Annotated in this window: 33 protein-coding genes (2 of these 33 cut by a window edge); 22 read left to right on the top strand and 11 right to left on the bottom strand. The window is 46.9% G+C overall.

Annotated elements, in window-relative coordinates; translation table 11 throughout:
* The 5 genes from EHO61_RS08810 to EHO61_RS08790 form a co-directional block, all read left to right on the top strand.
* On the top strand, positions 1-6,353 hold the 3' portion of the coding sequence (locus EHO61_RS08810) for a type I polyketide synthase (RefSeq protein WP_135813251.1). 3,631 nt of this gene lie to the left of the window's left edge; only the last 6,353 of its 9,984 coding nucleotides appear in the window; its start codon lies beyond the left edge, outside the window; it ends in the stop codon at positions 6,351-6,353.
* 10 nt (positions 6,354-6,363) lie between these two features.
* Positions 6,364-12,318 carry a carboxyl transferase domain-containing protein gene (locus EHO61_RS08805; protein WP_135813250.1) on the top strand — a complete coding sequence of 1,985 codons (5,955 nt, stop codon included), beginning with the start codon at positions 6,364-6,366 and terminating at the stop codon, positions 12,316-12,318.
* A 220-nt stretch (positions 12,319-12,538) separates the two neighbouring features.
* On the top strand, positions 12,539-14,620 hold the full coding sequence (locus tag EHO61_RS08800) for an AMP-dependent synthetase/ligase (RefSeq protein WP_135813249.1): 2,082 nt from the start codon (positions 12,539-12,541) through the stop codon (positions 14,618-14,620).
* Between the two features lie 51 nt (positions 14,621-14,671).
* Positions 14,672-17,839 (top strand): SpoIIE family protein phosphatase, encoded by a 3,168-nt coding sequence (locus EHO61_RS08795; protein ID WP_135813248.1) that lies wholly within the window; start codon positions 14,672-14,674, stop codon positions 17,837-17,839.
* A 236-nt stretch (positions 17,840-18,075) separates the two neighbouring features.
* On the top strand, positions 18,076-20,100 hold the full coding sequence (locus tag EHO61_RS08790; RefSeq protein WP_135813247.1) for a serine/threonine protein kinase: 2,025 nt from the start codon (positions 18,076-18,078) through the stop codon (positions 20,098-20,100).
* Positions 20,101-20,266: 166 nt separating this feature from the next.
* Here the strand turns inward: EHO61_RS08790 and EHO61_RS08785 are convergent, their stop codons facing one another.
* From EHO61_RS08785 to EHO61_RS08765, 5 genes are read right to left on the bottom strand one after another with little or no spacing between them, the layout of a single operon-like run.
* Entirely contained in the window at positions 20,267-23,941 is a 3,675-nt protein-coding gene (locus EHO61_RS08785) for a hypothetical protein (protein ID WP_135813246.1), read from the bottom strand.
* A gap of 14 nt (positions 23,942-23,955) precedes the next feature.
* A complete protein-coding gene (locus tag EHO61_RS08780) occupies positions 23,956-25,890 on the bottom strand; it encodes a hypothetical protein (protein ID WP_135813245.1) in 1,935 nt (644 codons plus the stop codon).
* Positions 25,891-25,899: 9 nt separating this feature from the next.
* Complete coding sequence (locus EHO61_RS08775) at positions 25,900-30,678, bottom strand: DUF6603 domain-containing protein (protein WP_135813244.1); 4,779 nt, start codon at positions 30,676-30,678, stop codon at positions 25,900-25,902.
* A gap of 2 nt (positions 30,679-30,680) precedes the next feature.
* Positions 30,681-33,191 carry a hypothetical protein gene (locus EHO61_RS08770; protein WP_135813243.1) on the bottom strand — a complete coding sequence of 837 codons (2,511 nt, stop codon included), beginning with the start codon at positions 33,189-33,191 and terminating at the stop codon, positions 30,681-30,683.
* A complete protein-coding gene (locus EHO61_RS08765) occupies positions 33,188-34,759 on the bottom strand; it encodes an SAM-dependent methyltransferase (protein WP_135813242.1) in 1,572 nt (523 codons plus the stop codon). The genes EHO61_RS08770 and EHO61_RS08765 overlap by 4 nt, the downstream gene beginning before the upstream one ends.
* A gap of 302 nt (positions 34,760-35,061) precedes the next feature.
* Here EHO61_RS08765 and EHO61_RS08760 point away from each other — a divergent pair, with 302 nt between their 5' ends.
* The 7 genes from EHO61_RS08760 to EHO61_RS17400 all read left to right on the top strand — a co-directional run bounded on the left by EHO61_RS08760 (position 35,062) and on the right by EHO61_RS17400 (position 40,376).
* Complete coding sequence (locus tag EHO61_RS08760) at positions 35,062-35,454, top strand: VOC family protein (RefSeq protein WP_135813241.1); 393 nt, start codon at positions 35,062-35,064, stop codon at positions 35,452-35,454.
* A 114-nt stretch (positions 35,455-35,568) separates the two neighbouring features.
* Positions 35,569-38,037, top strand: coding sequence for a hybrid histidine kinase/response regulator LvrA (gene lvrA / locus EHO61_RS08755; protein ID WP_167884840.1), 2,469 nt, complete (start codon positions 35,569-35,571; stop codon positions 38,035-38,037).
* 155 nt (positions 38,038-38,192) lie between these two features.
* Positions 38,193-38,651 (top strand): adhesin Lsa14, encoded by a 459-nt coding sequence (gene lsa14 / locus EHO61_RS08750; protein WP_135813239.1) that lies wholly within the window; start codon positions 38,193-38,195, stop codon positions 38,649-38,651.
* 18 nt (positions 38,652-38,669) lie between these two features.
* Positions 38,670-38,993 (top strand): TRL-like family protein, encoded by a 324-nt coding sequence (locus tag EHO61_RS08745; RefSeq protein WP_135813238.1) that lies wholly within the window; start codon positions 38,670-38,672, stop codon positions 38,991-38,993.
* Between the two features lie 6 nt (positions 38,994-38,999).
* Positions 39,000-39,341 carry a TRL domain-containing protein gene (locus EHO61_RS08740; protein WP_135813237.1) on the top strand — a complete coding sequence of 114 codons (342 nt, stop codon included), beginning with the start codon at positions 39,000-39,002 and terminating at the stop codon, positions 39,339-39,341.
* A 286-nt stretch (positions 39,342-39,627) separates the two neighbouring features.
* On the top strand, positions 39,628-40,038 hold the full coding sequence (locus EHO61_RS08735; protein WP_135813236.1) for a LexA family protein: 411 nt from the start codon (positions 39,628-39,630) through the stop codon (positions 40,036-40,038).
* 215 nt (positions 40,039-40,253) lie between these two features.
* Positions 40,254-40,376 carry a hypothetical protein gene (locus tag EHO61_RS17400; RefSeq protein WP_281276649.1) on the top strand — a complete coding sequence of 41 codons (123 nt, stop codon included), beginning with the start codon at positions 40,254-40,256 and terminating at the stop codon, positions 40,374-40,376.
* 94 nt (positions 40,377-40,470) lie between these two features.
* Here EHO61_RS17400 and lfb1 read toward each other — a convergent pair whose 3' ends face one another.
* The 3 genes from lfb1 to EHO61_RS08720 form a co-directional block, all read right to left on the bottom strand.
* The gene (gene lfb1, locus EHO61_RS08730) at positions 40,471-40,830 is read right to left on the bottom strand and encodes an LIC10280 family protein (RefSeq protein WP_135813235.1); all 360 of its coding nucleotides are present in this window, start codon (positions 40,828-40,830) and stop codon (positions 40,471-40,473) included.
* Positions 40,831-41,044: 214 nt separating this feature from the next.
* A complete protein-coding gene (locus tag EHO61_RS08725) occupies positions 41,045-42,058 on the bottom strand; it encodes a sterol desaturase family protein (RefSeq protein WP_135813234.1) in 1,014 nt (337 codons plus the stop codon).
* Between the two features lie 72 nt (positions 42,059-42,130).
* Positions 42,131-43,897 (bottom strand): C45 family autoproteolytic acyltransferase/hydrolase, encoded by a 1,767-nt coding sequence (locus EHO61_RS08720; RefSeq protein WP_135813233.1) that lies wholly within the window; start codon positions 43,895-43,897, stop codon positions 42,131-42,133.
* A 92-nt stretch (positions 43,898-43,989) separates the two neighbouring features.
* Here EHO61_RS08720 and EHO61_RS08715 point away from each other — a divergent pair, with 92 nt between their 5' ends.
* Both EHO61_RS08715 and EHO61_RS08710 read left to right on the top strand, forming a co-directional pair.
* On the top strand, positions 43,990-45,153 hold the full coding sequence (locus tag EHO61_RS08715; protein WP_246032055.1) for a helix-turn-helix domain-containing protein: 1,164 nt from the start codon (positions 43,990-43,992) through the stop codon (positions 45,151-45,153).
* Between the two features lie 393 nt (positions 45,154-45,546).
* Positions 45,547-47,592, top strand: a complete 2,046-nt coding sequence (locus EHO61_RS08710) for a sensor histidine kinase (RefSeq protein ID WP_210415325.1) — start codon at positions 45,547-45,549, stop codon at positions 47,590-47,592.
* Here EHO61_RS08710 and EHO61_RS08705 read toward each other — a convergent pair.
* Both EHO61_RS08705 and EHO61_RS08700 read right to left on the bottom strand, forming a co-directional pair.
* Entirely contained in the window at positions 47,587-48,240 is a 654-nt protein-coding gene (locus EHO61_RS08705; protein ID WP_135813231.1) for a response regulator transcription factor, read from the bottom strand. The two genes, EHO61_RS08710 and EHO61_RS08705, sit on opposite strands and share 6 nt — an antisense overlap.
* A gap of 85 nt (positions 48,241-48,325) precedes the next feature.
* Positions 48,326-49,321, bottom strand: a complete 996-nt coding sequence (locus EHO61_RS08700) for an IPT/TIG domain-containing protein (RefSeq protein WP_135813230.1) — start codon at positions 49,319-49,321, stop codon at positions 48,326-48,328.
* A gap of 228 nt (positions 49,322-49,549) precedes the next feature.
* Between EHO61_RS08700 and EHO61_RS08695 the strand changes: the two genes are divergently transcribed.
* Together EHO61_RS08695 and EHO61_RS08690 are read left to right on the top strand one after the other, a co-directional pair.
* On the top strand, positions 49,550-49,912 hold the full coding sequence (locus EHO61_RS08695) for a YciI family protein (RefSeq protein ID WP_135813275.1): 363 nt from the start codon (positions 49,550-49,552) through the stop codon (positions 49,910-49,912).
* A 42-nt stretch (positions 49,913-49,954) separates the two neighbouring features.
* Positions 49,955-51,226, top strand: coding sequence for an RNA polymerase sigma factor (locus EHO61_RS08690; RefSeq protein WP_135813229.1), 1,272 nt, complete (start codon positions 49,955-49,957; stop codon positions 51,224-51,226).
* Between the two features lie 8 nt (positions 51,227-51,234).
* Here EHO61_RS08690 and fbp read toward each other — a convergent pair whose 3' ends face one another.
* Positions 51,235-52,239, bottom strand: coding sequence for a class 1 fructose-bisphosphatase (gene fbp / locus EHO61_RS08685; RefSeq protein WP_135813274.1), 1,005 nt, complete (start codon positions 52,237-52,239; stop codon positions 51,235-51,237).
* A 145-nt stretch (positions 52,240-52,384) separates the two neighbouring features.
* Here fbp and EHO61_RS08680 point away from each other — a divergent pair, with 145 nt between their 5' ends.
* The 6 genes from EHO61_RS08680 to rpoD all read left to right on the top strand — a co-directional run.
* On the top strand, positions 52,385-52,816 hold the full coding sequence (locus EHO61_RS08680; RefSeq protein ID WP_167884836.1) for a hypothetical protein: 432 nt from the start codon (positions 52,385-52,387) through the stop codon (positions 52,814-52,816).
* Between the two features lie 97 nt (positions 52,817-52,913).
* Positions 52,914-53,129 carry a hypothetical protein gene (locus tag EHO61_RS08675; protein WP_135813228.1) on the top strand — a complete coding sequence of 72 codons (216 nt, stop codon included), beginning with the start codon at positions 52,914-52,916 and terminating at the stop codon, positions 53,127-53,129.
* 282 nt (positions 53,130-53,411) lie between these two features.
* Positions 53,412-53,621 carry a 30S ribosomal protein S21 gene (gene rpsU / locus EHO61_RS08670; protein WP_008591132.1) on the top strand — a complete coding sequence of 70 codons (210 nt, stop codon included), beginning with the start codon at positions 53,412-53,414 and terminating at the stop codon, positions 53,619-53,621.
* A 39-nt stretch (positions 53,622-53,660) separates the two neighbouring features.
* Complete coding sequence (locus tag EHO61_RS08665; RefSeq protein ID WP_135813227.1) at positions 53,661-54,110, top strand: GatB/YqeY domain-containing protein; 450 nt, start codon at positions 53,661-53,663, stop codon at positions 54,108-54,110.
* A gap of 12 nt (positions 54,111-54,122) precedes the next feature.
* Positions 54,123-55,910, top strand: a complete 1,788-nt coding sequence (dnaG, locus tag EHO61_RS08660) for a DNA primase (protein WP_135813226.1) — start codon at positions 54,123-54,125, stop codon at positions 55,908-55,910.
* Positions 55,911-55,923: 13 nt separating this feature from the next.
* Positions 55,924-57,671: the 5' portion of an RNA polymerase sigma factor RpoD gene (rpoD, locus tag EHO61_RS08655; protein WP_135813272.1), read on the top strand. 22 nt of this gene lie beyond the right edge of the window; the window shows 1,748 of its 1,770 coding nt (coding positions 1-1,748); it begins with the start codon at positions 55,924-55,926; the stop codon falls past the right edge of the window.

Below are 57,671 nucleotides of genomic sequence, written 5' to 3'. Positions count from 1 at the left end.
GTGATACGGTTTTGTGTTCCTCTCGAATTTCGAAGGTGGATAAATTCGCGGATTCTTTGGTTATCTATGTTTCAGGAAATATCGGAGCCGGAGAGAAGCTTCTCGCAGAATTTGAAACCGGATTTCTAGTAAGAGGAAAAACGGGCGATCTTCTTCGTTTCGATTCCATTCCTATCGATCATCGCATTCTACTAAATTCGGAGGCGGAGGCAGATGCCTTCCGCACCATCTCCTGGATATCGAAGAGGCAGGGAGCGGATACGGTTCAGGCGGGGGACATCATCCATTTCCAATCCTCTCGCACCCTTTCCGTCGAAGGAACCTCTCGGAATAAATTCAAGACGGAAGGGAACATTTCTCGGACGGATTCCCGGGGAAACCGATCCGAGTACGGGGAGTTCAGACTTTTTGAGAAGTTCGATAAGAAACGGAAATCTAGCATAGAGCGGGTTTTCGAAACGTTTCAAAATTCAAGCTCGGAACAACCGTTAGCAAAAAAATATCGGATCGTTTCGGAAACGTTTACCGCTCCGAGTTCTATGGATTCCTATTCCGTCTTTTCCAAGGATGCGAATCCGATTCATACGGATCCCAAATTCGCGGGACTGGGAGGGTGGAACGGTCCGATCGTGCACGGTCTATGGACTTCCTCTCAGGTGGTGAACATTTTGATCCGATTCGCATGTGGAGGAGATCCTAGAAGATTGGTTTCCTTCGAGGAAGGGTTCGAATCACCCGTATATCCCGACGAAGAACTGAGACTGAACGCGTATCATGTAGCGCAACAGGAAGGAAATCTGGTTCTGGAGGTCTCCGTCGAAAACGAAAAAGGAGAGACGAAGCTTCGAGGAAAGGCATTCGTTTCTCCCGCTAAAACCGCTTACGCGTTTACCGGTCAAGGTTCCCAATCGCAAGGAATGGGAATGAAGCTTTTAGAGGAATTTCCGGAAGCTAGAGAGATTTGGACGCAAGCGGAGAGGACTGCGACAAAAGAATTAGGTTTTTCTTTGCTGGAAATCGTAAGAAACAATCCCACGTCGATTTATTGTGGCGGAAAAAATTGGGTGCATCCGAAAGGAGTGCTCCACTTGACGCAGTTCACTCAGGTGGCTCTCGTGGCAAAGTCTCTCGCAGACTGGGCGATTCTGAAAAAGAGAGGCTACTTGGTGCCGAATTCACCGTTTGCAGGACATTCGCTCGGTGAATTTTCGGCCTTGGCCGCAAGGGGGTTTATCCAGTCGGAGAACGTATTCAAAATCGTTTATAATCGCGGCTTTACGATGCAAAGGTTGGTTCCACGGGACCAGGAAGGAAAAAGCGACTACGCGATGAGTGTCGTTCTTGGAAACAGACATGTAGGTTTGGACCAGGAAAAAATCCTGCAACTCGTAGAGGATGCCAAGGAAAAAACGGGTCTCCATCTGGAGGTAGTGAATTATAATATTCGGGATAAGCAATATTCAGTCACCGGAAATATAAAAGCATTAGAACAGCTTGAGGCGGATTGCAAAAAATTCGCAAGGGGTAAAAAGACCACGATACGACTGGAGGGGATCGACGTTCCGTTCCATTCCAGGATTCTATTTTCGGGAGTTTCCGAGTTCAGGAGTACTCTGGAGAAGAATATCCCGAAGGATCTCCCCTTACACGATCTGGACGGTAAATATATACCGAATTTGGTGGCTCTTCCGTTCAGTTGCTCCGCGGATTTTCTGAAAAAAATCCACGAAACTTCGGGCAGCGAAAAGATCGCGGAACTCATGAAGCTAAACCGGAAAGATCTGGATTCGAACGAAATCCGAAGAACCATTCTGATCGAACTTTTGGCTTATCAATTCGCGATGCCCGTGCAGTGGATCCGAACCCAGGAGCTCCTATTCGGAGAGATGGGAGTGCGACGTTTTGTCGACGTGGGTGCGAGAGGAGACTTGGCGGGTATGGCCAGGCAGAGTTTAAAGGAAAAAGTCGATTCCTCCGATTTCCAAATTCTGCATTTAGAAGAGAATCGTAACGAGGTTTTCTTCGAAAAAGAGGACGCCCCGGAGGCGGAGTGGAGCAGGAAAGTCGACACCAAAGAAGTTGCATTAGAGGAAGTTTCTCCGAAAGAGATTCCTCAAAGAGTGTCCGAAGAGACGTCGGCTCAAACTATCCCTTCTTCCTTTGCGTCCGGCTCCTTAGAACCGGTTCATTTGCCTTTGGCAAAAAAAGACGCATTGTTCGCGTTGATCTCTTTGAAAGCCGGAATCCGAGCGGAAGAAATTTCCGAAACGGCCAGTCTGGACGAACTGTTCGGAGGAAATTCCTCTAAGCGGAATCAGGCGCTCGCGGATATCGGAGCCGAATTTCGAACGAATGCATTGGACGGAGCTCATGACAAACCTTTAAAGGATATGATCCAAGTTTTAAACGACAAAGCTATCTACGAGCAGCCCGGGCCTTACCTAAGAAGTTCTTTCGAAGATATGATCAAAAAGTTCTTTCCGCCGGACGTTGGTCGGAAGGAAATTTTCCGCCACCTGAAAGAGGAGAGGCTTTTGTCGGAAAGCGGAGTTTTTGCCGCAAGTTCGCATCTCCCTCTTTTGGCGAGAGAGGGGGATTCTCTTGGAAAAGGAAAACTAAGTCCGATCGGATTAAAGTCCAGGATTTCAGGATCGAAAGAAGCGTACAGATGGCTGGACCAAGCGTTGGATCTGTTTGCCGTCTGGAAAAATATTACGATCCCCAAAAAGGAACACTTTCTCGGCGTCGGAGGCGGTGGAATGAAAGTGGACGCCGCAGCTTTGGAAGCTCTAGAACGGAAATACTTCGGCCTGGAAGGAGCCTTTGCAAAATCTCTCAGAGAGCTTAAGAAGCGACTTTTGGATGAGGATCCGTATTCCGAATTCCTGTTGCAGGATCTAAATTCTTTGGAGAACGCTCGTTCTACCGTCACACTTTCCCCTGATCCGATTCCCCCGATCTTTTCGGAAAAGAAAATCGTATCCTTCCGGAATTCTCTGCAATGGGCCAAGAAAAGAATTCTAGTCCGCGCTGCCGAATTTTCAAACGGGGAGAACTCCGAATTTTCACCGGAAGACATTCTCTACTTCCGAAACGTCGTTAATTCGGAGTTGGAAGAAGTCTTGGATTTTTGGAGAGAAAAATTCGAATTTAGGATTCGGAATCCGAGGACGGTGGAGGAAGCGGATCGCAGCAGGATCGCGAGCAAAGAGTTCGGTCGTCTACTTTCTCGGATTTGCGGAAAGGAAAATAAGAATCCCATTTTCGTTTACCCTCGGCTCGTGCTTCGCCCGAACCTTCGAGAAACGGAATCCGGATCTTTTCTTTGCGAAGAAATCGAAGTGAAATCCGATCCATGGTCGGGGCCAGGCTCTCGTGTTTCCGTTCTGGAAACGAGCGCCGATTCGGGAAATACCTTTCGTGCCGATACGAAGGCTACGCAGGAATTCACCCGTGTATTGAACGAACTTTGTAGAATAGGCGTTTCCTTTGCAGGCAAGAAAGTGCTCGTTACCGGAGCCGGACCGGATTCCATCGCATTGGAAACCGTTAAGGCGTTTTTACTCGGGGGAGCCGAGGTCGTTTTGACCACGACTTCGTATTCTTCGGAAAGGGTTCAATTTTATAAGAGGATTTTTCAGCGCTTCGGGGTACGCGGCGCTTCGTTGGAAGTGGTTCCGTTCTCGCAAGGTTCGTTTTCGGACATTCGCTCCCTGTCCGAGCGGTTATCCGCAAAAAAATGGTATCCGGACTTTCTTCTTCCGTTTGCCGCGGTCGGAGAGGAAAACACGGCTTCCGCGTTAGACGATTCATCCTTACTTTCCCTTCGTGTCATGCTTGTCGGAGTGGAGAAATTGATCGGCGAACTGGGAAGATCCAGGATAGCATCGGACGTTTCCGAGGGAAAACTCAATGTGATTCTTCCTCTATCTCCGAACCATGGAATGTTCGGAAGAGACGGAATGTATTCGGAGACCAAAATCGGATTGGAAACTTTGTTCCGGAAAAGGTTCTCCGAAAGGGAAGAATGGGGGAGTTCAGTTCGCATATTAGGATCCGTTATTGGATGGGTTAGGGGAACAGGGCTTATGGAAGCGAACGATCTGCTCGCTCCGATACTAGAGGATAAAACAGGCATTCGGACTTTCTCGAAAATGGAGATGGGTTACTTACTGATCGGCTTAGCTGCCTGGAGCCAGAGAAACCAATCTCAGGAAGTGGTAAAAGCGGACTTTACCGGAGGTTTGAGAAACGTTACCGGATTGGGAGAAATACTCGCGGAGATTAGAGGGGAAGTCGTATCCAGGTCGAAAAGGAATTCGGAATTTCGATCCGTCCTCCGGAATCTAGAAGAGCCAAGACAAGAAAAACGAATCCGGAAATTACCTAGCCAGGGGCTCCGTCTCCCCGAGATTCCGGTAGATGCGGACTTGAAGGGATTCCTAAAAGAAGCGATTCCCGAACCGGAAAAAATGGTGTGTATCGTCGGATACGCCGAAATCGGTCCCGGTGGAAGTTCCATGACCCGTTGGGAATTGGAAAAGAACGGCAGTCTATCTCTCGAAGCTAGTCTCGAAATGGCATGGACGATGGGCTACGTTCGTTATCAGGCCGGGGAAAAAGGCCGCGTTTGGACGGACACGCAAACAGGAGAGGAAATTCCGGAATGGCAAGTGAAGGAAAGATACGAATCCGAAATCCTGAAACATTCCGGTATCCGAATCGTAGAGAAAAAAAGTTCCGGATTCGATCCTACGTCCATACCGGTATTCACGGATATCGTGCTGGAAGAAGATTTCTACATTCCCGTATCCGGTCCGGAGGAAGCGGAAGAGCTTAAAAAAGCGGAACCGGAAATCACCGAAATATACCATAACGCTCAGTCCGAGAAATGGTTTATTAAGCGAAGAAAAGGATCCGTGCTGAAAGTCAAGAAGGCGGCCGGAATCCAAAGACGTGTGGCCGGGCAGATTCCGGACGGTTGGGATCCGGAAAGATACGGGATTCCTAAGGATCTGGTCAGGCAGGTGGATCCGGTAACCGTCTTTAACCTCTACTGTACTTGCGAGGCCTATCTTCGTGCTGGATTGGATCCGTTCGAACTTTTCGAAAACGTTCACCCGAGCCAAGTGGGGACGAGTGTGGGTTCAGGAATGGGGGGAATGCAGAAACTGAAAAGATTGTTCTTGGATTATCGACTAGGAGAAGAAAGACAACACGACGCTTTACAAGAGGCACTGATCAATGTGAACGCCGCTTGGGCGGTCACTACATATGCCGGAATCTACGGAGTCATGCAGACGCCCGTCGCCGCTTGCGCGACCGGAGGAGTATCCCTGGAATTGGCCCGGGATTCCATTCTTTCCGGAAAAGCGAAATTCATGATCGCAGGAGCCTTCGACGATCTGGCTGAAGAGAGTATGATCGGTTTCGGAGATATGAATGCGACGGCGAACACGGACGATATGGCTGAAATCGGAATCGATCCCTCTCGCGTTTGCCGTCCTAACGACGTCCGACGAAACGGATTTTTGGAATCTCAGGGCGGCGGAGTCGTTCTGTTGGCAAGAGGGGATTTGGCTCTGGCAATGGGGTTACCCGTTTACGGAATTCTAGGATATGCGGCTTCCAGAACGGACGGAATCCAGACTTCCATTCCCGCGCCCGGGCTCGGGCTGCTTTCTTTGGCGGCCGAATCCAAAACCGAGATCTCCCCGTTGAGAAACGCGCTGGAAAATTTCGGTCTGGATGCGGACTCGATCGCGGTCGCTTATAAACACGACACTTCCACTAAGGCCAACGATAAAAACGAAAATAAGCTGTTGTGTACCATTATGGGAAAATTGGGAAGAACACCCGGAAACCTATTGCCTGTCGTTTCTCAAAAATCCCTAACGGGTCATCCTAAAGCCGGTGCCGCGATTTGGCAGATGATCGGACTTCTTCAGGCGATCGAAGAAGGAACCGTTTCCGGAAACAGAAACCTGGAAGACGTGGACTTCGATATGAATGCGTATTCGCAAATCTGTTTTACGGACGAATCCATCTCTTTCGGAAAGCACGATTGGAAGGCGGGAATCCTGACTACATTAGGATTCGGTCATATAGGTGCTCTGGCATTACTCTTACATCGCAACTTCTTTTGGGCAAAGCTTTCTCCCGATCAAAAAAGGGAGTACGTGCAAAAACTCGGAAAAAGAAACGCCTTCGCTCTTCGTAAATACAACGAAATCCGTTTGGACGTCGGCGCGAAACTTTACGAAAGAAAAACGCATTCTTTCGTAGAAACTGAACGGGAAGAGTCGGTTCTTTTAAACGCTGAATTCCGCCTACCGGAGTCCGCAAAGCGCTGAGGAGGAAGAGATGAAAAAGACGGCAATTCCAAAATACGAATCCGGAACGATCTCTCTCACGCAAGGAATTTCGGAGATAGAATCCTGTCGCGTGAAACTGAGGGAATTGAACGCGACTTTTCGCACGAAGGCGTTCAAATCACCGAAGAGACAGGGCAAACTTCAGAAAGTGTTGATTGCGAACAGAGGCGAGATCGCAAAACGTTTTTTTCTCGCACTGCATGAGGAGGGAATCCGTTCCGTTGCCGTGGTAGCGGACAAGGATAGGGGACAGTCCTGGTTCGAGTTCGCGGATGAAGTGGTCTATATAGGCGAGGCAAAGAATTATGCCAATATACCGGTGATCTGTGCTGCAGTGCTCGAAAGCGGAGCAAACGCTGTATATCCTGGGTACGGTTTCCTGTCCGAAAATTACGAATTCGTAGAAATGTTAAGGGAAGCGGAGAAGTTCTACGAACGGGAAATCATTTTCATGGGCCCGAAGGCTTCCGTTATGCGGAAAGTCGGAAACAAATTGGACGCTCGACATTTGGCCAGCCAAAACGGAGTCCCGCTCTTTCAGGGTTCCGGTTCCATACGAGGTATAGAAGAAGCGCTTATCGAAGCGGAACGAATCGGGTATCCAATCATCCTTAAACTCGACGCCGGAGGAGGCGGAAAGGGAATGCTCGTCGTTCGCAATCCGCAGGAACTGGCGCCTGCGATAGAGAGTGCCGTTCGGATCGGGAGAAGTTCCTACGGAAACGAGACCTTTTATTTGGAAAAATTCATTGAAAGGCCGGCGCATTTCGAAGTGCAGATTTTTAACGGAATCGCGGTGGGAATCCGCAAATGCGCGGTACAAAGGAGAAACCAAAAGATTATAGAAGAATCCGGAGAGCATTTTCTACCTCATTCGACCCAACTGCAGTTACTTTCCGGCGCCGAAAAAATAGCGGGACTTTCCGGATATTCTAACGATTGCGGAGCCGGCACGGTAGAGTTCCTTTTGGATCGCGAAACGGGCCAATTCGGATTTTTAGAAATGAATACCAGACTGCAGGTGGAATATGCGGTTACGGACCAATCCGTGGGGGTGGATTTGGTCAAATGGCAAATTTTCCTTTTCGACGATCGTGAAGATCAAATCCCGTACCATTCCGCCTTGCAGTCCAGATTTCGTGAGCGAGAACATTCGATCCAATGTCGAATTTACGCGGAGGATCCTTACCAAAATTATTCTCCTTCTCCCGGAAAAATCAAAGAGTTGGAGTTGCCTACGTTCAACGGAATACGCTGCGATTTCGGTTTCAAAAAAGGGGATAGTATACCGGGGGAATTCGACCCCATGGTGGGAAAGCTTCTCGCGTTCGGAAAAAATAGGTTCGAAGCCTTGCAACGCATGGAACGCGCTTTGAGTGAAATCTATATGAGCGGAATCACTTCCAATATCGAACAACTCCTTTCCGTGGTGCGACATCCGAAATTTCGCGAGGGGGATTACGACAACAGGTTGTTGGACGAGTTTCCCGAATTGGTTTCGGCAAAAACGGATCTATTGGAAGAATCCATAACTTACGCTTGCATAGGAGAAAGTCTTAGGGAAACCGGAAGATCCGTTTCGGAGATTTTTAGGGAACGGAATTTGACTCAACTCCTATATTCCGATAATGAAACAGAATCCCCCGCGCATTATAAAATTTTTATCAATGATTCCTATTATAACGTTTTTCTTTTACGGACAGGTATATCCGAATTCTGGATCGGGGGCGAGTGCCTTCCGCTCAGGCGTGTTAGGGTCAGTCGGTATTCCAGGGATGGGCTTCAATTATTGGCCGAATCCGGAGATAGAAATGTTTCCGTAAAGATCGACGCAAAGCCGAATTTTCAATTGATCCGTTTTTTCGATTCAAAAGGGGCAGTACGCTATTCCCGTCTGAAAATCACGTCGGAAAGCAAACAGGATTCCGGAGACGACGCAGGCGTTCTCAGATCTCCCTTCCAAGGAACGTTCGTAAAATTATGCGAGAACCCGGAAACCAAAAAGCCTTGGACATTAGGAGGTACGATCAGGAAGGGAGATTCTCTGATCGTTATTTCCGCCATGAAAATGGAGACATTACTCAAGGCACCGATCGACGGAGTCCTGTCTTACCTGATCGAAAAGGGGGATCTCAGTAGATTGATTCAAGGAAATACCGCTTCCGGTCAAATTTTAGGAAAGAGTTTTGCGGAAGGGGAAATTCTCGCGAAAGTAACGTTCAACTCATCCGAGTCGGTATCCGAACACTCCTCCCGACTGATTTTCTCCGAGAGCGCGCAACAGCAGAACCTGGATACCGAAACCCCCTCTTCTTTAGCTAGATTGGAAAAATGGGGCGATGTTCCTGCGGACGGTATCGAGGATCGCGAAGCGGATTTGATGAAAAGACCTTACTCCGCGGTCCAGAGGAAGGAGGTCCGGCTTTTGTTACGGTCCTGGCTGTTGGGCTTCTGCTCCGGATCCATAACAAAAAGTAAAATCTCCGCTCTTCTAAAAGGACTTGAAAAGGAAGAGATACTCAAAAATCGGAAAGAAAGAAGCGAGTGGGAAGATATTGTCAAATTGTTCTTCCGATATATCGTTTTGACGAAGCGGTTATTCTTGTCCGATTTCCTTCCTGGTCGTTCCCATTTTAGCGAATTACAAAGAGCGTTGATTCATTGGGATCGTGAGGGATTTAAGCCCGCAAAGGATACCGCAAAACTTCTTTCCAGGTTGTTTGCCTTTTATGGAGCGAAGCCTTGGACGCAATTCCGTCGGATGCAAGACCAAGGCATCGCCTTCGGTTACATACTCTCCTCTTATAGGAATCAGTTAGCTCAACCGGATTTCTATGCAGAGATCCTTTTAGCGTTGGAACCTTTCCTACCTTCGGCCAAGGCTTTCGACGTTTACCTGCACGAGTTGCTTGCGTTGGAGGAAAGAGATAGGGATCCAAGGCTTGAAAAAATACTAAAAAGAATTCTGAACAAAAGAAAATCCAATTCGTTTAACATTCCTGAGGGGGTGCGGACTCTTGCTAAGCGACACCAATCCAAATACAAGATTTTTACCCGGGAGCCGATGGATTTGGTTTCGGAACAAGATTTCGATCGTGGGAAACTCTTCGAATTCCGATCCGATCTATTTTTAGCCTCCGAAAACGTTTCGGAGAAATTTACGGCTCTACTCTCCGAAAAACTGGATTATTGGAAAGGCAGGGGACAAATTCGCCGTTTGGAATTTCCCTCCGAGAGATATTTTTTGTACGTAACGGAGTCGAAGGAAAAAACCGAGCTTTTACTCGTCGCGCGACTGGATTCCGATCCTTCGGAAAGTACCGGAGTCGATTCGGAAGGGAAATCCTTTAACGAGAATCTGGAAAACGAGTGCATCGCCGCGGTATCTTTATTAACCGCCGCCAACCGTTATCATTTGGCGTCTTCTATACGTTTGGAGCTCGTGACCGAAAAAGGGAAAACTCCCTTTCAGGGCAATCCTTCTCCGGTAAGAGATCGAGAGTATGAGATCCTACGAAACAGCGCCGCTTCCATTATGGAGTTCTTCCTTCATGCGGATTATTCCGGACTGACTCTGGAAATATTAGGCGCACCCGAAAAATCCAAGATTTATTCCTTCTTTTTTAGGGACGGAAAGCTTAGGATGGATATATTAGGAAAAGAAGATATAAGGTTTCCTTATTCGCAGGAAGTCGAACCTAAAAATTCCAAAATGTATGAAAAAGGGAAATGGCCTCTGGAAAGATGGGCGGAAGAAACGTTCGATCCAGACACTTTCCGCGAGATCTCCATTCCGGGACTTGATTTCCCGGAATACGAAGAAACTACGACGATTCCGATCGGTGCAAAGATTTTCGTAGGAAAAATTTCGGGACAGGAAGCGGTTTTCTTTTTCAAAGATTCGAGAGTCGCAGGAGGAGCGACGGGGGATAAGGAAGGAAGAAAATACTTCGCGGCAGCCTGCATTTCCTACCGGATGGATCTTCCCCTTTACGTTTGGAACGACGGAGCAGGAGCTAATATCAAAGAGGGAATGGTTTCTTTAAACCGCGCTGCAGAAGGGTTTTTCGTGAACTCTCTTCTGACGGGACGGGTGCCGGCCAGGGAATTTATGGCCGCTATAGAATCCCACAACGATCCTGCCATTCCAGAATTGTTTTCCGTAATACACAAATTGAAGGATCTGAACCTCAGACCTTATCTTCCGGAGGATCGACCGTCGAGATGTTTGATCGTCGCGGTAGGCGTAGGGTCTTCCACAGGATTGGACGTGTACGGTTCTTCCCAAGCATCCATTCAAGTCCTGTTAGACGAAGAGCAGTCCTATCGAGTTTTGACGGGCGCAGCGGTAATCGAGTCCGTAACCGGGGAACGGTTTACCAATTACGAGATCGGCGGAGCTAAGATCATGGGGCGAGGGACGGGAACAGTGGACTTCATAGCGAACGATAAAGTCCACTTGATTTCGATTCTTTGCAGGATTCAAAAGATCCTTTTCGGAGATCCGGCATATCGATATGAGGAAATCGGGTCTCTTTCCGAACGAAAATCTGCGACTGACCAAGAGATGCGGAATCGGGACGTCATATCGGAAGCTGTGCTTGGATCCGCATCGGACGAAGGCGATTTTTTATCGATCAAAGATAACTATTCCGGCGGAGAAGCATTAGTCTCCGGGCTCTTGAGATTGAAGGGAGTTCCGGTCTTGGGTTTAGGGCCGAGGTCCGAGTTCGGGTTTCATTCCTATGCTTCATTAATAAAAGCTAAAGAGTCTTTGAGGATTGCACGTAAATCCGGAACAGGAGTATTATTGATTTACGGTAGGACTTGGTTCAGCAACTCTTATCTGGAAGACGGGGAATCGTTCCGGATCGGCAGAGACATATTGAATCTTTTGTCCGCCAATCGGGAACCCGTTCTTCATATCGTTAAAGATTCTAAAAGTCTAAAGTTGTCCGAAAATACGATTTCGGGAGACGTCTGGATTCTAGTAGAAGAAAACCGGAAGGAAAAACGGGAATTATCGGCCGGATCCTTATTTAAGACCCCGACTTTTCTGGTGGAAGACGAACGAAAAGCTTTCTCAGTAGCTGGCGAAGTCTTTTCGTTGCTTCGTTATAGAAATCGAATGCAAGAAGATACGGTCCGGGGTGTGCCGAGTTTACCGAAGGATCTCAGTCAGGCTTACGATATGCGTTCTTCCGTAATCGAAGCCGCTCTGGATGCGGGTACGTTTTTGGAATTCTTTCAGGCCGATCCGGGATCGAGTTTGATTACGGGGCTCGGAAGGATCGCCGGAAAAACGGTAGGAATTATCGCAGACCAACCGAAAGACGGCGGAGCTCCAGATGCTTCCGGAACGGAAAAATTCCGGATCTTTATGGAGTTTTTATCCAAATTCGATATTCCTCTGGTGATGCTTTCAGATGCGCCGGGCTTTGTGCCTGGGCTGAAACAGGAAAGACTCCGGATCCAACAGATCGGAGGAGAATCCTTGGATATCAATGTTCTTTCCAGGAATCCGGTCGTGTCCGTAGTTTTACGACAGAATTACGGAGGAAGGCAAATTCACGCATTCAGCGGATTCTTAAGACCCGGAATTTCGTACTGTTCCATGAAAGAGAGTACGCTGGCGGTAATGGGAGCATTTTCGGCGTTCGACCTTTTTCATGGAGGAAAGGTGGCGCGCCTGGAAGAAGAGGGAAAGAAAGAAGAGGTGGAAACGCTCCGTACGGAGTTTCTAGAATCCTTTCGAAATAAGGCCAAAGCTTCTCATGATGCTTTTGCGACAGGAGTGATCGATCATTTATTCGACGAGATCTCGGAGTTAAGAGGCGCGATTTTAGAAGGACTTTTGCAGGCGGAACAGAGGTGTAGAGATTGGAATGCACGAAGGTTTTCCTACGCCTCCAAGGAAGAGATCTTTCCTTCGCCTAAAGAATGAGAAGGAATATCGGCTTAATCCGGAATTTGTTATTATAAAATATTTGTTGTATTATAATATGAAAAACTTCCGGAACGTTTTAGCCGAATCTTTCAAAGAAATCCGACGGATTCAGCCGTAGCGTTCAAGTCGCAGAATCGGATCGCTGCTATACTGCGTGATGCAGTGAAAAGGAGACTTTTCAAAGCGAAAAAGTTCGAGGCGAAAGGAAGAACGAAATATGAGAACGCTGGCCGATTTATTTAAGGGTTCCGCCGAAAAATTCGGGGACAAAACCGCTTTTCGTTATCGAGATCACCAGAAGAGAATTTGCGAGCTTTCCTATTCGGAGTTGTATTCTTCCGCACTCTCTTTGGCAGAATCGTTACTCCATTTAGGTTTAAAGCCAAAAGAACATGTGGCCATCCTTTCCGATAATCGGGTCGAGTGGATTTTAGCGGATGCGTCCATTTTACTTTCCGGATGTGTCGACGTTCCGCGGGGTTCCGATATCACCGATGCCGAGATCGTTTATATTCTGAATCATAGCGAAAGTAGGATCGTATTCGTCGAAAATTTGAAACTACTGAACCGAATTTTGCGAAATAAATCCCTGCTGGAGTCTGAGTCCGTCTTTATATTGCTCCAAAGTCCTATAGACGAGGAAACGGGAGCATATCATATCTACGATCTTATCGAAAAAGGTCGCCTCTTGCGACAAAACGGATCCCGAAAAGCGGAAAGCAGAATTAGTGAAATCGGATCGGATGATCTTTTTACGATCATATACACCTCTGGTACTACCGGAAAACCGAAAGGCGTACAACTGACTCATTCCAATATGATTCATCAAATAAGTGCGGTTGTTCCGCTGCTCCAGTTGGAAAAAGAGGACAGAGCGGTTACAATATTACCGATATGGCATATATTCGAAAGGTTTCTGGAATATTGCTGCATCAGCGCGGGAGCATCCACGTTTTATTCTAATCTTCCGGAACTTAAGCAAAATCTGTTGGAATTTAAACCTACGATATTCGGTTCCGCTCCGCGGGTTTGGGAAATGCTCGCAAACGGAATCCTCGCCAAGATCAACGACTCCACAAGAACGAGCGCCCTGACAAGAGCGATCTTCCATTTGTCCTGTTTCTATACGAGAAACGTCAGAAAAGCGACGGCTTTTTTGACCGGAAACGAGCTGGATCTGAGCGGTAGAAAGACTATATCGACCTTTTTCAGGCGAATCGGTATGGGGGCCGTCTATCTTCTTCTCGGACCGTTTTATATGTCCTCCCTTTTTTTCGCTTTGGGGATCTGGTTCGGAATCCATTCGTATTCTTACGAATTTCAGCATATGTTCTTTCTACTCGGTGCGATTTTTTCAGTACTGAACAGCTTTACTTTGGATCGATGGATTTTGTCGAAGTACAGAATGATGCTTACAGGAGGAGAACTTAGGGTTCCGATTTCAGGAGGCGGCGCCCTACCGATCCGAGTGGACGTATTTTTGGACTCGATCGGTATTAGGATTTTAGAAGGTTACGGAATGACGGAAACTTCGCCGACGATTTCCATTCGCAGATTCCGTCAAATGGTATTGGGTACGGTCGGGCACATTCTACCGAAGACAAGGTTACAGGTACGATCGGAAACGAACGAAGTGTTATCCGAAATAGACGATTCGGGAAGATTCGTGCAGGGCAAACCGGGAAGAAAAGGAATCATTTTTGTTCAAGGACCGCAGGTTATGAAAGGATATTTCAAGAACGAAGCGGAAACGGAGGCGGCCCTTAAGGGAGGTTGGATGAATACGGGGGATTTAGGGATCATCGGTTTCAATAACACGCTTACACTTGCGGGAAGAGCCAAAGAGACCATCGTATTGCGCGGAGGCGAAAACGTCGAACCGGTACCGATAGAAGCCTGCCTTCAATCTTCGGAATTCATCAGTCAATGCATGGTGATCGGCCAAGATCAGAAAAATTTGGGCGCCATTATCGTTCCGGATTTCGAAGTCTTACGAAAGTGGGCAAAGGATCGTAATATCAGATATTCCTCAATTGAGGATTTGTTGAAAAATCGGAAAGTGATAGAACTCTTCCGAACCGAAATCAAATCCTTAAATAATTCCAAATCCGGATTCAAATCTTTCGAACAAATCTCTCCTTTTTTGCTGGTTGAAAAAACGTTCGAAGTCGGGGACGAACTGACGAATCTGCAAAAACTAAGGAGGTCCGTAATTTTAGAAAAATATCGCGAAAAGATCCAAAGTCTGTATAAAGTAGAGGAATTCAACAGAGCTTTTAGCGGTCGGTCTCTCGAATGATAAGCCGCTAAGATCTATCATTCGGAAAAGATACGGCTCTCGGAAAATTCCATGGATTTCATATATTTAAATTTTTATTCGTTCGGCTCCATTCTTGCCGGTCTGTTCTGCCTTTATATAGCCATTTTCTTTATTACGATTAAGGAAAGGAGCCAGGCGGCATTGATTTTAGGGGGAGCGGGTTTATCGGCTGCTCTTTTCCATTTCGCTTATGCAATAGGATTCATGACCGTCGAGGTTTGGGGGGTGTATCACCGCTGGTTGGTCATACCGACCGCGTTAATGACCTTCTCGCATTTGGTCCTAGTGTTCTTTTATTTTCCCTCGCCGAAATACGAAAAATTCGGTCTTTCTTTATATCTGCTCCTGCTTTTCGTGATCGGAGTCGTTACCGTTTATTTTGTGGCAATCTCCTATCGAAGTGTCGGAATTTTCGTTAAAGGAAACCATTATCGGGATTTCGAAACGTATTCGTTCTACAAATACTACTCCATAATCGTTTTGGTATACAATACCGTCTTTGTTGCGGCCGGAATCTGGAGGGCATTTTCCGAAAAGGGACGGGAAAGAAGGGCCGTAATTTACATGCTTCTGGCTTTTTGTATGATCTCCGTAATCCCTGCCTTAACGAACGCTTTGAATCGAAACGGTTTGATTTCGAGGATCGTATACCAGCAGGCGGTGGATCTCTCCTTTGTGATAGGTTTCTTTCTGCTACTAGTGATCTACCTGAATATTTCGAAGGAAAAGACGACCGTTTTGAGCAGAATCATCGGAATCTCCATGGCGACGTTCTTTCTGGTTTTTCAGATCGTAGCCTATCTGATTCTAAACGAATACGAGGCACAGTACGATAAGATCCGTTTTCAAGAGGCCAAACTGATCGTTAAGAATAAGGAACAACCGGCGGATCTGAAATACGTTCTTGGGTATGAAACGATTCAAGAAACCGCGAGCGATGCGGCCGGCGGTACGAATGGAATCCCGAAAATCCAAAACGGGAATGTAGAAGCCAAACTTTTCCTTGTTAGATCGGCGTTAACCGACATGAAAAATGCATCACGAAACGAGAGATGGAAAAAAGCCGAGGTTCTGCTTTCGGGTTTTGAAACGGACGAAGCAGAGTTTTTGCCATACAAGGAGGGTCTCCGAGAATTTCTACTCTCTACTGAGAAGGAACCGATTTCGGATTCGCAGATGTCCGGATTCTTCGGAGAAATGAACGGATTCGTCGATAGAGCGGGAAATAAACTCGTACAAATTTCCGACAAAAGAAACGAAAGTGCAGTACTCGCGATTTTGAATTCCAACAAGCCCGGACTCTCCGCGATGATGAAAATCGTAAGCGACAGGTATTCGGAGGCCCGAAAAAAAGGCGCATCTTCGGAAAAACTTTCCGCACTTTTGTCCCAATCCCTTTGCCCCGTTTATTTCGAAGGGCAAAGAATCTACCGAGGAATGAACGATCGGGATCGCACCGGAATCGGTTCGCCGAAATATTTCGTTTCCTATTTCATTCCGGATGAAACTCGCGGATCCGTATACGAAGTCGGGTTCGATTATAAGGTCTATCGAGGCTATATACATTCACCTTCTTCGATATTGGCAGTTTGTTTGATCTCCATCATGTTTGTCGTAATCGTAGGATTTAAATATTTCTTCCGATACGCCTTGATTCGTCCGATGAACGATGTTGTAGCGGGATTGCAAGCGATTCACTCCGGAAATCTTCAATACAGGCTCGTTCCGAGCGTGGAGGACGAGATCGGATTCATCGCCCGCTCGTTCAATCATATGGCGGACAGCATCCTTGTCGCCCGTGATAATCTGGAAAAATACGCGCAGGATCTCGAAAACAAAGTAAATGAAAGAACGAAAGAACTCCAGCATTCGTTAACCGAAGTGAAGGATCTAAAGGAACAGCAGGACGGGGATTATTTCCTCATGTCGCTCCTTTTGAAACCTTTGGGAGTGAATCGGGCCGCTCAAGAAAACGTTAAAGTAGAATTTTTTACCGAGCAGAAAAAGAAATTCAAATTCCGTAATTATGATTCCGAAATCGGAGGGGACATCAGTACCTCAAAAAGGATCTTTTTACGCGGGAAAAAATATACCGTCTTTTTAAACGCGGATGCCATGGGCAAATCCATGCAAGGTGCCGGTGGGGCGCTCGTACTGGGAGCAGTGTTCGAAGCGATCCTGGAACGGACAAATCTGATCGAATCCGTGCAGAATCATTCCCCGGAAAAATGGTTAAAAGACGCGTTTCTGGAATTGCATAAGGTCTTTGAAAGCTTCGACGGTTCGATGCTTGTCTCCTTGGTCATCGGGTTGGTAGACGACGAGGTAGGAATCCTGTATTATGTGAACGCGGAGCATCCATGGACGGTACTTTATAGAAACGGAGTCGCCAGCTTCATCGAAAGCGAAATGACGTTCCGCAAATTGGGAACCGGAGGAATCAACGGTCATATATACGTTAAAACCCTTCAATTGGAGCCGGGAGATGTGATCATCGCCGGATCCGACGGACGAGACGATTTTTTGCTGTTCGGAAAGGATGATAAGAAATTAAACGACGATCATACGAAATTCCTCGAATTCGTACGTCAAGGAGGAGGATCCCTTCGGAAAATATACGAATCGATCACTTCCAACGGAATGCTTACGGACGATCTTTCTCTAGTGCGTATCGCTTTTAAGGAGGAAGTCGTAAATGTTTCGGAAGCGGATCCCAATAAGGACTTCCTAAAAAATACGGAACTTGCCGGCATGTTTCGGCGGGCCAAACGGATCGCACAGACGGAAAATTTCAGTGAAGCGATACCGATATTCCAAAAATTGGAGGCTCTTCATAATAGAGTTCCGCTGATCAAGAAATATCTTACGCTTCTGCATCTGCGTAAAGGATTGTACCGAGAAGCCGCACATTATGCGGAAGATTATTTGAACTTGGATCCATTGGACAACGAGATGCTTTACTTCATTTCTTACACTTTGAAAAAGTGCCGTGAATTCGAAAGGGCGGCGGATTTTGGAGAACGATTGAGACTACGAAATCCGCTGCATTTTAAGAATCTGTTGAATCTTTCCGGCATTTACATGGCTTTGAATAATCGGACCAAAGCGGAATCCATTGCGAACGACGCTTTTTCGATAGATCCCGAGAATTTGAAGGTGAATTCCTTTCTCGAAACCCTGAAACGAAGAAGGAATTAGAAACTTTCCTTTTTGTCGACGAAAGGTACGGCGACGGAGAAGATCCTTAATTTCTTTTCTTCGCAGATAATTTTAATCGATTTTGCCGTTCCTATTCGATAAAGACAATTATATTTTCATAAAAGCCGCGTTTTAGGCTTGATTTCGGCACATAATTTCTTCCAATCGTTCCGACATAGGTTTCACTCGGTTAGAAAAGAACGGAGTCGATTCCCTATTTTGAATATACGAGTATTATGAATCGATCCTTAAACATTCTCTATGCCCCTCTGGATTCTCAACAGAACGTTATCCTTTATGTGCCGAATTCCGAAGGGGATCAGGTAGCTGCGGATCTTACGTTTTCCGTGGAACTGCAAAACACCGGCACTCAGCCGGTCATACTCAAAAAGGGGGAACCCGTATCCGATCAATCTCCGGGTACTTCTTCCTTTTTACTCGCAGTGTATCTACCGGAAACGTTCCAATCTTCGGAGTTAAATTCGATTCAAGTGAGTGCGGGACAGGATTGGAAGATTCAAACCTTTTCCGATGACGGGAATTATCTGATGCTTTCTCCTTCCTTAGATATTTCCATTGCGGCACAGGGGAGCGTGAAGATCGCGATTTCAGGGTTTAAGACCTCTTCTCCGCGCCAAATATCGCAAACTCTAAATTTGAATTTGTATAATTTGGATCCTTCGATTATTGGAGACGGCATTTATACGACTTCGGTAAAAGTATTGCAAGTACCCAAGGCAGGAAACCAGGACTTGGTTCTCATCTCTCAGCCTGAGGATTCTTCCATCGTGTATCTTACGCCTTCGGATTCGCCTGCGAACAACGAAAATAGCCTAAACTTCTATTTGACGAATTCCAATCCGAACTCCTCGAAAATCCCCGCTAAGGCGAACATTTCTTATATACGGATTTCTTTCGATACCGGAATCGGGTTAGGCGATTTGGCGAGTGCCGCCGATCTCACTACCGCAAATCTTTCCCTTTTGAGAGAATACGAAAATAAATTCACTTCGTCGAAGGAAGTCATCCAGAATATTCCTACATGGAAATTCACCGCGGCGACGGACACATTCCTAAACGGAGGGAGTAACGATCGAATCGAATTTCAGATATCGGATTTGGTAAGTCATATACAACCGGGAATCGCCAATGCTTATGTAGAATTCTTTAATATTCCAGGTTTTAACGACGGTTATGCCAGCTTTTCGCTACAGAAGGAACTTCCGGCAGCGGTGATCAGCGAATTCTTCATTTCTCCACCCCAGATCGCTTACGGAGATTCCATAACGGTTCAATGGCAAACACAGGGAGCGGAGTATTGTACCTTGAATTCCAATATCGGAAGTATGCAAGGACAAGACGGCCAGACCGTCCAGAATTACCAGACTTTCCCAGCAGTCCAACCCGGAATCAAATTCGTTCCGGTTCTCTCTCAGATTCAAAATTCTCAAGGTCCGGTATTGTTTTCCGTTGGACTGAGCGCTTTTACGGAAGACGGTAGGAGTAATAGCAGAGCGATCGGGATTTTGATCCAGCCGGTGCATTGCTCTTTAAGCGCTTCTACGACCGGTCCGATCAAAGTCGGCGATTCGATTACTTTAACTTGGCAATCTCAATTTGCACATTCCCTTTCGATCGATCAGGGGATCGGTGCTGTCCAAGCCAACGATTCCGTTCGGGTCTCTCCTAAAAATACGACTACGTATACTTTGGTGGCACAGGGGCTCTACGGTCCTGCCATAGCCTCCGTGACTGTGCAGGTGGAATCCGTCAAAATCAATCTTTTTCAGGCCTCCACTTCTTCCGGCAATTTAGGAGATCAAATCACCTTTACTTGGGACACGGAATCCGCCACCTCTCTGGATATCAACGGAACTACTTTAAGTTCCGCAAAAGGAAGTATCCAACTTCCTTTAACGAATACGTATAGCGTTTTTACATTGACTTGTCAGGGAGGCAACGGTCCGGTTTCTTCCTCTATTACCGTTACGGCTACAAACGGAGTTCAGATTACCGGAATGAGCGGGTACTGGCAGTCGAATAAATTCTACTTCGAAGCGGCGAAGGCAAATGTAAATTGGCAGACGGCTCGTGCTTCTTCCTGCCAATTAACGGTGAACGGATCTTTGGTATCCAGCGCTATTTCGGGTAGCGCCGCAGTGGACGCAGGCACGGGGGATGCGCCTCAGAGTGTGACTTTCGTTTTGACCGCTCAAGGCCCGGGGGGACCCGTATCCCAGGCGTACACAGTAAACCCATAGAGAAATTTCCGCTCTCGACTAGATAAGCGGCAAGTTATCTTTCGACTTCGATCTAGATTTGAGAATCACGTGGCACCCGTGCTTTGCACATCGAAGGATTGCGCTTTAATCCGAATTGAGCGGCGACAAAGAGAGAGTGAGAGGATGAATCGTTAGAGTTGTACGTTTAATTTTCGTTTCCTGCTTTAGTGTTTTCAGATATCTTCAATTTCAGCCATCCTTCCCGGAGGACGAGAGTCCCCGGAAAGTTCACATCCGTGCGGGGCTTTTGAAGCGGCGAAAGTTCCTGCCAAGTCGCCGCATCTTTTCGGATCCAAGACCAGCTTGTGCCGGCGATTTTCGGGTACGGCATTTCCAGGCGATCCGCTCTCGTGAGCACCGGCGCCGCGAGGAATGTGACGCTCATTCGTTCTAAGGCGGAAGCATAATGAAATCTGGGAATATCGATCCTTTTTTTAGGAAGAACTCCGGTAGTCGCATGAATTGCGGCTCTCGGATCGATTAGCAATACTACCGTCGTCGGTTCTGCTTCCGAATCGGATTTTAAAGCGATCGTGGTTTCGGAAGGAAGAAGAATGTTTCCGTCGGAGGCATCCGCATGTGCGGAGTAAAAATTCGAAAAATCCGTTTTGGAATCTTTTTCTAGATAAAAACCAAGCAGACCGTCTTCGTATTCCAGCGCGCTTCCCAATCGTAACGGAAAGGATACGTTCTGGAACTTTGCCGAATCGTACTGATCGGTGTTGTCGATATTGTACCGTAAGGAGGACCAACTTTGGTTTTGGACGGGGTTTCCTTTCAATTCCAATTTCAGTTTCGCTCTTACGACGGCGATCGGCCTACCGATCAGCTGAGCGGTGCTTGTGGTTTCGGAAAAGTTTTGCGGCTCGATGAATTGAAGGGAACGATCCAGGGTTCCGATAAACGAATCTAGAAAAGAGGAATTTCGGCGCAAAATATCCGAAACGATCTCACGTATATGATAATTTTCGAATGTTTTTTCCAGTTTGTCCGCAAAATCCGGATCTTGGGAACGGATCGTAACCAAAGAGCCGGCACCAGGAGAGATTTCGAAAAATACCCCGTTTTCATCGTAGGAAGCCAGGGTTCCTAAAGAAGTTCCTTCCGCGTCGTAGATTCCTATACTTCCATCCAGATAATTCGGCAGAAGCCAGCCGTGTATCGGAGAACTGATGCAGTTCATCTCCTCCGAATCGTCAAAGGCGGAAAGCCAGCGAAAAAGGAGCCTTGCCGGTTGAACAAAACGCGGAGGTAAAAAGGCCGGATACGTAGGGTTCGAGATCGAAAGGCTTCTAGAGGCCACCGTGGGTGGAATGGTAAAATCCCTGTATTGACCGAACGAGTCAACGACTCTCAGTTTTTGGACGCGACCGAGTCCGCATCGGATCGGATTGAAGTTTATTTCCGGAAGCGGAGACGTTTCGTTGGAGTTCGATACGAAATTCCGGACTTTTTGATTGAAGGTTTTTTCCAATCCTCTGGCAAGAGGGTCGTGCGCTTGAAATTGCATTTCTTGAGATTGCATGGACAAGGCCTCGTTGAATCCGGATAGAGCCTGGGATAGAACCGAGACCCCGGAGGCCTGGTCAAGAATACTTTTGACGGTGGGGTTAGAGGAATATTTCTGATAATCCTTGGCTCTATCTTTCAGACTCTTGATCGCCTGCGGGGTTAAAATAGTGGACCCGGAATAGTTCTGTTCCTGCCCTAGAGGTTCTCCCCCATACTTCAAATCCGTATTTCCTTCCGGTAGAGTGAAATTCCTTTCGATCAAATCTTCCTGATATTCCTGCAGGGAAACTCCGGAAGAAACGTTTTGGATCGTTTGGAAAGGCCGGAACGCAAAGTTCCATTGAAGAAGGATCGGATGCCATGGCGGGCACCAAGTCCGGAACTGGAGCGGGGAGGGAAGAACTCCGCCGGTAATATGGTTTTTGTTAAAAGAATCCGATCCGGCATCGAATTCTTTCCGAAGTTGTTCTATGATGGAGGAAATCGCCCCTTTAGGAACGGATGCTGCCTGAACCGGGATAGACCATTGGCTTTCATCCAGAAAATAAAGTTCGGATAAAATCAGGTCCGGAACGCTTCCGATCGGTAAATTTAATAGATTAGAATATTTCGGTATTTTGTCAGATTGAACTGAATACGTTTTATCTGCAGCGACGAATTGAAATTCGCTTATCGTTTGGGAGTTCGTTCTGCAGAGGAGCCCTCCCGTCTCGGAAAATGATCCGTCGAAACCGTACCTGCGGGAGGGCTGTAGATCCGTTCCGGAAATCAGAAGGACGGGATCGTTCGGTCGATAGAATCTAGGCGCTTCTATCGATTTTAGAACATAGCTTTTTCCGATGTCCTGCGTTATTTTCTGCGATAAGGATTGGATCCGAGAAGTCAACGTATTCACGTTATTCGAAAGCTGTTCGGAGGGGGATTGGTCGCCGAGATTTTTTTCGATGTATTCTCGTATATCGTTGGAGCTTACGGAAGGAGGATTGTCCGAGCTCGGATAAAGGGATGCGATGAATTTGTACCAATCGAAAAAAACCTGCTTTTGGATGGATAGGATTTGCGAAGAAGTACGATCCAATTCGAATTGATAGAGGTTCAATTGATTGAGATCCTTCGAGGTCTGTTCGGATAGTGCCGTCGAGTCCTGCGTTTTGGGATCGGCCGATTCGATCGTCCAAAGGGTTTCGGCCCGGGAAGTTTCGAAGAAACTTTTGTGAAGGGAACGTTCGAGGTCCGCCATCGCTCCCACATCCTTCAGTTTGTCCAAATATCCTATCTGCAACGCTTCAATCCATCGTTCTAGTTGTTCGCGAGTCAGTCCAGGGATACGGACGATTTCCGAAAGAAGGGTCGCCAGTCCTTCCGAATTCGTATTCGCGACCGCTACTTGGGTAGCATTCAAATCGGTGTCTGATTTTATATAATCTCTTCCCGGATTCCACTCGACCCGACCCAACATTCCGGCACAAACCATTCCGGAAAAGGAACTTACCGTGGTTCCCTTAGGGAGTTCCCATTTGTAGGACTTCAGCGTTTTGGCAAGATCGGCGGATGAACGGATCGGATCCTTACTAGTGTCCGAATACCAACCGACAACGGTGTAACTAATGGAAACGTTTTCCGAATCGAAATTGACTATGTCGGAAAACGTGTCTTGATAACCGAATACGGTTCTACAATTCGGGTAATAGGAAGCGAATCTAGGTTCCCCGTACCCGATCGCGGTGAACGGAGCGAATCTTTCGACATTCGGATCGGAACTTTCCGACCATTTTTCGAGTTCGATCGCTCTGCCCATATAGCGAAACGGCGGATTTGTCTCGGAAAAGGAGAAGCTCCCGTTTTGATTCATGGGAATGTTCGTATGGTCGAAATAGGAATTCGCATCCGTGGAAAGGAAATCCGATTCGATCACCCAGGATTTCAAGGAAGTTTGCGGAACTTCGGGATCTTTCTCGTTCGTTAAGACTCTGGTAAGTAACCATCGGTTGGGAACGTCCGGAAATCGAATAAATAGACTTCCGTCGTCCTTTTCGGTTTGGACTCCACGAGTCAGTGAGTCGGGAAGCGCCCAATGGAGATGAACGCCGATCTTTAAGGGGATGCTCTCCGTTTGGAAAGGTTTGCTCACGAACATATCCCCGAGATACGGTCCTTGAGGACCGCCGATATAAGGTAAGGTGACGAAATTTGCGGTAGCCGGAGCCGTGAGAGAAGTGCGCTGTTCCGAATCGTTTTTTCCCACACACATGGCATCCAGGTCTACCGGAACGATCAGGAAGGAAGGTGAATCTACGGACTGGGGCATCGATCTTGAACCTCTTACGATTTTAAAAAACTGATCTTATCCACGCCTTCCACCATCTGTAAGGCGAATTGTGCGGACGTGAATTGTTCCTTCGGAACGTTTAATTTTTGCGCGATTGCGGCCGAAAAAAGGTCTACGTTTAGGAGTCCGACCGTTTCCCTAAAAGGAATGTCATTTAGAATAACATTCTTTTCTAAATCTCCCTCGGGATCTCTCAACTCCTTGCTGAACGTTTCGTCGAAATCCAGGCCGAAATGAACTCCTTCCGAAGGAAGCTGAACGTCCACCTGAAGAGCTTCCCCCAAAAAGAGGCAGAGAAGTACGTCTTTCGAAAGGTGGTCCATTCTCAAAGTCGAAATTTGGTCCGTGGCCGGATGGTTTTCATCTTGTTGAGGCGTTGAATAAGCTCTGACTTCCAGATTCGGCCAGCCGGAAACCGCTGCGGACCTGATCAATACGCCGGTGATTTTTGAGGGCGCATTCGGGGCGGGTGAGGGATCGGAGGACATAGCCCGAACTTTTAAGGAGGAATCCGTCGCAGAATTTCGGACGGTACTGCGAGTCTTCTTGTCTTTTGCAAGATCGCCGGACGTCGACCTACCGATGCTGAAGGCTCCATCCAAAAGCGAATCGACCCAGTTCGGATCCAGTTCGAAAAATCTCACCGATTCCTGAGGCAACATTCTTTCATCCGGAACTAGATAAGAAAAAGGGACTCCGATCAGGAGGCCGAGTTTTCCGAGCCAATCGCTTACGATCGAGAACCAATCCGTTCCCAAAGGAACTTCCGAGGAGGCTATGGACGGATCGCCGAAGAGGTCGCCGATCAATTTCTTTTCCTTTGCAAGCAGGTCTTGTCTCTTTTGGGATAGTTTCCACCGGTAAAGGGCCATCGAAAAGGAAAGACTTTGGAGCGCAAGGAGTCGTCCTAATTCCCAGGCGCTAGAATAGGCAGCATTGAACACTCCGTTTGCGGGATCATAAACGGTAAGCTCATCCGACGCGGAGGCCGGAAGAGAGAAAGCCTGGGAGGTCGGATAGGAAATCAAAGGCCCGCGGTACCAGGATACCGTTTTGTCTCCCTGGCGCAAGTGATGGGCAACGGGAAGATAACCGGCGCGAATCGTTTCGAGAGCCGTTCCGGATAGATTCGGAGAATCGGGTAGGCGAAGCGTGGAAGGGGAGCGATTCAAATTGGACACTAAATGCTTGAACGTGAACTGTTCCGATTCCGAGGAAAAACTCCATGATTTCAGGGAAACGATACGTACGTTTCCGTTCGCATCGGCAGCATATCTGCTATTCATTAAAGGATCATAATATCCTTCTAAAGAAACTAAATAGGCAACGCTTGCCGATCCGGCTTTTCCTAGTCGATTTCCCACTACGACTGCGAATTCGCCCGTTCCCGTTTCGGTGGGATTGACCTTGTCGGAGGTTTCCACCGACCTAACATGGACGAGAAGATTCATTTCCTTTTCGGAAGGCACGAGTGATTCCAAAAAGGATTTTGACACTACCAGCGTTTGGCAGTTATCTTTGGCATCCTCTCCGGATTCAAGGGTACAACCTAGGCTCCCGATCGGGAGCGTCTCGGATTTTATCTGAGACGCCTCCGTGGAGTAGACCAGAAGGATGGCGAGCCAAGGTGAGCCGCTCGATTCCGCACCCGCTGTTCGTTCCCAGGGGAGAGTCGATTTAGAAATGACGATATGCGGAAGACAATTGGAAAAATCTCCAAAACTTCCGTCAGGGGGAAAACAGGAGACGATTTCCTCCGACGCGATCTTAAACCGCTCTCCTCTTACGGAAAATGATTTGGTTTCGGAAAAGGACTCCGAATCGCCGAACCCCAGATCCACTTTGTGATCGAAAGTAATCGTATAATCTCCGGACATGAGATCCGGGCGATGATACTGTATGAATTCCACCGTTCTGTCGTCGGGCATGGTCGCTTCCTAAGATTGTATTTTCGGGGCGATCAGGAACGCGTTATCCGTTCCCCGGGAAAGATTGCCGAGATCGAAATCGTCGGCCGTAAAGGCGAATGCCGCGAATAGAGACAGTCGCGCGCTTGCGGATTCCGAAATCGTGGATCGTATTTTCTGTCTACGCTGGTCGGAATTCGAGTCATCCATCTTCGGCTCGGTCACCGTTTCCCAGGTATACGCATTCACTATGGGATCGTCGGCGAATTCCAAGCGGACAATTGGAATTCGCGTGGTAATAGCCGGATTCGGTCGGGATTTGGGACCGATCTCATATCCCATTAGAATTCCGGAAAGTAGAGTTTTGGAATTCAAATCGGCCGCCATAGATTCCCCCCAAAGGGAATCCGGTACGCTTTTACGGACCGGGGTCAGAACGAAATCATCCTCGGCACTTTCCCCGTCTCGCGTGATTGTAATGGTCACTTCCGATTCCTTTATATCGGAGCTTTTTCGGTCCATCGGAGCGATTCCAAAATTCGTATTTTCGCTTATCGGATTATTATTACCTACTGAAGTCTTTACGATAGGAATGGCCGTGGATAAGGAAACCCGTAGAGTGTGAGGGTTTATGACCCATTGGACTTTCGCGGAGGGATCCGTACCGACATCCTTCAATAGACCGGAAATAGGCTTGATTTCGCAGACTTGGATTTCTCCGTTTCGATAAGGGAGAAAGGAGGATTTGAATTCCTTCCAGTCGATCGGATCCGGATGTTCCGAACTGTCCCCAAAACTGATGGAGAAAGAGACGATCCACAGATGGATTTCGGCGATTCCGCTAAAATCCGGTCCCCAGAAATGAATATCCGCGCCGATATGCACGCTGATGGTGATATGAATCGTCGTAAACAGCAGATCTATGGAGAAAGTGTAGGAAACTCCGATGTCCACTCCACAGTCCGCGTCGTAGTGAAACGGTTTCCATCGGAGCAAGAAATCGGCGTAGGCCATGAACCAGGCTCTGAGATCTCCGCAGCTCCATACCGCGTCCAGTCCTCCTCCGGCCATCAAATATCCGGGAGTCAGACAAAAGTAAGAATATCCTTGAATACTAATATTAGATCCGATTTGCCAATAGATACCCAATCTAGGTACGTTCGGGTAATGGGCAGGAACTTGAAAACTAGGATGGTATCCTCCGAAAGTCACGACAAAGTCCCCGCCGTGTTCTCCGTCCAGCCAGATATAGTACGCGAACCCTCCCGTTAAATGGCAGTCCTGCGATAATATATAGGAACTCGGAGTAAGTTGCGCGCTGATACCGAAAAATCCGTTTTGAGGATCGAAGGAAGCTTTCAAGGACATCTGAGCTTCCGCGATCGGATTGGACGCTCCTTTCGGGATACTAAGCGTAGAAAGTCCTACCAGATCCAACTCGAAATGGTTTCCTAGCTCCGCGGTGGCCAAAGCGAAGGAGTCCACCATTTCGAACGTAAGGAAACGGATTCCGGCGGCGAACCAATATTCTCCCGCTTCCGGCACCGTGATTTTATTCTCGTCCAAGTATTGGAGCATCGCGACCGGATCGGGGGTGGAGGAAAGGTCGGAACCTTCGGCAATCTGAACGAAGGGAAAGAATCGGATCTGATCCACATTCGGTACGTGGAGGGCCATGTTATAACCGAACCCGCCAGCCAGACCCATCACGTAAAAATACGGAGGTCCTCCTAACGGTTGCGAATAATCGAGATATACGAAAAAGGAGGTGGTGCCGTTTTGGTTGGAATAAGCTCCGATAGCGGAAAGTTCGAATTGGCTTAAACTTAAGATCGCTTCGCCTTCATACAATCCTTCCGCAGCTTTTAAAAAACTTCCACCGATGGTGACCGGAGGATTCGAATAGGTTACACTCAATCCTTCCAGAGAGAAGCTAGGTTGAAAATGATCGAACGGACTAGTAACGCCTAAACCTGCCAGGCCGATTTGGATTCCCCCTAAACTTAAACTTGCGTCCAACAGAAACGTTACTTTAGAATTTTCGAATCTGATTCCGATCCTAGGTAGACTTACCGCTCCGAAATTCAGATTCAGAGCGAACCATTTCGTCTGGTCTACCGTGGTCCTTTGGGAAGGAGTGATCGGAACGTTCGGGGGAAGGGGAGAAACCGGAAAATTGCCCCCGCCGCCCGTATTCGGACCGTCCAAGGGCATGGAGAGAGAAAGGACCGAATTTCCGAGATCCACATGCGTAAAAAAATTCCTTCCTTTGTCTATATCTTTCGCGGGAGGCAGTAAGGCTCCTTGGGGCAATTTATCCGTGAAAGCCGCGATTTCCGCCTGGGTGAATTTTCTGGATGCGACCGAACAGTCGATGGATTGTAATTTCACTTCCTGGACGGAGCTGATTTCGGAGCCGACTACCGGAAGATCGGCGGTGTCTATCCCGATCTCGACCTCCAGATCCAGAACGTAATCCCAATAGGTATCGGGCGCAGACTGGTATGTCCCCTGACTGACCGAAGACGCAAAATCCTGAACGCTCGCGAGATAGGTTTCTTCCGGGTCTTTTTTTTCCGCGAACAAGCTGAACCTTCCGAGAAGTTTGCTTCCGTCGTACACGTCTCCGGAAACGACGAGATATTTGTCGGCGGCGCCTACATTGAACTCCACATAAAATTTTTGTAAATCGAGTTCTCCGACCCATACGGGGAGATCGATTCCGATCCAGTTGCCGAATTTTTCGATTAGCTTTCCGAACGGGATGGGCGTATTTTGCTGCTGGAGTTTGAAGGTCCATTCCCTGCTCGGGGGCGTTTGGGCGGAACTTTCGGAATTGTAGGATCCGGAGAGAACGAGGCCGACTCCACCCACGTCCATTGTCACGTTGATAAGCGCAGTATTGGAATAAATCCCCTGGGCGGAATCCGTCAATTTCCGTTCCGCTCTGAAAGAATCTATTCTCATGTCCAATCCAGAGAAGAAATCGATCGTGTCGGACGAATCTCCTTGGATGAGGAATTCTTTCGTCTTAGGGGTTATTTTTATGTCCAGATCGTTGATTATAAAATCGGGTAACTCTATCGGGATATGGATTTCGTGTAACAATTGATCGATGAGCCAAGTCACGTTGATAGCAGGAATAAGCGCTTCGATGCTGAGAGAAGTCCCCCAATCGATTTCCACATCCAGATTCCAATCTCCGACAAGGAGCACCCCGACGATGGTTCCAGTGCTGGACGCTTCTCCGGAATCGTTATCTCCCGTCGGACCGTATTCTCCTTGGATTCCCAATTGGCTAACCACGACAGGAAGGTTTCCCCCGAAATCGATTTCCCAATCTGAAGTACAGTCTATTTCGAATGAAAAGGACGAATCTTTGAAATTTCCGTCCAACTCGAAGTCTACGATATCTATGTCCGGAAGTTCCTTCGTGGAAAAGAATCGATCGATCAGCTCGCTCGCATTCAAGCTCTGGTCGTTCTTCATGGAAACGAAGAAGCCTCCGGAAGACGGGTCGAGTGAAGTGTAGAATTCCGTTCCCCCCAGAATCCAATCTCCGGCGAGTACGAGAGTAGTGACCGGAAGATCGGATCCTTGCGGATAACTTCGATTCCAGACGAGAGTAGGGGTGACTTCCACCTTATCCTGGAAAAGAGAAAGCGGCTTCTCGGTGGTGATATGAAATTCCAAAGATCCCAACAGCATGGGAGAAACGGAAATTTCGAATTCCAGATAATTCAAAGTGAGTTGCCCTAATTCGTGTCCGGCAGGAAGCATCTGAGCCAGGTTCGAAAGACCCAAAACGCCTTCGATATCGGATAGGGTGATTCCTCGATCAAAAATACCGAAAATTCGAGCGCTCCCGGTGCCGATTCCGATCTGTACGAGTAAATCCAGACCGCTTTCTTTCGGACCTAGAGTTACTTCGAAAAAAAATCCGGGCGGATCTCCGCCTATGTTTTCCAATCCCGAATAGATGCAAAGCCTCTGAAGTTCAATCTTCAGACCGCCTATATCCAAGGAAGGAAATTGTTGCGTAGATGCTTCTTCCAGACTATGCCCGATCAGAATATTCCCGGATCCTTGGTCATCGGCTCCGATCACCCCGAAAATGGAAAGATTGTTCAAGTCCGGTTTGATGATTTTGACTTCGTTCCAAAAATCTCCTTCGGCCGTGATCGTGGACGTAAAGTTGAATCCCGCGCGTAAGAGTTCCTCTCCTAATTTCGGATCCGAAGGAAGAGTCGTACGGAGCTGCAATCCGGGAATTTGCTTTTGTTCGTTTTGGGCCTGCCAAAAATCATAAGAGCTGAATCTTGTCTGGATCTGTGTAAAAGATATTTTCCTGAGAAAGGATTCTTGCGCGGATTCCGCAAGCATATCCTTCTGATAATTCATGTAAGGCGGAAGGTACGGGTACAGAGAAAGGATATCCCACTCCGAGGGAAGTCCTTGAAAATCGATGGTACATTCAACTAGTGTTTCCGCCGGCTTTCTGGAATCGTTCGAAGCGAAAAATTGGATCTGCGCACTTAGATTCTGGAGTTGAATGCCTTTGTTCTGGAACGGAATCAGATCGATTTTGCCGTTCAAAGTAAAATTACCGCTATCAGGATCCTGTGCGGAAACTTGAACCGAACCCAATCTAAGATGATCGACGTTAAAGATCGTACTCCAAAGATCGGGGAGCCGGTCTTGGCCGAGTAAGGTCCTGTCGATCACGAGATCACCGAGGGAGTTTTTCGTCCGGTTCAAAAGATCGGTCAGGATTTTCAGAGCGAAGGTTTGGGATTCTAAGGTAGGCATTCTTACCCGGCTCGCATTTTGTTCATTAATTGGGTAAAAGCGGCCTTGATCGGCGCCGGTATCGCGTCGTCCAGGATGACTCCGCTTTCATCGTCGAATTTGAATAGGTCGTAAATAGCTTTGCCCGGATCGGTAGTGACGTAGGTTTTAACCGCATCTGCAGCGGTTTTTTTCTTCTGTTTAGAAGTTTTGTATCCAGAAGGAAAATTTTTGAATGGCGTAAAGCTCGCAGCCGAGCAATCTATAGGAGGGGCTACTTTTGCGCAATCTTTGAAAAACCTTTCTAAAAATCTCGAAATCAGGGAAGCGTTGTATTCGTACTTCGCCAACTCGTCGAGAAAGGAAACCTTCCAGTCCACGAATTCCTCTAAAATTAAAAATTCATTATAGTCAAAGCTTTGACTTTGGGCGTCGTACCAATGGTCAAATACTTTTCGTTTGTTATGATAGACCTTATATCGCATCATATGGGCCACAGGCATCGCAAATTCCTGCAAGTCCTTCGGTTTTGCTTTCGCATCGGGCTGGGACGCAGGTTCGTCTTCGCTAGTCGAACCGGAATACCAAACCGTCCTGGCGGGAAGCATATAAGCGGTCACCTTTGCCGTAAGCCCGTCGATTTTTCGTTTTCTCTGTCCCGTTTCGATCGCGAGCTGCTCCGTATTGCAATGTTTGCTACCGGACACGAAATTTTCGGGGATGTCCGGACCTCCGTCACCGTGACCGTAAAGGTGACACCATTCTTGGTCGGTAATCACCTGCAATGCCTGGACTCCTCCTTTCGGTACGACCGTGTTTTTTAAGTAGGGAGTTGCTTTCGGAAATTTTTTCAAAATTTGCGCATCGGTGACCGAGTCTTTTTGAGCGACGTAATTGACAAAGTCGGTGGCGGGGAGGCTGCTACCGGGATCCGGAGGATTATAATTTGCAGCAAAGTACGCGGTGTATTCGGTTTTGACATCGCTTCCGCCTCCGTCCTTCTGGAATTTCTTGTTGAATAGGAATTTCCCCATGACCGTACCGGCGTTTTCCCGCTCCATCGATTGTCGATGGTTAAGTACGACTCCGGGAGTCCCAACCTTGGCGTCTCCATCGCCTTTCATTTTCTTTTTGATCAATTTGGCGGTTTTGTCGATGTACTTGAAATCTTTGAGAGGTAACTCGAATACTCTTGGAGGGTCGAATCCGATGAAAGGCTTGTTTTTTCTCTTAACGTCGTTGCCTTTAAATTTTTTAAAGTAAAAGAGAAGAGGAAATTTGTTCGAAGATTTTTCAATTACAGGAGTAGTCTTTTTCTTGATAATACCATAGAGCTTCGCGTCTTCTCCGTTTTTCAGCCAGGCATCCGGTTCGTAGGTCGCCGAGGGAGTGTTTGTTTTAAAAACCTGATTTGCCTTACCGAAGGCCACGATCGCCGACTTGTCTTCCACTTCGGGCGGCAGCCCGATCGCATATGCGACGATTTTGTTTCCGTTCCAGAGGAATATGTTTTCGGAGGGGGAATCGGCTCTCCCTCTTCCTCCTACTCCGCCGCCTCCCAAACCGGGAATAAACCGTCCGAGAATTACGCCGAGTGCACCTGCTTGGTCCACCCAGTAATAAGAGGTTTTGTTTGTTAAATTACCATATAGCGGTGGTGGGGAATAGGGGTTTAGACCCAATATTTTATTGATTTGTTCTTGTTTACCTGCCGCCTCTTGGATCAATTTGAATGTACTAAGAAGATCTTGGTAACTTTTGATTGTCCTTCCATCGATCCACTGCAAGAATACAATTGCTGCGGTCACATCTCCTTGATACCTTGGGGTCATTAAACTTTTGATGTTGTATTTACTCGTAGCTTGATTCTGGTTGATCAGATACAAGCTACCTTGGTCTACACCGGAGGCGAATAGGTTTAGGTGAGCTTGGTTCCCGAGCACGATATCCTTGGGATTCGTAAAGTCGATATATTGAGCCAGTCTTGCCTTGAAATTCGCTATTTCTGCATTCGGTAATTGGTACAGATTGTAAGAACCTCCGAAATTCAGAATGGACAAGTTACCCAATATCTGATTCTTATCCTTGCCGTACGCGATCTCCGTATCATCGAACCAAAATCCAAAAAGAAAGAAACCTAACATTCGATCCGCAAAGGAAAGGATGAATTCCAACTGCGCCCTTTCCAAGTCGGTCATTGGATTTGCAGCAGAGGTGATCGTCAGCTTGCAAGGATTTGCGTCCGGATCGAACGCAGCTAGGCTCAATTTCGTGGCGTTCGTTTCCGCAAGATCTTCGATATCTTGGGTGTTCTGGTAATAGTTAATCGCGATTTTCAGGAAGTAGGAGGGAACGAATTTTACGGCTATTTTCTGGATCAGGTTGGTTTTGATGTAAGCGGCGTTCATTCCACCTACGCCGTCGAGCTCGGGAAAGGAGGTCAAAAAATCGGCGGTAATCCGATCGGCATCGTCATAAAGGTAAACCGTGGAATAATTCGCGTCGTTGTAATAAGGATAAACTGAATAGGTCATACGGATTTGCGGGCACTCGATAAAACGGATTCCAATTCGTTTCCGCTTCCTACGGAATCAAACCAATTGAATTTGGGGTATTTCATTCGGAGTTCTCCCAGGATTTGCGTTCCGGATTCGACTTGGCGGGATTCGATCAAGCAAAGGGCCAAATTGAAACTTGTGTGAAGGTTTTCTCCGTAGAGTTTTAAAGAATCTTGAAACGTAGAAATCGCTTCCGGAAAGTTTCCTAAGCGTCCGTACAGAGTACCGATACAAAACAAAAGGTCCTCCTGACTCTCGAAAAAATGATTCTTTCTTAGGATAGAAAGCCCTTGGCGTAGGATTTTAATATGAGAGGAATGGATCCGCCCTTCGTCGAGTCGGTTTATAATTTTTTCATAAAACATCGAAAAGACTTTCGGATCCCAATCACTGGTTTTGAGGCAGGCAAGCAATTCCTCTAAGGCGACTTCCTCGTTGAACTTTTTCCAACTCCTCCTCAGATGAACGTAATCGTCTATGCAAAGAAAACGGTGCATTTGCGTATAGCACTGCTCCAGAATCGGAAGCTTTGCATTTATGTTCGTATATACGTTTAAATGCAGATAGTCTCGTTCCATCTTATCTTCCCAAATTTGCCAATTTCGATTTCGCGCCCAAATTCCTATCGAATGGAAATTGACCGGAGCGGACAGACTTCCGTGTTCCACGGGGCCCTGGGGTTGGGAAAGATCCAGTTCCGAGACCGTTGCCGTGCCCTTGTCGCAAATCAGAAACATGCAATTTTTAAAACGGGAGGAAAGATCCTCCATGCAGAGAAGAGCGGCTATGGGGAGAGAAAATAGCAGATCTTTTTTTTCCGTTTCGTAAACCTGCAGCACTTCGTTCCAAGAAGCGTTAATGTACGGTTTTACGGATTCGATCCTGTTCGTGAGATGAACTTTCAGTTTTCTTAAATTGTACGGATCATCCTCGTTCCAATGGGTTTCGTTGTGAGTCGTGGACACGAGGACTTCCCGCAATCCCTTTGCGTCCGTTTCAAAAAGATCCTGAGGAACACTGTCGAAAACGTAATTCGCGATTACGATCAAAACGTCGTCCGCTTCTTCCTCTTGGAGGATTTCTCCGCTTTTTCGAAGATGAACTGGCCGGCCTCCTTCTAGATCATAGTGGGCAAAATCCATCAAGCCCGCATCGAACCAAGCTCCCAGACTAGGATGCACCGGATATTCGGATAGGTTGGATTCCGTAAAATCGGAAAGGATGTATTGGATTTCGGAACTTCGCAAAGAACGGGAAAGTAGACGTTCCAAAGAATGTAAGAGTAGGTGGGCGAATTTCCCACTCCCTGCGCCTAATTCCAAGATCCGGATTTTTCCGCTTTTTGTAGCGAGATCTTTGAGAAGAGAAAGAATCAACTCCGCTTGGCAACGTGCGGCGTAGGAATTAGAGGTTCCGTAAGAGGGAACTTCTTCCTCCTTCCATGCCTTGGGTCCTCGTTCCTCGAAATAGCGTCGTTGGTATTTCCAGATTTTGGATTCCGATAAGCGGACGTTTTTTTCCAGGAACGAATATGTCTCTTTCATTTAAGGCGTTTTTTCTCTAAGTGTGCAACAGCGGGGTCAGAAATCCTTTAAATAAGCAGAAAAGTAAATATTTTTATTTCATTTAGGGTAAAATTTGCTATATAAAGACAAATAGCTGTGAAAAATACGCAAGCAAAATCGATATCGTTCCTTTATTAACTTTTTGTTAAACAAATGAATATTTTATAGAGCTTACTCGGTTGGAAAAGACCTTCGGAATGTAGCGCAGGATTTTCGCGGGTTTGATTGACAAAGATGAAAATCGGTTTTAGAAATCCGGAAGGAGCAGGGGGAGGTTCGTTATGATCGACCACACGGGTCTTCAAGTTAGTAATCCGGTCGCAAGCCGAAATTTTTATGATAAGGCGCTCGCGCCGGTCGGATATAAATTATTAATCGAAGTACCGAAAGAGTTTACTGAGGGAAAGGAAGTTTTGGGGTACGGAGAACCTTCCAAAGCGGATTTTTGGGTGGCGGAAGGAGTTCCGAATTCCCCTCGTCTGCATATCGCGTTCCGAGCACAACATCGCGGGATCGTGGATTCTTTTTATAAAGCTGCACTAGCGGCAGGCGGAAAGGACAACGGACCACCGGGATTGAGAGAGCATTATCATAAGGATTATTATGCGGCTTTCGTATTGGATCCGGACGGGCATAATATCGAGGTCGTATGCCATCACCCCGAATCCTCCTAAATTTCTTCATCAAATCTTGATTTTTGCGTGCATCATAGGATTCGATTTTGGTATATTCCTAACGTTTTGATTCCCGATTTCAGAGCTTCGGATATATTGTTTTTTTAGGAGAAGATTGCGTTGCTTACCCCCGATTTTCGTCTACTTTTCGAATCGATTCCAGGGTTGTACTTGGTGCTGGATCCTAAATTGACTATTATCGCGGTGAGTGAGGCGTATCTTTCCGCCACCAAGACGGTTCGTTCCGAAATTTTGGGAAGATGGCTCTTCGATGTTTTTCCCGACAACCCTTCGGATCCGTCGGCGACCGGTGTCAGCAATTTACGGGATTCTTTGGAAGCTGTTTTAAGGGAGAAAACCCAAAACGCGATGGCAGTGCAAAAATACGATATCCGTCTACCGGAATCGGAAGGGGGACACTTTATCGCCAAATACTGGAGTCCGGTAAATTCTCCCGTTTTCGACTCCGCAGGTAACACGATTTACATCATTCATAGGGTGGAAGATGTCACCGAATTCGTGGAACTCAAAAATTTGGAGAATCAAAAGAGCCAAATCACCAAAGAGCTGCTTTCCAAAACCGCTTCGATGGAATCGGAAATCTACCACCGCGCTCAGGAAGTACAAAAAGCGAATAAGCTACTACTCCAGGCAAACGAGGAATTGTCCAGAAGAGAAAAAGAATTGCAACAATTGTACGAAAGATTGCACGAAATGAACCAATTGAAGTCGCAGTTCTTTGCGAATGTCAGTCACGAATTGAGGACTCCTCTGACTCTGATACTTGCTCCTTTACGAAAGCTGATGGCAAAGGAAAGCATCGGTGAAACTTACCGTTCCGATTTTCAGGTGATGGAAAGGAATGCCCAGACTCTTCTAAAACATGTCAACGATCTACTCGATATTTCGAAGGTGGAAGCCGGAAAGATGAACGTAGATTATGCGGAAGTAGACGTATCGAAATTATTGCAAAGAATCGCATCGCATTTCGACTCCGTCGCCGTGGAACGTTCCATCCTATTCGATGTGGATACGTCCGGACAATTGTTTGCGGAATTGGATCCTGCAAAGGTTGAAAGGATATTTTTAAATCTGATTTCGAACGCGTTTAAATTCGCGCCCGTAGGCGGAAAAGTTTCCTGCTCCGCGAAAAAATTAGGCGATGTCGCCATGGTCCAAGTTAGCGATAACGGCCCGGGAGTTCCCGAAAAACTGAGGGAGGCAATTTTCGAAAGATTCCGGCAGGTGAACGAAGGGGATTCCCGTTCGTTCGGAGGAACCGGCTTGGGACTTGCGATCGCCAAGGAATTTGCGGAACTTCATTACGGTAGAATCCATGTGGAGGAAAATCCGGGAGGGGGAGCTCTTTTTCAACTAAGCCTTCCCTTGAAGGCGCCCGCTTCCGTGACTCTAGTGACAGGAGATGAAAACGAAATCTCCCAAGGGACGTTATTGGGTACTTTGCACGAGTTTCGGCGCTATCAAACCGATGAGAGGTCGGATCTCGAAAATACCAATCTACCCAGCGCCTTGGTGGTGGAAGACAATCCCGAAATGAGGGAATATATATTCGATACGCTGAAAAACGAATTTAACGTAACCATGGCTGTTAACGGAAAGGAGGGATTGGAAAAAGCGATTCAAATCGTTCCGGATGTTCTCATCACCGATATCATGATGCCGGTAATGAGCGGAGATATCATGGTCCGCGAGATCCGAAAAATATCGGAACTGGATCGTATGCCCATCCTTCTACTCAGCGCCAAGTCGGACGACGATTTGAGGATCAAATTGCTACAGGAAGGCGGCCAGGATTACGTTTTAAAACCGTTCCTCCAAGAGGAGCTCCTGGCTAGGGTACGGAATTTCGCCATTCTCAAGAAGGTGCAGGAAGATTTGGAACAATCCAATCGTGAAATGGAAGCTTTCAGCTATTCTATTTCCCACGATTTACGATCTCCTATCAGAGGCATCGAAGGATTGGGAAAAATCCTGCTCGAGGATTATTCGAACGTATTGGACGAGGAAGGGCGTAAAATGATGTCCGTCATCGTCAGTACGGCGATGCATATGGCTAGGCTTGTGGACGATTTGCTCTCCTTTCACAAGGTAACGAAACTAACGGTAAACTTCCAGGAGATCGATACCTCCAATTTGGTGGACGAGGTCTTAACGAACCTAAAAAGCGAGTATGTAGGCGGAAAATATCGCGTGGAAATCGGGGATTTGCCTCGGATCTACGGGGATTCAACGACGATTCGTCAAGTGTGGATGAACCTTTTGTCGAATGCGTTTAAATATTCTTCTAAGAAAGAAACTCCGGAGATCCGGATCGGATGTAAAAGTGAAAACGGAGAAAACGAATTCTTCGTAAAGGACAACGGCGCAGGATTCAATCCTGAATACGTCGATCGCTTATTCAAAGTATTCCAACGCCTACATTCGATCAATGAATTCGACGGAACCGGAGTAGGATTGGCGATCGTAGCGAGGATCGTAGGTCGTCACGGCGGAAAAGTAAGGGCGGAAAGCGCCGTCGATCAGGGAGCGACATTTTACTTCTCTCTTCCGAAAGTGAAATAAAAGGATCAGTCACTCCAAAGCGGAACAGCCGCTCCTATTTATTAGTCAATAAAATTCTGATTGCATTCCAATGCGAATCGTGCTTCCTTCCAAAAGCCGGATTTTCGACGGATAAGCCCGTACATTGATCCGAGCTTTTGCCTTTGGACGGAAGGATGAAGATCGGCTTCCTATTTCTCCCTACTTTCTTTTGGTTGTTCTCGGTGAATTGCACAGGGTACAATGCGTTGTATTACGGATACGGAATCGCACCCAATACGAATCCGACAAAAGAGTACACGAACCCGAACTATTTAATCGTAAAAGGAGGAGCCATCGTTCATAGCGGTTCCATTCCCGGTCCGATCGGTCGGAACGCAGATAGCAAGCTTTCCGGTTCCGGCTGTTCCTATAGTATATTGGGATTGGTTTCCTTCGGAGATTCTTCCATCGAAAACGCCAAAGAACAGGGAAAAATCTCTCGAGTCGCCGGAGTAGAGTATGAACAATTTGGCGTGTTCGGAGGTTGGATTTTCCATCGATTTTGCACGGTCGTTTCGGGATCAACGAACGACTCGAGCATTCCGGACGGAAAAAGCGATGCCGCAAAGCCAACGATCGGAAAAAAGAAGTAAATTACGCACGGAAATCAAATGAAAGAAAAACTACTTCTATGCATTCTAGTTTTGGGAAGTTTTGTGATCCTTTCCAACTGCGCTATCGGTCCGGTAAACGGATACATTTTTACTTACAATAAATTTCCGGGAGAAATCAATTCTTCCAATAACGTACCCTCGATGAAAAAAGCGGAAGGCTGCCAGCGGAATATACTCGGCTTGGTGACTTGGGGAAGCGCCGGAGCAGGACAGATTGCGATGGACAATCACATCTCCAGGATCGCGACGATAGACCATTCCACCGCATATTTTTTATTCGGAATTTACAGAAACTATTGCACTATTCTTGCGGGAGAATGAGGAGAAATGAAAGATATTCGGAATTTTTTCATCACGACGATCGCCGCCACCTTTCTACTTACCGGTTGCGCAAGCACGCCTTTGCCCGCGCTTATTTTCAATTCTTCCGAGCACCATGTATCCGGCTCCCCGATTACGGGACCGACGGACGCAAAAATCCTAAAGAGCGGAAAGTCCTGCAGCAACTATTCGATTCTGAACTGGCTTTTCTATTCCGGCGGAGAGGGGAGCATCGAGGAAGCTATGAAAGACGGAAAAATCACAAGGATCGCAATCGTAGACAAAAGCGCATTTTCGATCTTAAGCGTAGTATTCTCCCGGGAATGCGTGGTTGTTTTCGGAGAATAGCGCTTTTTTCTAACAATTCCCCCGGAAAAACCTCGGGGGGTTTTACATTCTCTTCTTTGAAATTCTAGATAAAACCCTGTTTTTTTTGCCCGGTTAAAGACCGGGTTTTCTCCATCTTTCCTTTCGCGATTTTAAGCAAAGCCGTCTTTATCGTTATCAATACAGATTTTTCGTTGGTATTACCGTTGTCGCTTCCTGACCTTCCATCTACTGATTTCCGCTAAAAATCATATAGAAGGCAAAAAAGACTTGCTACGGGAAAGAAATACTATATATATGTTACCTTATGAAAAGTTTAGTTTATCTGGAACGAATATCATTGATTCCAGTATTTAAAAACGCTCTTCATGCAGGAACTCCTACAAAGTCTCCCGATCCAAGTAGAATGAGGGACATACTTTCTTTTTTGGATCATGGAAAAGCGAGTAAAATCTTCGTTACCGTAAAGGGAGATGCGTGGAAGAATTTCGGGATTTTGGATAAGGATCGTTTAGTAATCGATCGGCTCAGGGAAATGGTGGATGCGTCCGTCGTTTTAGTCTATAGTCGTGGAAATTATTTGTTTCGTAAAGTATCCGTTACCGGTTTGGGAACGTTTCTTTTCGGGCCGGACAAAGGGAGCACTCCGATTCCGGTCGATTTACTTGAGGAGAGGATCTTAGGCGTTGTGACAGGCATCGTTCATCGAATCTCTTAGCTCTGGTACCGTTTTCTTTCTATTTGTAGCAAAAATTCGCCGTTAAGGAGCAATATTTTTCCCGTAAAATTTTAGGAAAGATGCGATTTTAGAAGGATTTTAACGCTTGGTAGAATCCGAAAGAGTGAGAAAATAATAGGACCCCAGCGGTCCAGAGCTATGAGGAAGTTAGAATGAAATCTATCTTCTGCCGCACCCGCTAAGGAGATTTGAAAATGGATTGGGAGCAAACGATCAAAGTGCTTATAGCATTGGGAATACTAGGATTCGGCCTATACACCCAATGGCCGAGAAGAAAAACGAACCAACAGATCAAAGAGGAGATCAATCGTTTTTAGTTTTTATCGTTCGATACGGATGGATTTCCTCCGGAGGGGAACGGCCGGCGAAAAGCAGGGGCAGAGGATTTGCCCTTGCTTTTCGTCGGTGGATTTAACGGGTTAGAATTTCGATCCCGTTTCCGTGATCCCAAAGACCTTCCAGAACTTTTCCTCCTTGTTTTACGGTATATACTTTCGGAGTATTATCTCCCCAATCCGCATTTACCGTGTCTCCATCCAACATTGCGGTTCCTTGGAAACGAATTCCCACCGACCAGATTACGTCATAACTGCCGATATCGTTTTTCTTAAAGGTCACCGTTCCTTTGTATTTGGTACCGTTCGGATTTATCCCTTGCGCTTTATACGTTCCGCTTAGATCAAGTGGAGCTTCCGCCACCGTAACACCGAAAGCCGAAACCAAAATTACGATTACAGCTAATGCTAGTATTCTTCTCGAAAGCCTTAACATACAACCCACCTCCTGCGGTATCCTTTGAATCTTAGACTTCTTTCTAGAATTCTCAACCCGGTTTTTTTCCGTGCACGAAAATATTACTATACATTATCATTTATATTACATATTTATTACAAATAAAAAGAAATAGCATATATCCGTTACGTAGTAGGAATTCGGAGAGAATGCCTCTTCACAAGGAAACGGTTGGCTGGAAACGGAAAGATCCTTACTCGGAAGGAGTTTCCACTCCGTTTGCAAGGGGTGGGCGAAAGGATTTTCTGAACTTGAAATAGATTTGTCGGAAGGGAACTAGATAGATGGAAGTCAGTTTGGAATAGTCTTCCGGATTAGAATTTTTTAAACCGAAATCGGTAGATTCGTTCTCCTTAGGATCCGGAATATGAAGGCTTCCCCAAATCAAATCCCAGATCGCGAAAGTGACTCCCAGATTCATGTTCTGTAAGTCCCTGTCTTTGCTGTGGTGTATCTGGTGCTGGGCCGGGCTGAGGATGATATGACTGAGCCATTTCGGAAAATGAAGAGAAACATGCGAATGCCTCAGGTTCGCATACAAATTGAAAACGAAAACTCCCGCGTTGACGCCCAAAAAAGAAGTCATCGTAATCCCTTGGGGATAGAGATAGGTTGCGATTCCGGTCACGAGTCCGGAACCGATCGCTCCGCAAGAATTCACCAAAATTCCTTCAATCGGATGTACTCTATAAACCGTCAGAGGATTAAGTACCTCCGCAGAATGGTGGAATTTATGAAACTCCCATAAATAGGAATTTTTGTGCATCGTCCAGTGTGCAAAAGATCTGCCGAAATCGTTCATCAGCCAGAACGCGACGGAATACATACCGATTCCCACCAAGCTAGGAGATTCTCCTAGTTGGAACGAGCCGAACGCAAAGACCAAACTTCGATTAAATATCGAGGCTACGGCAAAGGCGGAAACCACGAAATATCCGAAGGAGAGAGGGAAAAGAATCGTATTCAAAAAATAATATTTATAATCTACGAGCGCGGACTTATGAAACCAGACTTTACCGGAGAAGATGCCACCTAAATATTCCCGCACGGAGAATCCTTTCCGTCGAACGCTTCTCCAAAAGGCAAGGAAAAGCGTTATCAAAACGGAAGACGCAAGGTATGCCCAATAGATTTTGACCGAAGGCACGAACAGGATTCGGATCGGATTCAAAACGACGGAGAATAGATTCGAAAGATATAAGTCCATGGGGCTTTGCTTTTATTAAAGAAAGCCCCATTTCTAAGGTCAATCGGTTTTAAGAGTGGACCCGCTTATGGACTACAACTCGTTCGCATCCACCAGTAGGAAATTCGGGGAAACTTGTCTGAGTTTTTTTAGGGAATACGAGCCTTTGTCGGACTTAGCCTTCATTTTCCAGACAAGACAATCTAGAGAGTCCGGAGCGGTCCTGATTTCATCGTACAGTCTTGCGGAAAGCGCGTTTCTACCGAGTCCGGAATACGTCCTCGCCAACCAAAGTTGAGCCTGCTGTTTTCGGAAGGGAGAAGATTCCAGCCTTACAGTCTCTTCCAACAGATACGATCCTTTTTGAAATTCCCCTTTTTCAATGTGTAGGATACCGCGTAAGAAAAGAAGGGAAGGGTCCGAGTCGGATTCTTTGCCCGCTTCCTCCAGCCGGGTGAGCATATCCTCGATTCCCCCTAACTTCGGATCATCGTTGATGAGCATCGCTTCCTTATAATATTCTATCGCTTTTTTCTTTTCCTGCGATTTTATCTCCACGCTCTTTCCTTTTTTTGCCGAGGATGGATTGCCCTTGGATTTTTTCGGAAGGGACGGGAACGTATAGCCTGGAGCAGAATCCCAACGCATCGGAATTTCAAGATACGGGCCGCTTCCTGTCGGAGCGAGACCCACGGAAACGTAAAGTTTCTCCGCCTGGGGACTCATTACTACGGATTTGACCGAAGTAATTTGGCGTATCGTGGAACCCATGGTCCGGGATTCTCCGCTCGTAGGATCTACCGAATCGTTCAATAGGTTTTGAAGGTCTTTTACAGTGGTTCCCCTCGACTTTTGTTCCGCCAAAAGTTGGGTGGCCCTTTGGAATCTGCTTCGGGTATGGTGGCAAAAGGAAGGAGCGGCCAACAATTCTCCGTCCTGCAATTTCGGGCTGAAGTAGTGGTTCGTATTTACCATACAATCGGATTTTCTATCGGAGTAAGTGACTTCCACATTTCCGAAATTGGTCTCGATTACGGCCGCCTTGGATCCTTTTTCGTTGTGGTTCGTGAGAATTGCACCCCAAGTCGAATTGATTTTGTATCTCTTGGCTAGGGATACGGCTTCGTCGATGTTTCTAGACTCCGAGATCATTTTATGACCGAAATCGACCGCTCCTAAGCCGCTGAATCCCACCTTTTTGTGGAATCTGGTATGAAATGACAAAGTCAAGCCCGCTTCGTTGAATGCAGTGATTCCCGGAACGTCCGCACCTCTACAAGCTACGTACCCGTAACGAATTCCCGTGTCCGTCGGATTGCAAAATACGACGATGGGCCTTTTGTCCCAGACTTCCACGCCCGGAAAATCGAAATTCCGCGCGTGATACAGGTTCCTATCTTTGCTTTGGTTTCCCCAGACGGCGACACTCGTACAGGCTGGCACTAACTGCGGCCGTAAAAACGGCTCCAAACGGCGGAGCTCCGGCAACACGCGGAGCATCCCCATGAGTCCAACCGCGTTTTGAAACGCGTCCATCGTGAACATTTCCTTTTCGATACTCGACCGGATCCCCGCCGCCTTGAGAGCGGCCAGAGTTCTTTTAGAATATTCCGACCAACGATGGGAATTCATCTTTGCCTCGGCCAACTTCATACTGAGAGAAACGAATCCTTTGGAAAGAAAGTTACGATCCTTTCTGGGTAAACTTCCCAATAGAAGGTTTTGTGCCATCACCGGATAAAAATCGAAGATGGGTTCGTATTGCCCGATCTCGAGCATGATTTCTCCGAATTGCCTTCCCATCTCTTCTTGGGTTCCCTTTAGCTGGATCACTGCCAGCGGAATCGTTTTTGCTTCCATGGTGAAGGATTATACCCATATCCGAAAAGGTTTCGACCGGACCGATAGGTCCAACCGTTTCATCCGATCGGATGGGACTTTTGTTCGGAAAAATGGATAGAAAATGGTGTTTGCTCATCAGAGACTGTCCGTTCAGATTCATGGAACTCCTCCAAAGTTGTCTCAAATCCTTCGTATATTTCGGATCGGGCCTGTCGTTCCTATATTGTTTCCTGGAATTGACCAAGAAAAAGCGAGCCAATACGACCCTCATATTCGTAACATTCCTTACCGGCGCGACCCTCCTTCGATATGCGTGGTATTTCGATCGCGTTTATCTAATCTCGCCGTATCTTTTTCTTTTCTTATACACCGGAGTATCTTCCGTAGGCCCCGTTCTCTGGAGTTACGTGAATTCCCGTTTGTTAGAAGAATGGGAGGAGGGTGTGGATCTTTCCTTTTCGATTCGGAAACAATGGCCCCACTTGGTTCCGGCGATACTTTTCGCATTTTCCGAAATTCTATTTTTTACCCAGGATTCAGGCAAACTCCGCGAACTGATGTCCAGTAGCCAGAAAGAATTTTCCTTGGACTGGATTCACGTAGCCGCTTTTCTCGCTTCCATTCAGGTTTCCTCATACGCGATCGCCTGCTTGCGGATTTACCATAAAGTGAGTAGAAAATACGAGATCTACGAATTGAAACTGGTATGGGCGGTATTGCTTTTACCGGTGATTGCTAATTCCTTTATCGGCGCCGCTTTTTTTTTGAAGAATATGTTTCTATTCGAATTCGGCGCCAGTTGCGTAAGTATGATTTTGGTCCTGATGTTCGTATTGAGGGAAAGAAATCCGGATTTTTTCGACGAAATGAGGACGGTGATCCGCAATTCCAAATACCAGAACACCGCTTTGCTTCCGCAGGAGATCAAACAAGCGGACGAAAAGTTGCGCCGTATCATGGAAGAGGAATTCGTTTATCGCGACAGCGAACTTAGACTAGGGGACTTAGCCGCAGGATTAGGATTGAGCCTTCATCAGACCTCTAGGTATTTGAACGAGATACAAAAGATGACCTTTTACGAACTTATCAATCGGTACCGGGTAAAAGAAGCCTGCCAACTTCTACTCTCCCACGCGGATAAATCCGTATTGGAGGTGGGCTTCGAAGTCGGATTCAATTCCAAATCCGCCTTCAATTCCCAATTTGTCCGGGCCATGGGAGTGTCACCCGGAATATACAGAAAAAACAAATCTATTGGTCCGCAAAAATCCTGACCGATTCTACTTTTGAGAAATAAGTTTTTCCTTTACCTAAGTCTTGTGCAATTCGAATTTACCTCTATGCAAACCGGATCGAAGAAATCGCTTCTTATTCTGTTTGCGCTCGCCTTGCTTCTAACCTGCTGTAGGCGGGAAGACACAGATGTCTCTTATCAACCAAACCGGTCCGGCGTCCTTGATCTATCCGACCGTGAGATCTTCATCGGATCTAAAACGGTTCCTCTGGACGGAGAATGGAATTTTTATTGGAGCCGCCTCATTCCCGTTATTGGGGACGGATCAAATCCATCCTGGAAAGGGGGAGAGAAGGTTCGTGTCCCGGAAGTTTGGAATAACTTATTCTTCCAAGGGAAAAGACTGGACGGAATCGGGTTCGCATCCTATCGATTGAAACTTTTTCTACCTCCGGATTCCCAACCGTACGCGATTTCCATCCCGGATCTAGGCACATCCTATGAATTCTATGCGAACGGCTCTCTTATTGCGAGCGCAGGAAAGGTAGGCAAGGATCCGGAAACCTCGATGGCCGGTTACAAGCCTCAGATCGCGGTTCTTCCCGGCAAGGATCTGGACTTGGTCCTGCATATTTCGAATTTTCAAAATCGTTGGGGAGGATTTTGGAGTTCGGTCCGTGTAGGACATTGGTCCGACGTGTTAAACGAACGAGAAAGAAATCTTACCGTGGATATTTGTCTGGCTATGGTCGCCGCGAGCATGTCGGTCTATAACCTTTTTCTTTATTTCTTCAGGAGGAAGGAGCCAGCTCCTCTGCTTTTTTCACTGCATTGTTTTCTGATTCTTTGTAGGATTCTGACCACCGGAGAGAGGTTAGGGTACCGAATCTTGGGTGATTCTCTCTGGGAATACTCGAATAAGCTGGAATATTTTTCGGTATACGCATCCGCTCCTACGCTTTACGCTTTCTTTAATCGATATTGTCCCACAGCGTTCTGGAGAAGATTCGGTTTATGGATGACTTTTCCGTATTATATAGTGAGTGCGTTAGTCCTTTTTTTTCCGAACCGGTATTACACTCTGACTCTTTTTCCCACTTCGATGTACGCTCTCTTCGTCACCATGCCGACTTGGGCGTTTCTGTTAAGCCAGGGGATTAAGCGAAACCTTGAAGGTGCCGCCATCCTCATGCTGGGATACGTGGTCATTACGCTATGTACGATAGGCGATATTTTATACAGTATGGGACTCGTTCGGATCCACTATCTGATTCCGTACGGTCAGATTTTTTTGATCGTCTGCTATTCCCTTCTGATCTCCAAGATTTTTTCCGTGTCTTTTCGAAAATCGACGGAACTTTCCTCCAAAATGAAATCCTTGGTCTCCTATACTAGGGAAATCATGCTCTCCTCGTCGTACAAACATTCCGCTCATTCCGTATTAAACATACTTTCCGAAGCCGATCGAAAAAGAAGCAGGGAAAAAATACACGTCTATCTGGAAGATTCAAAATTCTCCTCCTGGAGAAAATACTCGACGGACGGGGAGCAGGTATCCGAAGACTTGATGTCCGATCAGGAAATGGAGAAATACCTAGGAGGCAATCCTTTCGCGCTAGAAAAGACGCTTATAAAAGAAGGAAGATTCATCGTTCCTGTCCAGCATGCAATTTCTACGCGCCTGCTTCTAGACATTCCCCTAGATAAGGAATCGCTGCAGGACTCCAGCCTGGACTGGATCCAAGGGATCGCCGATGCCTTCGCATTTTCCATCCAAAATATCAATCGGCAGGACCGGGATAAATTGGCAATCATCGGAGAATTATCCGCGGAGATCGTGCACGATATAGGACACCATATCATGATCTTGCGTCAACACTTGCGGAACCTAGGGGGGAACGAAGAAAAAAAGAAGCAATCTGCGATTCGGCAGGCGGAAAAGGAAACGGACGCGCTCTCCAACTTATCTTTAGACATTCTGGACGTATCGAAAAACAGGATTATTCTGGATCTGCAGAGCGTTAAAATCGGAGATTATTTCCGCGAGATACGGGACGACCTTCGCCATTTCTTTTTGTCCTTGGAAAAAGAGATGAAATTAACATGTACGATTAAGGCACATGGAAAATTCAAATTGGATCCTTTTCGAATCCGGAGGCTCATATTCAATTTAGCTAAGAACGCAGCGGAAGCTACGCCGCAAAAAGGGCTTTTCAGCATTCGTGTGGAAAAGGAGTCGAACATTTTATATCTGATCTTCGAGGATAACGGTTCCGGCTTTAATTCCGATTTAAAGGAAAGATTGTACGAACCGGTGGGTATTCTAAGTAGCTCCAAACCTTATGGAGCCGGCCTGGGACTTTCGATTATCGGAAAAATCGTATCGGCTCATGGAGGGGAAATTCTGATCGATTCGGGTAAGGGAAGGGGTTCCAGGTTTACGATTTTATTGCCCGAATCCGGGATTTTGCGGTCATAAAAAATCGGGCGATTTCAACTGAAAGAGGATCCTGCTCAATTCTACCATATTATTAATTTCTAATTTTTTAAAAATCGAAGTGCGATGGGATTCCACCGTACGCACGCTCAAATTCAACTCTTCCGCGATTTCACGATTGAGTTTCCCTTTGGACAGAAATTTCAAAATCTCGGTCTCCCTTTGCGTCAATCTCCGAATGATCTCCGCCGCCTCCCGCAATTGTTCCGTGTCGTATCTAAAACTCGTGATCTCTCCGGGAAACACCTTGCCGCCTTTCAGGATTTGACGCAGGGATGACAGAATGGATTCGATCGGTTCGCTTTTTAATATATATCCGTCCGCCCCCGCTGCGATCGCATTCTGGAGATAAGACCAATCTCTGTGCATGGTTAAAAAAACCACCTTAAGATCCGGGAATTTGCGTTTTACGGAGTCTACTTCCTGGATTCCGTTTTCACGCTCGAGGGACACGTCGCAGATCAGTAGATCCGCTCTGGAAAATCCCATAAGTCGGATCCCGTCCTGTATGGAGGAAGCGGTTCCGCAAACTTCGTAACCGTCCAGAGATTCGATTTCCGACTGTAGGCCGGAACGTATGAGAGGATGATCGTCAATAATGAAGATTTTCTTCGAAGCCCGGAGACTCATTGGTTTTTCTTTTAACAAATCTGAATTTTGGGATCAATCCGGAAATGTCCTTTCTATAGAGGCTTCCGGAAATTTCCGTACTCCCCTAATTGGCTTGAAAAATGGACTCGCCTTCGTTCTGGGATCCGTATCCGGGAGTGGTACAGGTGGTTTGGGCATAAGACCCGGTAAATCCGAAACCGCTAATGACATAATAATTCCGAGTATTTATCCCTCCGGTTGTGGGGTAGGTACATCTTCCGGTTCGATTCGGAAGGTTAGAGGCGTTCACTGTGGTACAACTGTCGGGCACATCGGCTACGGAACCGCTACCCATAAAATCGTAGCAAAGACTTTGGGAATTGATTTCATTGAACGTGGAAGCCGGGACGATTGATCCGTTCGCGATGTTCGTACTGAAATTCGTTCCCAAACCCCCGGCGTACTTCACCTGAAAGATATAATTGCCGGTACTGCTTAGAGTCACTTTTTTAAACTGAGCCGCACTAGTATTGGATTCCACGATCGTCGTGGGTCCGGATGTCGGAGAGGTAAAATAATAGAAATTTAAACTAGTGGCCGAATAGCCGAAAGTGTTGAACAAGTGGTCTCCGGTCACTGAAGTGTTGAAGGAGAAAAAACTGCTCGGATCTTGGGGAGAAATCGGGCGAATGAGTCCGTTCGGTTGTCCTATCGTAATCGCGACAAGAGGTCGATAACGGGCTGTTTTGGAAATGAATGCGGCTCCTTTTTGGGTTACTACGATGGGTAACGTGGTATTTTCGGAAATTCCGGAAATGGTGGGCATGATAAATTGAAGTCCGGTGGACCCGACCAATGTGATTCCGGTCGCCTGCACCGACCCGATGGTTACGGTATAATCGGATGCGACCCCGGAGAAAGTATAACCGGTGATCGTATTTTGGGAACCTGGAAAGCCCAAATCGAAGACGAAATCCGCTATTTGGGAATTCAAAAGCAAAAAGGCTAATAACGTTTGGTTATCGTTCCCTCCATTCCCATGACGACATTTTATACCGCCGGTCATGGCGATCGCGAGCAAACTTAAAATCGCTTTCCAGTATTTCCAATTTATCGACATTTGAGTCCGACCTTGTTGTCCGTTAATAATAAGGATTATGTTCTTTTTTGAACCATTTCGCTATCCGTACAAGTACGGATCTTCGGGGGAAAACCGTCGGATTTTCAGGAGAAAATTCTGATAGAAATGGGAAAAAAATCCTACGAATGTCGAAATTTCACCGGGTGGAACGACGGTAAGGAGAGCGAAAGAATTTCGCCCCAAAACCACACGATAGGGAGTATGAAAATGAAGTACCAACTTCTAATTTATATAGATGAAAAGCTCGAGGCGTCCAGATCCAAACAGGAGCTGGAGCAAAGGTCCGAGGACTACACGGTCTATACCCAGGAACTTTTAAAGTCCGGAAAAATGGTCGGAGGAGACCGACTTCATCCTACCTCGTCCGCCGCAACGGTAAAACTCCGGGAAGGAAAAAGGATCACAACCCACGGACCTTTTGCCGAGACAAAGGAACAACTCGGAGGTTACTATCTAGTGGATTGTTCCAATCTGGACGAGGCATTAGACTGGGCTGCAAAGTGCCCGGGAGCCAAGCACGGAACCATGGAAGTTCGACCGGTTTACGATCTGGGACCGAAACCGAATTGATTTCCGACTTCTCACAAATAAGATAAAGGAAGGAGACGAACGATGGAATCTTCGGAAAAGACGATTTCCCAAACCATCGAACGGATCCATAAAAGCGAATACGGTCAGATCCTAGCTTCCCTCGTAAACACGTTCGGAGACTGGGATTTGGCCGAGGAAGCGCTTCAGGAATCCTTCTTGGCGGCCATCCAACAATGGGAACAACAAGGTGTTCCGAAGCGACCGGGGGCTTGGCTCCTAGTCGTTGCCCGGAGGAAAGCCTTGGATAGAATCCGTAAAAACAAACCGATCAGTTTAGATTCGGGAAATTTGGAGAATCGATCCCTTTCTTCCGAAAGAGAAATCCAGGAGGAGAATGAGGAGATTGCGGATGAGAGACTAAAACTGATTTTTACCTGCTGTCACCCCGCCTTACCTATGGAGCATAGGATCGCTCTCACCTTACGTACCTTAGGCGGTCTGACCACGCAGGAAATCGCTTCCGCCTTTCTACTTCCCGTTCCGACCTTGGCCCAGAGATTGGTCCGAGCAAAGAAAAAAATCAAGGAATCGGGAATTCCTTTTTATATTCCACCCATCCATTTGCTACCGGAACGAATCGAATCCGTATTGGCGGTAATCTACCTGATTTTTACGGAAGGATACGCGTCCACAAGCGGTGACATGTTGATCCGGAAGGAACTGTGCGACGAAGCGATCCGACTCTGTAGAATGTTAGAAATCCTGATTCGAAAAAATCTGCTTTCCTCGGATATTCCTGATGAGGAATTGAGCGAGGTTTGGGGGCTTCTCGCCTTGATGCTGCTGAACCATTCCAGAAGAGATTCGCGAATCGATTCTTTCGGAAGGATCGTATTATTGGAGGAACAGGATCGGACGTTATGGAATCGGGAGGAAATCCAGGAAGGTTTGGCCTTATTGCAAAAGGCGATTTCCGTCGGTACCGTCGGTTCCTACCTGGTGCAAGCCGCGATCAGCGCGGAGCACGCGATCTCCTCCCATTCCGCACTGACCGATTGGAAAAAAATTTCGGAATGGTACGAGCTACTTCTAAAAATGGAGGACAACCCCGTGGTGCGGCTCAACCACGCGGTCGCGGTATCCATTGCGGAAGGCCCGGAAAGAGGTCTCCTTTTATTGGGCGCTCTCAGAAAAGATCTCTCTTCTTACGCGCCGTACTATCTGGCCGTAGCGGACGTTCAGAAAAAATTGGGATCGTCGGAATCCGCAAAGGAATCCTACGCGCAGGCGTTGGCTTTTACAAACAACGAAGTGGAAAAGGAATTCATCCGATCCAAATTCCGCGAAACCTAACCAACCGATTATTTTCTGACGAAGGTCAGGAAGTGTTCCACTTCCTTTTTGGACCCTACGATAAACGTCGTCCTTTCATGGAGTTCGGAAGGTTGTAGGTCCAGGATTCTCTGGCCGTCTACGGTTACAGCCATACCGCCGGCCTGTTCCGCAATCAAAGCCATGGGCGCGACTTCGTACAAAAGTCTCAATTTTCCTTTGGGATATTTGGAAGATTTCGTGTCGTTCGGGTATAGGAAAATCCCGCCTTTCAACAAATTCCGATGGAAATCCGCGACGAGAGAGCCGATATAACGTGCCGATTGGGGCTTTCTCCCGCCTTCTATGGATTTGATGTCTCTGATATAATTTTTCACTTCATCGGACCAGTAATTGTAATTACCCTCGTTGATGGAATAGATCCCTCCCGATTCCGGCATTTTCATTTCCGGATGAGAAAGGATGAATTCTCCGCAGGAAGGATCCAAGGTAAAACCGGAGACTCCTTTTCCGACCCCGACAGAAAGAACCAGCATGGTAGAAGAACCATAGACGATATAGCCTGCGGCTCTTTGCTTGGCTCCTTTTTGGAGAAGGTCTTCTTTCGTACCCGGCGTTCCTTGGGGAGAACTCCTAAGGTGAACCGAAAAAATGGTTCCGATAGAAACGTTCGCGTCTATGTTGGAGGAGCCGTCTAAAGGATCGATTGCGATCGTGTATTTTCCGATCTTATAGCCGGTAGGAACGGGGACGATCTCCTCTTGCTCTTCGCTTCCCATAACGCACAAATGTCCGCAGCGAGTCAACGTGTGCGTAAAAATCCGATCCGCATATTCGTCCAGTTTCATGACCGTTTCTCCCTGGACGTTCGTCTGATCGGTGGAACCTAGAATATTGTCCAGAAGACCGGCTTTTCTGACTTCTCGGGAAACGATCTTGGCTGCATAGACCAAATGACTCATCAATGCCGTAAAATCCCCCGTCGCTTGAGGAAGTTTCAATTGCTCCTCGATCAAATACTGAGATAAGCTCATTAGTTGGGTGGGGTGGGCGCTAGTCACTGGATTCTCCTCATCGATGCAAAGATCTATAACCCGGTTATGAAATTGCGGCCCGCCAGGAAGACAAGTCGGAAAAAAGCTGAAAATCCTGCCTGCCAAGTCGATATTTACATTAGCCGTGGATTTTCCTCCTACCGATAAAAATCAAATTCCGGACGTATTCGAAGAGTTTACAAACCAATTCCTGAGGGACGTTAAGAATTCCCTGAGCACACAGATGGTGTTGACTCATTTCTACTTTCAGGACCTTTCCCAGTATTTCCGTCTACTCGGAGAGCAAAAATCCGGGGAAATCATAGAAGAGCTAAAATCCGTAATCCAAGCCCATTTACGCCCTTACGACAAATTGTACGTATTGAATCCGAGATCTGTCCTTACTTTTTGCCCGGATTGCAAGTTGGAAATCGTAAAAAGCAGGTTCGACGAAGTGATTTTTCAGGTGAACCATTTGATCATCGATTACGAAATTCGCTTTCTGGAGATCACCGAACCTGTGGATTCCTTCCGTCCTGTATATGAAAAGTTGCTACAGCCTTTAGCGGGGCATTAAAAAACGATTTTCCGAAAAATTCCTTTTTTGCGTTAAAAAATCTGTCTCTTGCGATCCGTACATTGTACCGTAAATCAAAAGGTGAGGCTATAAACGGATGGAAGAGACGGCAAAGAAATTTAGATCCACACTGGAACGTTATATCAATTACCGTGGAATCGACATCATCCTCACTCTAAAGGATGGTACGGTAATCGAATTGGACAAAAACCGTAGGCTTGACGGGGAATTCGTCATCAAGAACGGCCAATTTGGAATCGAGGCGACCATCGAACTTCGCGAAATTCAGAAAGCGGAGTTTTTTGCCGCTTAAACGCTTGTCTAGGTTTCCTCTTCCAGCGGAAACAAACGATTTTTGCCAGGATCGGCGTAAAAACGATTCGATTTGACCAAGGATGGCAAAATCCACTATTTTTGTTCAAGGAAAGTAGTTTATTTCCATTGACAAGAAAACATCCGGTAAGAAAGTAGTAAATCAGGGCTTCTCGCCCTAATTTCCGGACCCAAAGTTTGATCTCTGGGATCGTTTTTCCTGCCGTACGGCCGAAATCCGCATTTCCGGTATTAAAAATCCGAACAGGAGGAATTCCACCGAATGGTAGGAATCATCGTAAAGGAAGGAGAATCCATCGAATCCGCGTTAAAGCGATTCAAAAGAGATTGCGCGAACGCAGGAATCATGAGCGAAATCAAACGTCGTGAATTCTACGAAAAACCGAGCATCAAGAAAAAGAAAGCACTCGAGTCCGCTAAACGCAAATTAGAAAAGAAAAAACGTCTTTTTTCTCGCAAGGACCGCGGTTAATCCGCTTCCTGCGCTTCCGGACCTAAAAAGGGGAGAGGGATGTCCCTACAAGCTAAGATCAATGAAGACCTGAAAGAGGCGATTAAGACAAAACAAGAGCCTCTGTTGTCCACGTTACGGCTGTTAAAAGCGGACATCCAGTATGAGCTTACGAAAACGGGAGCTCAGCAGCTAATAGACGAGCAAATCATTACTTTGATCAAGCGCGGTTATGTAAAGAGAACCGATGCGATTCAAATGTATGAAAAGGCGAATCGCACCGATTTGGCGGATAAAGAGAAGGCGGAAGCGGAAGTCTTAAAGTCCTATCTTCCTCCGGAAGTTAGCGAAGAGCAGATTTTAACCGCTCTGGAAAAAATTATCGCGGAAGTAAAACCTGCCGGGCCGAAGGATATCGGCAAGGTCATGGGGAGAGTCATGGCCGAATTTAAAGGGTTGAACATAGACGGGTCCAAGGTATCTGCGATTGTAAAATCCAAACTCTCCTAAACGGACAGTCCATTGCAATTCCAAAGGGAGTTTATCGACCGAGTACGCAGGGAAGTTCCCATCGAAAGCTATATAAGTAGGTTTGTACCTCTTCAAAAAAGGGGAAAAAACATGGTGGGACTCTGTCCGTTTCACCAGGAAAAATCCCCATCCTTTAACGTATCTTTAGACAAGCAATTCTACCATTGCTTCGGATGTAAGGCTTCCGGTGATATTTTCCAGTTCGTGATGAGCTACGAGCGGGTGGATTTTCAGAGGGCAAAGGAAATTCTTTCCGAATATTCCGGAATTCCCATCCAGGAGAAAGGACGAGAAGAGCAGGAAAGAACCGAGCTTTTGTACAAGGTAAATCGAAAAGCGCTGCAATTTTACTTGGATATGATGCGTTCTCCGCAGGGAATTCCCGCTCGGGAATATCTCGGTTCCCGCGGATTAGGAGAAGAACTCCAAAAAAGCTTTCAGCTAGGTTTCGCGCCTGCCGGTTTCCAGAATTTGATTCCGAAAGTCTTCTCCAGCAAGGAAGAGATCAAGGCTGCGATCGAAGTGGGATTAGTTCGGGAATCCGAGAAAGGTAGGGAACCTTACGATTTTTTCCGGGAACGGATTATGTTTCCCGTCTTGGATTTGTCCGGAAGGGTCATCGCTTTTTCCGGTCGAATCCTTGGCCCGGGAAAGGAAGCGAAATATGTGAACAGCCCGGCTTCCTCCATTTTCGATAAGGGACGGACGTTTTACCATCTGTACCAGGCAAAGGAAAGCATCCAAAAATCCAGGACTGCGGTGCTGGTGGAAGGATATTTGGATGTGATCGGATTGGTTTCTAAAGGAATCGATAACGTGGTCGCCAGTATGGGAACCGCGGTTACCGAAAACCATATCAGAAACATGAAAAAATTTGCGGATCGTTTCCTTTTGCTTTTGGACGGGGACTCCGCCGGAAGAAAGGGGGCACTTCACGGAGCCGAACTCTGTCTAAAAGAAGGCTTGGAATGTTCCGTCGTCATGCTTCCCGAAGGCAAGGATCCTTTCGATCTTTCCAAAACATTAGGGCGCCAGGAATTACAGAAATTATTGGAATCCGCCGTTCCGGCCTCTTCTTTCGTAGTGGATGAATTGCTGGAAAAAACGGATTCTCGGGCTCTTCCGGAGAAAAAGCGAAAAGCCCTGGATAACTTATACCAATTTTTGCGCGGTTTCAATCGGGATTCCGATCGGGAATTTTTCCTGGGCTTAGGTGCGAGACAGTTGGGCATCAGTATGGATGCGGTTTTGCGAGATTATAAAGGAGGCGGAGCCAAGTTCCCGCCCGCCGGGTCCGATAATAAAGTGAAACCCGGAGGAAGGAAAAGCGGTCCGACCGCTGCGGAAACGTGTGAGAGAAAGTTGATCGCGCTATTAATCAGAATGAACCCGCTTTTCTCCTTTTCCGAAGAGATTTCCTCCATGGAATTTTTGGATCCCAAAAGTGCGTTCCTTTGGGATTTTTTATACACTAGATACGTAAGCGAGGAGGAAATCTCTCCCGCATCCGTTCTGTCTTCCGAGATTCCCGGCGAATTTAAGGAAGCGATCGCGCCGTTTCTTTTGGAAGATTCCGAAATGAGTCGAGAGGACGCGGCAAAGGTTTTCGGCTTATTGACGAAGCAGCAAAAGATATTCGTGAACGACGAAAGAATGAAGGAACTCGATCGGGACTCCACTTTGGACCAGTTGGAGAAACTTACGAGATTGGCATATTACAGGACCGAGAAAGAAAAACTTTTAGCGCACATTCGCGACGCAGGCTCGGCGCTAGGATAGAGGAAATCCCATGATGGAAAATTTACAAAGCATGCCCGAAGTTCAGAAGATCATCGCGATAGGAAAGGCGAACAGCGAAATTTCCTACGACGAGATCAACGAGATACTTCCGGACAAGATCCTGAACTCCGAAAAGATAGACGATGTCTTCACTCTTCTTCACGAGATGGGAATCGAAATCGTGGAGGAATATACCAGGAAAACTTTGGAACCTTCTTCCGCTACGGTTCTTAAAGACGATCCCGGTCTTGTGCCCGCTAAACCGGCCAGAAAGAAAAAGGAATCCGCGTCTGCCGCGGGGGGTTCGGAAGATCCGATCCGTCTTTATCTGAAAGAGATCGGAAAGGTAAACCTGATCTCCGGGGAAACGGAGGTCTTTCTCGCTAAGAAGATAGAGAAGGGCGAAAAGATCATCGAAGAAACCATCCTCGGCTCCTCGATTTTACGCGCCAACTTCATCAAACTTCTTCCTAAGATCCGTAGCAAGAAGACGAAAGTCTACGACTTGGTTCGCGTGGACAAGATGTACGCGATGAACGCGGAAGAAGCGAAAAAGCTAGAAGAGCTTTTTTTCAAGAATATCTCCGTGATTCAAGAGCAGGAGAAAGTACTACAAGAAGCTCAATCCCGGATCCGCAAATATTCCGAAAATTCCAAGAAATATAAGGAATTCAAAGAGAAGATCGACGTTTCCAAAGGGATCATCGATACGGCGATCCGTGAATTGGGAGTATCGCAAAAGGAAATCCAGAAAATCTCGCAAAAGATCAAATCGATGGTCTTTCGCATCAAGGAAATCGACCGTCATTTCCTGAAAATCAAGGCACAGTACGGCTACGACGTCCGTGATATCAAAGCCTTCAACCGTTTCATCGAAAAAAACGAGAAGTTGGAAGATATCGAAAAGATGATGGGCGTTTCCATAGACGAGGTGCGCGAAGTCATAAAAGACATTCGAAACAACGAAAGGAAACTGCGCCGTATGGAGCAGGAAGCCGGTTCTTCCGTCCAAGAGATCAAGGACTGGGGAGAAAAAATCATCAAAGGGGAACGGGAAATCGCGCAGGCCAAAAAGGAATTGGTCAAGGCGAATTTACGATTGGTCGTTTCCATAGCAAAACGTTATGCGAACCGGGGAATGCATTTCTTCGATCTCATTCAGGAAGGAAACATCGGCTTGATCAAGGCGGTGGACAAATTCGAATACAAAAAGGGATATAAATTTTCCACATACGCCACCTGGTGGATCCGCCAAGCAATCACGAGAGCGATTTCCGATCAGGCTAGGACGATTCGGGTTCCGGTTCACATGATCGAGCAAGTCAATAAGGTGATTCGAGAAACGAGATTGTTCGTCCAGGAATTCGGGAGAGATCCTTCCAACGAGGAGATCGCCGAGCGTCTCGGTTGGCCCGTACAAAAAGTGAAGGCCGTCAAAAACGTCGCCAGGGAACCTATTTCTCTCGAGATCCCCGTGGGTTCGGAAGAGGATTCGGAATTGGGCGACTTCATCGAAGACAAGGATGTGGAATCCCCCGTCAATTCCGCAGCATCAAGCATTCTAGCGGAGCAGATCAGACAAGTCCTCCATACGTTGCCCGCGAGGGAACAGAAAGTAATCCGGATGAGGTTCGGTTTGGACGACGGTTATCCGCAAACGTTAGAGGAAGTCGGATACCAATTCAAAGTGACTCGGGAAAGGATCCGTCAGATAGAGGCAAAAGCCTTGCGAAGACTCCGACACCCGTCCCGGTCCAAGAA

This window comes from Leptospira fluminis (assembly GCF_004771275.1).
In the GTDB taxonomy this organism is placed as follows: Bacteria; Spirochaetota; Leptospiria; order Leptospirales; family Leptospiraceae; genus Leptospira_B; species Leptospira_B fluminis.
This window is presented reverse-complemented; position numbering and strand designations above follow the sequence as displayed.

Coding starts and splice junctions, on each gene's coding strand:
- EHO61_RS08805 (WP_135813250.1), top strand. CDS start 6,364: ATGAAAAAGACGGCAATTCCAAAATACGAATCCGGAACGATCTCTCTC.
- EHO61_RS08800 (WP_135813249.1), top strand. CDS start 12,539: ATGAGAACGCTGGCCGATTTATTTAAGGGTTCCGCCGAAAAATTCGGG.
- EHO61_RS08795 (WP_135813248.1), top strand. CDS start 14,672: ATGGATTTCATATATTTAAATTTTTATTCGTTCGGCTCCATTCTTGCC.
- EHO61_RS08790 (WP_135813247.1), top strand. CDS start 18,076: ATGAATCGATCCTTAAACATTCTCTATGCCCCTCTGGATTCTCAACAG.
- EHO61_RS08785 (WP_135813246.1), bottom strand. CDS start 23,941: ATGCCCCAGTCCGTAGATTCACCTTCCTTCCTGATCGTTCCGGTAGAC.
- EHO61_RS08780 (WP_135813245.1), bottom strand. CDS start 25,890: ATGCCCGACGACAGAACGGTGGAATTCATACAGTATCATCGCCCGGAT.
- EHO61_RS08775 (WP_135813244.1), bottom strand. CDS start 30,678: ATGCCTACCTTAGAATCCCAAACCTTCGCTCTGAAAATCCTGACCGAT.
- EHO61_RS08770 (WP_135813243.1), bottom strand. CDS start 33,191: ATGACCTATTCAGTTTATCCTTATTACAACGACGCGAATTATTCCACG.
- EHO61_RS08765 (WP_135813242.1), bottom strand. CDS start 34,759: ATGAAAGAGACATATTCGTTCCTGGAAAAAAACGTCCGCTTATCGGAA.
- EHO61_RS08760 (WP_135813241.1), top strand. CDS start 35,062: ATGATCGACCACACGGGTCTTCAAGTTAGTAATCCGGTCGCAAGCCGA.
- lsa14 (WP_135813239.1), top strand. CDS start 38,193: ATGAAGATCGGCTTCCTATTTCTCCCTACTTTCTTTTGGTTGTTCTCG.
- EHO61_RS08745 (WP_135813238.1), top strand. CDS start 38,670: ATGAAAGAAAAACTACTTCTATGCATTCTAGTTTTGGGAAGTTTTGTG.
- EHO61_RS08740 (WP_135813237.1), top strand. CDS start 39,000: ATGAAAGATATTCGGAATTTTTTCATCACGACGATCGCCGCCACCTTT.
- EHO61_RS08735 (WP_135813236.1), top strand. CDS start 39,628: ATGAAAAGTTTAGTTTATCTGGAACGAATATCATTGATTCCAGTATTT.
- EHO61_RS17400 (WP_281276649.1), top strand. CDS start 40,254: ATGGATTGGGAGCAAACGATCAAAGTGCTTATAGCATTGGGAATACTA.
- lfb1 (WP_135813235.1), bottom strand. CDS start 40,830: ATGTTAAGGCTTTCGAGAAGAATACTAGCATTAGCTGTAATCGTAATT.
- EHO61_RS08725 (WP_135813234.1), bottom strand. CDS start 42,058: ATGGACTTATATCTTTCGAATCTATTCTCCGTCGTTTTGAATCCGATC.
- EHO61_RS08720 (WP_135813233.1), bottom strand. CDS start 43,897: ATGGAAGCAAAAACGATTCCGCTGGCAGTGATCCAGCTAAAGGGAACC.
- EHO61_RS08715 (WP_246032055.1), top strand. CDS start 43,990: ATGGATAGAAAATGGTGTTTGCTCATCAGAGACTGTCCGTTCAGATTC.
- EHO61_RS08705 (WP_135813231.1), bottom strand. CDS start 48,240: ATGAGTCTCCGGGCTTCGAAGAAAATCTTCATTATTGACGATCATCCT.
- EHO61_RS08700 (WP_135813230.1), bottom strand. CDS start 49,321: ATGTCGATAAATTGGAAATACTGGAAAGCGATTTTAAGTTTGCTCGCG.
- EHO61_RS08695 (WP_135813275.1), top strand. CDS start 49,550: ATGAAGTACCAACTTCTAATTTATATAGATGAAAAGCTCGAGGCGTCC.
- EHO61_RS08690 (WP_135813229.1), top strand. CDS start 49,955: ATGGAATCTTCGGAAAAGACGATTTCCCAAACCATCGAACGGATCCAT.
- fbp (WP_135813274.1), bottom strand. CDS start 52,239: ATGAGCTTATCTCAGTATTTGATCGAGGAGCAATTGAAACTTCCTCAA.
- EHO61_RS08675 (WP_135813228.1), top strand. CDS start 52,914: ATGGAAGAGACGGCAAAGAAATTTAGATCCACACTGGAACGTTATATC.
- rpsU (WP_008591132.1), top strand. CDS start 53,412: ATGGTAGGAATCATCGTAAAGGAAGGAGAATCCATCGAATCCGCGTTA.
- EHO61_RS08665 (WP_135813227.1), top strand. CDS start 53,661: ATGTCCCTACAAGCTAAGATCAATGAAGACCTGAAAGAGGCGATTAAG.